Source organism: Rothia nasimurium (assembly GCF_042660305.1).
GTDB lineage: Bacteria > Actinomycetota > Actinomycetes > Actinomycetales > Micrococcaceae > Rothia > Rothia nasimurium.
On the sequence record NZ_JBHSTW010000010.1, the window covers coordinates 1 to 57671 of the forward strand.

52 protein-coding genes (1 of these 52 running past the window's edge) are annotated in these 57671 nt (G+C 60.8%); 19 read left to right on the forward strand and 33 right to left on the reverse strand.

Annotated elements, in window-relative coordinates:
* Positions 1-130: 130 nt before the first annotated feature.
* Complete coding sequence (locus tag ACFP6B_RS03770) at positions 131-1615, forward strand: hypothetical protein (protein WP_257618034.1); 1485 nt, start codon at positions 131-133, stop codon at positions 1613-1615.
* On the forward strand, positions 1612-2502 hold the full coding sequence (locus ACFP6B_RS03775) for a DNA adenine methylase (RefSeq protein ID WP_083091920.1): 891 nt from the start codon (positions 1612-1614) through the stop codon (positions 2500-2502). The genes ACFP6B_RS03770 and ACFP6B_RS03775 overlap by 4 nt, the downstream gene beginning before the upstream one ends.
* 61 nt (positions 2503-2563) lie before the next feature.
* On the opposite strand, the gene ACFP6B_RS03780 is transcribed toward ACFP6B_RS03775, so the two are convergent.
* The 7 genes from ACFP6B_RS03780 to ACFP6B_RS03810 form a co-directional block, all read right to left on the reverse strand.
* Positions 2564-3169, reverse strand: coding sequence for a TetR/AcrR family transcriptional regulator (locus tag ACFP6B_RS03780; protein WP_377127006.1), 606 nt, complete (start codon positions 3167-3169; stop codon positions 2564-2566).
* A gap of 84 nt (positions 3170-3253) precedes the next feature.
* Positions 3254-4627, reverse strand: coding sequence for a phenylacetate--CoA ligase family protein (locus tag ACFP6B_RS03785; protein WP_377127009.1), 1374 nt, complete (start codon positions 4625-4627; stop codon positions 3254-3256).
* Positions 4624-5055 carry a PaaI family thioesterase gene (locus ACFP6B_RS03790; protein WP_326503720.1) on the reverse strand — a complete coding sequence of 144 codons (432 nt, stop codon included), beginning with the start codon at positions 5053-5055 and terminating at the stop codon, positions 4624-4626. The genes ACFP6B_RS03785 and ACFP6B_RS03790 overlap by 4 nt, the downstream gene beginning before the upstream one ends.
* An 84-nt stretch (positions 5056-5139) precedes the next feature.
* Positions 5140-5919: an enoyl-CoA hydratase gene (locus ACFP6B_RS03795; RefSeq protein ID WP_237241976.1), complete on the reverse strand. Its 780-nt coding sequence runs from the start codon at positions 5917-5919 to the stop codon at positions 5140-5142.
* A gap of 26 nt (positions 5920-5945) precedes the next feature.
* The gene (mmsB, locus tag ACFP6B_RS03800) at positions 5946-6875 is read right to left on the reverse strand and encodes a 3-hydroxyisobutyrate dehydrogenase (RefSeq protein ID WP_377127014.1); all 930 of its coding nucleotides are present in this window, start codon (positions 6873-6875) and stop codon (positions 5946-5948) included.
* 54 nt (positions 6876-6929) lie between these two features.
* A complete protein-coding gene (locus ACFP6B_RS03805) occupies positions 6930-7691 on the reverse strand; it encodes an SDR family oxidoreductase (protein ID WP_377127017.1) in 762 nt (253 codons plus the stop codon).
* Positions 7692-7721: 30 nt separating this feature from the next.
* Positions 7722-8927, reverse strand: a complete 1206-nt coding sequence (locus ACFP6B_RS03810; protein ID WP_377127020.1) for an acyl-CoA dehydrogenase family protein — start codon at positions 8925-8927, stop codon at positions 7722-7724.
* Positions 8928-9216: 289 nt separating this feature from the next.
* Between ACFP6B_RS03810 and ACFP6B_RS03815 the strand changes: the two genes are divergently transcribed.
* The gene (locus tag ACFP6B_RS03815; RefSeq protein WP_377127023.1) at positions 9217-10986 is read left to right on the forward strand and encodes an AMP-binding protein; all 1770 of its coding nucleotides are present in this window, start codon (positions 9217-9219) and stop codon (positions 10984-10986) included.
* Positions 10987-11093: 107 nt separating this feature from the next.
* Here ACFP6B_RS03815 and ACFP6B_RS03820 read toward each other — a convergent pair whose 3' ends face one another.
* Together ACFP6B_RS03820 and ACFP6B_RS03825 are read right to left on the reverse strand one after the other, a co-directional pair.
* Entirely contained in the window at positions 11094-12179 is a 1086-nt protein-coding gene (locus ACFP6B_RS03820; RefSeq protein ID WP_377127026.1) for an enoyl-CoA hydratase/isomerase family protein, read from the reverse strand.
* A gap of 12 nt (positions 12180-12191) precedes the next feature.
* Positions 12192-13691, reverse strand: coding sequence for a CoA-acylating methylmalonate-semialdehyde dehydrogenase (locus tag ACFP6B_RS03825; protein ID WP_377127029.1), 1500 nt, complete (start codon positions 13689-13691; stop codon positions 12192-12194).
* Between the two features lie 202 nt (positions 13692-13893).
* Between ACFP6B_RS03825 and paaA the strand changes: the two genes are divergently transcribed.
* From paaA to ACFP6B_RS03855, 6 genes are all read left to right on the forward strand, one after another.
* The gene (paaA, locus tag ACFP6B_RS03830) at positions 13894-14916 is read left to right on the forward strand and encodes a 1,2-phenylacetyl-CoA epoxidase subunit PaaA (protein WP_377127032.1); all 1023 of its coding nucleotides are present in this window, start codon (positions 13894-13896) and stop codon (positions 14914-14916) included.
* 2 nt (positions 14917-14918) lie between these two features.
* A complete protein-coding gene (gene paaB, locus ACFP6B_RS03835; RefSeq protein WP_135013116.1) occupies positions 14919-15230 on the forward strand; it encodes a 1,2-phenylacetyl-CoA epoxidase subunit PaaB in 312 nt (103 codons plus the stop codon).
* The gene (paaC, locus tag ACFP6B_RS03840; RefSeq protein WP_377127036.1) at positions 15227-16054 is read left to right on the forward strand and encodes a 1,2-phenylacetyl-CoA epoxidase subunit PaaC; all 828 of its coding nucleotides are present in this window, start codon (positions 15227-15229) and stop codon (positions 16052-16054) included. The genes paaB and paaC overlap by 4 nt, the downstream gene beginning before the upstream one ends.
* A 210-nt stretch (positions 16055-16264) precedes the next feature.
* Positions 16265-16726, forward strand: coding sequence for a 1,2-phenylacetyl-CoA epoxidase subunit PaaD (gene paaD / locus ACFP6B_RS03845; protein ID WP_237241435.1), 462 nt, complete (start codon positions 16265-16267; stop codon positions 16724-16726).
* Positions 16727-16742: 16 nt separating this feature from the next.
* A complete protein-coding gene (gene paaE, locus ACFP6B_RS03850; RefSeq protein ID WP_377127039.1) occupies positions 16743-17894 on the forward strand; it encodes a 1,2-phenylacetyl-CoA epoxidase subunit PaaE in 1152 nt (383 codons plus the stop codon).
* Between the two features lie 13 nt (positions 17895-17907).
* A complete protein-coding gene (locus ACFP6B_RS03855) occupies positions 17908-18678 on the forward strand; it encodes an enoyl-CoA hydratase/isomerase family protein (RefSeq protein ID WP_377127042.1) in 771 nt (256 codons plus the stop codon).
* Between the two features lie 633 nt (positions 18679-19311).
* Here the strand turns inward: ACFP6B_RS03855 and ACFP6B_RS03860 are convergent.
* Positions 19312-20685: a PDDEXK-like family protein gene (locus tag ACFP6B_RS03860; RefSeq protein ID WP_377127045.1), complete on the reverse strand. Its 1374-nt coding sequence runs from the start codon at positions 20683-20685 to the stop codon at positions 19312-19314.
* A gap of 693 nt (positions 20686-21378) precedes the next feature.
* Between ACFP6B_RS03860 and ACFP6B_RS03865 the strand changes: the two genes are divergently transcribed.
* Positions 21379-22641: a hypothetical protein gene (locus tag ACFP6B_RS03865; protein ID WP_377127048.1), complete on the forward strand. Its 1263-nt coding sequence runs from the start codon at positions 21379-21381 to the stop codon at positions 22639-22641.
* Positions 22642-22773: 132 nt separating this feature from the next.
* Here ACFP6B_RS03865 and ACFP6B_RS03870 read toward each other — a convergent pair whose 3' ends face one another.
* The 6 genes from ACFP6B_RS03870 to ACFP6B_RS03895 all read right to left on the reverse strand — a co-directional run bounded on the left by ACFP6B_RS03870 (position 22774) and on the right by ACFP6B_RS03895 (position 29349).
* Positions 22774-23580 (reverse strand): HpcH/HpaI aldolase family protein, encoded by an 807-nt coding sequence (locus ACFP6B_RS03870; protein WP_377127051.1) that lies wholly within the window; start codon positions 23578-23580, stop codon positions 22774-22776.
* Entirely contained in the window at positions 23565-24350 is a 786-nt protein-coding gene (gene hpaH / locus ACFP6B_RS03875) for a 2-oxo-hept-4-ene-1,7-dioate hydratase (RefSeq protein ID WP_237186708.1), read from the reverse strand. Before hpaH ends, ACFP6B_RS03870 begins: the two co-directional genes overlap by 16 nt.
* Positions 24351-24359: 9 nt before the next feature.
* The gene (gene hpaD, locus ACFP6B_RS03880; protein WP_377127055.1) at positions 24360-25466 is read right to left on the reverse strand and encodes a 3,4-dihydroxyphenylacetate 2,3-dioxygenase; all 1107 of its coding nucleotides are present in this window, start codon (positions 25464-25466) and stop codon (positions 24360-24362) included.
* A gap of 77 nt (positions 25467-25543) precedes the next feature.
* Positions 25544-27061: a 5-carboxymethyl-2-hydroxymuconate semialdehyde dehydrogenase gene (gene hpaE, locus ACFP6B_RS03885; RefSeq protein ID WP_377127058.1), complete on the reverse strand. Its 1518-nt coding sequence runs from the start codon at positions 27059-27061 to the stop codon at positions 25544-25546.
* A gap of 46 nt (positions 27062-27107) precedes the next feature.
* Positions 27108-27782, reverse strand: coding sequence for a GntR family transcriptional regulator (locus ACFP6B_RS03890; RefSeq protein WP_377127450.1), 675 nt, complete (start codon positions 27780-27782; stop codon positions 27108-27110).
* Between the two features lie 46 nt (positions 27783-27828).
* Positions 27829-29349 (reverse strand): fumarylacetoacetate hydrolase family protein, encoded by a 1521-nt coding sequence (locus tag ACFP6B_RS03895; RefSeq protein ID WP_377127061.1) that lies wholly within the window; start codon positions 29347-29349, stop codon positions 27829-27831.
* Between the two features lie 234 nt (positions 29350-29583).
* Between ACFP6B_RS03895 and ACFP6B_RS03900 the strand changes: the two genes are divergently transcribed.
* Positions 29584-31479 carry an FAD-binding monooxygenase gene (locus tag ACFP6B_RS03900; protein ID WP_377127064.1) on the forward strand — a complete coding sequence of 632 codons (1896 nt, stop codon included), beginning with the start codon at positions 29584-29586 and terminating at the stop codon, positions 31477-31479.
* Positions 31480-31569: 90 nt separating this feature from the next.
* On the opposite strand, the gene ACFP6B_RS03905 is transcribed toward ACFP6B_RS03900, so the two are convergent.
* From ACFP6B_RS03905 to ACFP6B_RS03920, 4 genes are all read right to left on the reverse strand, one after another.
* A complete protein-coding gene (locus ACFP6B_RS03905) occupies positions 31570-31965 on the reverse strand; it encodes a hypothetical protein (RefSeq protein ID WP_237186692.1) in 396 nt (131 codons plus the stop codon).
* Between the two features lie 68 nt (positions 31966-32033).
* Complete coding sequence (locus ACFP6B_RS03910) at positions 32034-32684, reverse strand: hypothetical protein (protein WP_237198303.1); 651 nt, start codon at positions 32682-32684, stop codon at positions 32034-32036.
* Positions 32685-32742: 58 nt separating this feature from the next.
* The gene (gene pdxR / locus ACFP6B_RS03915) at positions 32743-34305 is read right to left on the reverse strand and encodes a MocR-like pyridoxine biosynthesis transcription factor PdxR (protein WP_377127069.1); all 1563 of its coding nucleotides are present in this window, start codon (positions 34303-34305) and stop codon (positions 32743-32745) included.
* Positions 34306-34561: 256 nt separating this feature from the next.
* Positions 34562-36013, reverse strand: coding sequence for a glycoside hydrolase family 16 protein (locus ACFP6B_RS03920; protein ID WP_377127072.1), 1452 nt, complete (start codon positions 36011-36013; stop codon positions 34562-34564).
* A 532-nt stretch (positions 36014-36545) separates the two neighbouring features.
* Between ACFP6B_RS03920 and pdxS the strand changes: the two genes are divergently transcribed.
* Together pdxS and pdxT are read left to right on the forward strand one after the other, a co-directional pair.
* The gene (gene pdxS / locus ACFP6B_RS03925; protein ID WP_377127075.1) at positions 36546-37463 is read left to right on the forward strand and encodes a pyridoxal 5'-phosphate synthase lyase subunit PdxS; all 918 of its coding nucleotides are present in this window, start codon (positions 36546-36548) and stop codon (positions 37461-37463) included.
* Positions 37463-38098 carry a pyridoxal 5'-phosphate synthase glutaminase subunit PdxT gene (gene pdxT, locus ACFP6B_RS03930; protein WP_377127078.1) on the forward strand — a complete coding sequence of 212 codons (636 nt, stop codon included), beginning with the start codon at positions 37463-37465 and terminating at the stop codon, positions 38096-38098. The genes pdxS and pdxT overlap by 1 nt, the downstream gene beginning before the upstream one ends.
* Here pdxT and ACFP6B_RS03935 read toward each other — a convergent pair.
* The 4 genes from ACFP6B_RS03935 to ACFP6B_RS03950 all read right to left on the reverse strand — a co-directional run bounded on the left by ACFP6B_RS03935 (position 38095) and on the right by ACFP6B_RS03950 (position 42012).
* Positions 38095-39102, reverse strand: a complete 1008-nt coding sequence (locus ACFP6B_RS03935) for a TPM domain-containing protein (protein ID WP_377127081.1) — start codon at positions 39100-39102, stop codon at positions 38095-38097. The genes pdxT and ACFP6B_RS03935 overlap by 4 nt on opposite strands.
* A gap of 197 nt (positions 39103-39299) precedes the next feature.
* Entirely contained in the window at positions 39300-39893 is a 594-nt protein-coding gene (locus ACFP6B_RS03940) for a PIN domain-containing protein (protein ID WP_377127084.1), read from the reverse strand.
* Between the two features lie 54 nt (positions 39894-39947).
* Positions 39948-40409 (reverse strand): helix-turn-helix domain-containing protein, encoded by a 462-nt coding sequence (locus ACFP6B_RS03945; RefSeq protein WP_377127087.1) that lies wholly within the window; start codon positions 40407-40409, stop codon positions 39948-39950.
* A 118-nt stretch (positions 40410-40527) separates the two neighbouring features.
* Positions 40528-42012 (reverse strand): phospholipase D-like domain-containing protein, encoded by a 1485-nt coding sequence (locus tag ACFP6B_RS03950; protein WP_377127090.1) that lies wholly within the window; start codon positions 42010-42012, stop codon positions 40528-40530.
* 117 nt (positions 42013-42129) lie between these two features.
* Between ACFP6B_RS03950 and ACFP6B_RS03955 the strand changes: the two genes are divergently transcribed.
* Together ACFP6B_RS03955 and ACFP6B_RS03960 are read left to right on the forward strand one after the other, a co-directional pair.
* Positions 42130-42738, forward strand: coding sequence for a TetR/AcrR family transcriptional regulator (locus ACFP6B_RS03955; RefSeq protein ID WP_377127093.1), 609 nt, complete (start codon positions 42130-42132; stop codon positions 42736-42738).
* 52 nt (positions 42739-42790) lie between these two features.
* Complete coding sequence (locus ACFP6B_RS03960) at positions 42791-45379, forward strand: YhgE/Pip family protein (protein WP_377127096.1); 2589 nt, start codon at positions 42791-42793, stop codon at positions 45377-45379.
* A gap of 109 nt (positions 45380-45488) precedes the next feature.
* On the opposite strand, the gene ACFP6B_RS03965 is transcribed toward ACFP6B_RS03960, so the two are convergent.
* Positions 45489-45953: a nucleotidyltransferase family protein gene (locus tag ACFP6B_RS03965; protein WP_377127099.1), complete on the reverse strand. Its 465-nt coding sequence runs from the start codon at positions 45951-45953 to the stop codon at positions 45489-45491.
* A 161-nt stretch (positions 45954-46114) separates the two neighbouring features.
* Between ACFP6B_RS03965 and ACFP6B_RS03970 the strand changes: the two genes are divergently transcribed.
* From ACFP6B_RS03970 to ACFP6B_RS03980, 3 genes are read left to right on the forward strand one after another with little or no spacing between them, the layout of a single operon-like run.
* Positions 46115-46582, forward strand: coding sequence for a type III secretion system chaperone family protein (locus tag ACFP6B_RS03970; RefSeq protein WP_185173858.1), 468 nt, complete (start codon positions 46115-46117; stop codon positions 46580-46582).
* A gap of 2 nt (positions 46583-46584) precedes the next feature.
* Entirely contained in the window at positions 46585-48417 is a 1833-nt protein-coding gene (locus ACFP6B_RS03975; protein ID WP_377127103.1) for an HSP90 family protein, read from the forward strand.
* A gap of 27 nt (positions 48418-48444) precedes the next feature.
* Entirely contained in the window at positions 48445-50352 is a 1908-nt protein-coding gene (locus tag ACFP6B_RS03980; protein ID WP_377127106.1) for a hypothetical protein, read from the forward strand.
* Positions 50353-50522: 170 nt separating this feature from the next.
* Here the strand turns inward: ACFP6B_RS03980 and ACFP6B_RS03985 are convergent, their stop codons facing one another.
* The 6 genes from ACFP6B_RS03985 to ACFP6B_RS04010 form a co-directional block, all read right to left on the reverse strand.
* Positions 50523-51059, reverse strand: a complete 537-nt coding sequence (locus ACFP6B_RS03985; RefSeq protein WP_377127109.1) for a hypothetical protein — start codon at positions 51057-51059, stop codon at positions 50523-50525.
* Positions 51060-51247: 188 nt separating this feature from the next.
* Positions 51248-52708: an MATE family efflux transporter gene (locus ACFP6B_RS03990; RefSeq protein ID WP_377127112.1), complete on the reverse strand. Its 1461-nt coding sequence runs from the start codon at positions 52706-52708 to the stop codon at positions 51248-51250.
* A 94-nt stretch (positions 52709-52802) separates the two neighbouring features.
* Positions 52803-53642 (reverse strand): shikimate 5-dehydrogenase, encoded by an 840-nt coding sequence (locus ACFP6B_RS03995; protein WP_377127115.1) that lies wholly within the window; start codon positions 53640-53642, stop codon positions 52803-52805.
* Between the two features lie 186 nt (positions 53643-53828).
* Positions 53829-54341, reverse strand: a complete 513-nt coding sequence (locus tag ACFP6B_RS04000) for a GNAT family N-acetyltransferase (protein WP_377127118.1) — start codon at positions 54339-54341, stop codon at positions 53829-53831.
* A gap of 90 nt (positions 54342-54431) precedes the next feature.
* A complete protein-coding gene (locus ACFP6B_RS04005) occupies positions 54432-54953 on the reverse strand; it encodes a GNAT family N-acetyltransferase (protein WP_377127121.1) in 522 nt (173 codons plus the stop codon).
* A gap of 2 nt (positions 54954-54955) precedes the next feature.
* Entirely contained in the window at positions 54956-55363 is a 408-nt protein-coding gene (locus tag ACFP6B_RS04010; RefSeq protein WP_377127124.1) for an RNA-binding S4 domain-containing protein, read from the reverse strand.
* Positions 55364-55510: 147 nt separating this feature from the next.
* Here ACFP6B_RS04010 and ACFP6B_RS04015 point away from each other — a divergent pair, with 147 nt between their 5' ends.
* The gene (locus tag ACFP6B_RS04015) at positions 55511-56461 is read left to right on the forward strand and encodes a sucrase ferredoxin (protein WP_377127127.1); all 951 of its coding nucleotides are present in this window, start codon (positions 55511-55513) and stop codon (positions 56459-56461) included.
* A 118-nt stretch (positions 56462-56579) separates the two neighbouring features.
* On the opposite strand, the gene ACFP6B_RS04020 is transcribed toward ACFP6B_RS04015, so the two are convergent.
* Together ACFP6B_RS04020 and ACFP6B_RS04025 are read right to left on the reverse strand one after the other, a co-directional pair.
* Positions 56580-57341: a VIT1/CCC1 transporter family protein gene (locus tag ACFP6B_RS04020; RefSeq protein ID WP_377127130.1), complete on the reverse strand. Its 762-nt coding sequence runs from the start codon at positions 57339-57341 to the stop codon at positions 56580-56582.
* Between the two features lie 100 nt (positions 57342-57441).
* Positions 57442-57671: the 3' end of an alpha/beta hydrolase gene (locus ACFP6B_RS04025; RefSeq protein ID WP_377127133.1), read on the reverse strand. The gene runs 754 nt beyond the window's last position; only the last 230 of its 984 coding nucleotides appear in the window; its start codon lies off the right edge, out of view; it ends in the stop codon at positions 57442-57444.

The window sequence follows — 57671 nt, forward strand, 5'->3', positions numbered from 1 at the left end:
TGGGGTTGTATGGGCGGGTGTTTGCGGTGGTGCGGGGGTTGGTGTTTTTGGCTGCGGGTGGGACTTTTGAATAAGCCTCTATCTCTAAAGCACCATACACTTATACCGAATAGGGGACATTGTGCTCGATATGTCTACTTGGGAAGAAATAATCGTCGACGTTGTCGATGATCTCAAACTTGATCCTCGTAATGTTCGACTCGACATCCCCGAAGGAGTCCCAGAATCCGATATCATCCAGGACTTATTCACTAACGAGAAAGCTCTTAGTCTTGTCGAAGGCATTACTAAAGTCGGGCTTCTAACACACGAGGTGCCCGTCGTGCTAGAACGAGACGGTCAGCTCATCGTAGTTGAAGGAAACCGGCGTGTAGCTGCGTTGAAAGCCATTCAGAACCCCTACCTTGCCCCTGATCACCAAGCACGCATCACCAAGCACGCGCAATCACTACCAAATCGCAACACTATTCGGTACATTACGGTCAAGAAAGCACCTTCACAAGACGATGCTGACCAGCTCGTGGCTGCGCTTCACACCGGCAACCAACGCGTAGCCTGGAGCCCCGCAAGACAAGCTGCATTCTTCCAGGCCCAGTTAGATGCTGGCAAGTCTGCGCAAACTCTGATTGATCAATATCCAACAATTGATGTTCGCAAGTTCATCACACGGAGCAAAATCCTCGAACTGTTTCGTAGCGTTGACTACGATGATGCATCTCTTGGAGACTACGTTAACAAACGACGTTTCCCAGTATCAACCCTTGCCCGTCTATACGAGAACGATAAGTTCCTTGCCTTGGTCGGAATCGAGATAAGAAACGACACCGGAGACGTTGCCCTTACCTCAAATGCTGCCTTTTTTAAAAAAGTTGCAACGAAAATTGTAAGCGATATGCGCGACCAAGTGATTAATACACGCATTCTCAACAAAACTTCAAGTAAGCGATACATCGCATACATGGATGATTTACGCGACATGCGAGATAAATACCAAGATGATACCTCCAAAGATGAAGCCGCTATAAGAGTAGGTCCATATACATCAGACCCCCCATCAAGACGGCTTGACCAACCTGTCACAAACAGCAAAATTCAAGAACCCATCGCACAAGGTAATGAAGATTATAAATCTAAAGAATTAGGGAGAAATAGCCCGAAGCCCTTCCCTAAGAAGCTAAAGTATCTCAACACTAATAACTTATCGGTGCCTTCCAATTTTCCTGCTTCAATACATGAGATTTTGAAGGAACTGTCAGCCATCAATATTGAAAATTTTCCTAACGCTTCTCTCGATTTGTTACGAACTTTCCTTGAAAAGACAATCAAGGCTTACGCCGAAGTACTTGGAGAAGAGATTAAGAAAAGTTCTAACTCTGAGGGGTTTGTATATCTCTCTCACTGTCTTACTTGGCTTGAAGAGCACTTTAAATCTACCAAACAAACAACGTTTATTCAGCCAGTCCAAAAAATCCGAAGTAATAGATACGGTTTCGTGGCTTCTAAAACACATCTTGATGCAACGAACCATAACCATCATATTGTGGCTACGCCCGACGACGTTCGCGAATGTTGGGCAGCCATTGAGGGAGTTTTGAAAGCAGTTCTCAAGGCATGACGCGAGCAGGAGCATCAACACGTAAGCGATTAATCATCTCTCCGCTCCGATACCCTGGAGGCAAAGGCCTACTCTATCCTCGTCTCCGAACGCTAATTCGAGAGAACGGCCTTACATCAAATACCTATGTTGAACCGTACGCAGGAGGTGCTGGCGCAGCTCTTGCTCTACTTATCTCGGGGCAGGTTGAGCGAATCGCTATCAATGATTTTGACCCAGCTGTATACGCATTTTGGAATGCTGTTACCACTCAACCAGAAGAGTTCATCAGACTCGTTAACAACGTAGAACTCTCAGTAGCTGAGTGGGAAAAGCAACGTGAGATATATTTACACTCTCCTCGTGAAGATTTCCTCTCCCTCGGATTTGCAACTTTTTACCTCAATCGGACTAACCGCTCAGGTGTATTGAATGGTGGGCCAATCGGTGGAAAGACTCAAACTGGAAATTACAAAATCGATGCCCGTTTCAACCGTGAAAACTTAGCGGAACGTATCCGTCTAATTGCGCTACATGCCAAACGTATAGAAGTAACCAACGAGGATGGGGTACATACTATTCAGCGTTACGCGGCTCAGAAGGATGCGTTCATATACGCCGATCCCCCTTATTTCGAAAAAGCAGGATCACTTTATCTTAATGCTTTCGATAACTCTAACCATCAAGCTCTTGCTGAATGTCTAAAAAATGTACAGCAGGCAAACTGGATCCTCACCTACGACAACGTTATTCAGGTTGCAGAACTTTATCCAGAGTTTCGCAGGAGGCTCTTTGCGCTAAACTACTCAGCTCATAACTTTCGGAAGGCTAACGAAATAATGGTATTCTCACCAAAACTAACTATCACAGACGAAATTGAAGCTGGTCACGCCAGCCTAACTGGGTGAAATAGATCCACGCAAAAGCGTATGAGGAGCACTTGGTTGGCTTTTTGAATTTGAATATGCCTCATAGATTTGCAATCCCCCTAAAGGCCATATCTACCACGGTGTCGGCCAGGGCCTCAACGTCGCCGCCATGGGCCGGGTCGTACCAGACCGCCAGGGAGTTAATCATGCCGAAAATCAGGCGGGCCAGGGTGCGGGCGTCCGCACTCTGCCGCACCTGCCCAGCCTGCTGGGCAGCATCCACCAGGGCCGCCAGACGGCCGGTCAGGGCACGACGCTTATCGAGAGCGGCCTGCTGGGCCGGGGAGTTGCCGCGTAACCGCAGCAGCAGGGTCACATAGGGCAGGTGCTCGGCCAGCACAAATACGGTCTGGCGCACCACGAATTCAAGCCGCTCGCGGGCGTCCGCCTCTAAGCTCTCGCCAGCCTCAAAAACCTCATCCAGGGCGTCCAGGGCGCGGTCAAGGGCGATACGTAAAATCTCTTCTTTGCTGGCCACGTGGTGGTAGATAGCGCTCTTGGTCAAACCCAGGCGTTTAGCGAGCATGTCCATGCTGGTGGCGTCGTAGCCGTGCTCGTTGAAGACCTCTACGGCCAGGCGCAGTACCTCTTGGCGGTCATAGCCGGGGCGGCCGCGCTTGGCGGGCCGGGGCTGGCGAGTGCTCACGGCATCTTCCTCTCACACACGGGTAGGGAGCCCCCCGCACGGGAGCTCCCTACATGCTAGCAAACCTGCCTCAGGCGGGTGGGTTTATTCGTTGCCCTTGGGCTTGTTGCGGTAGTCGTAGATACGGCGGATCTTGCCGACGGAGCGGGGCAGGACGTCCGGGTCCAGCACCTCGATACGGCAGGTGGAGCCGATCTTGGTCTTGATGTCGTGCAGCAGGCGCTTACCGGCTTCTTCGGCCGCTTCTAGGGTGAACTCCTCGCGGCGTTCGATGCGCACGGTCATTTCGTCCATGCGGCCGGGGCGGGTCAGCTCCAGAGCGAAGTGGGGCGACAGCTCCGGCTGTTGCAGGGCCAGCTCTTCTACCTGGGAGGGGAAGAGGTTGACGCCGCGCAGGATAATCATGTCGTCGCTGCGGCCGGTGATGCGGCCCAGGCGGCGGTGGCCAGGGCGGGCGGTACCGGGCAGCAGGCGGGTCAGATCGTGGGTGCGGTAGCGGATGATGGGCAGGGCTTCCTTGGTCAGGGAGGTAAAGACCAGTTCGCCGGGGCGGCCCAGATCGAGCACGGTATCGTCGAAGGGGTCGATAATTTCGGGACGGAAGTGGTCTTCCCAGATGTGGGAGCCGTCCTGCGATTCAAAGGACTCACCGGCCACACCGGGGCCCATGACCTCAGACAGGCCGTAGATATCGCAGGCCTTGAGGGTGCCGAAGGTGAGCTCGATTTCGCGGCGCATTTCTTCGGTCCAGGGCTCAGCACCCAGCACAGCGGTCTTGAGGGAGGTTTCCTTGGGGTCGATACCCAGCTTGCGGAAGGCATCGGCGATGGTCAGCAGGTAGGTGGGGGTGGAGAGAATCGCGTCGGGCTCAAAGTCGCGAATGAGCTGCACCTGCTTCTCGGTCTGGCCGCCAGACATCGGAATGACGGCTGCGCCCAGACGTTCAGCGCCGTAGTGGGCACCCAGGCCGCCAGTGAAGAGGCCGTAGCCGTAGGCGTTGTGCACCTTGTAGCCGGGCTTAATGCCTGAGAAGCGGAAGCAGCGAGCTACCAGGGCGCTCCAGGTGGAGAGGTCGTTTTCGGTGTAGCCGACGACGGTGGGCTGGCCGGTAGTGCCGGAGGAGGCGTGGATACGACGCACGTCGGTCATGGGCACGGCGAAGGCCTTGAAGGGGTAGGCCTTCCGCAGGAATTCCTTGTCGGTGTAGGGGAAGAGCTTGAGGTCGTCGAGCTCTTTGAAGTCACCGGGGTGGACGCCGTGCTCGTCGTAGAGCTCCTTGTAGGCGGGTACGTTTTCGTAGGCGTAGTGCAGGGTCCAGCGCAGGCGCTCGAACTGGAGGGCCTCAATCTGGTCGCGGCTCATCAGCTCCTCGGGGTCCGGGGCGCCGGGGTCTGCGGCTCGGGGGGCCGGGGTGTAGGGGTTCTCTACGCTGCAAGAGGGGGCCTTGTAGGTGCTCATGCCTGGTGTCCTTCCGTGGCTGTTGGGGGCTTGATGGAGCGACCACGACCGCGGAACTCGGCGATGAGTTTGTCTCCGCAGGTGACGGTCACATCAACGATGCTGTTGCGCCCGTACTGTGCTGTGAGGTTCGCTTCTGCTCGTAGGGTTTGCCCTTCGTAGGCTGAGGCGATGTAGTTAACGTCAACGCCTGCCCCCACAGTGATGCTCTGGGCGTAGAGCTCGGGGTCACTGTGGTTGCAGGCGAGGGCGAAGGCGGTGTCTGCAAAGGCGAAGGTCATACCACCGTGGATGATGCCGAAGCCGTTGACCATCTCATGCTTGATGTCCATTTCGATGATGGCGTGACCCAGCTGGGCGGTGAGCACGCGAATGCCCATCCAGTCGCTGGCGTGATCGCGTTCAAGCATGGGGTGGGTTGCGCTCACTATGCCTCCAAAGTATTTAGTGACCATTTGGTCAGTTATTCACTCAACCCAACTGTGTCACATTTTGGTGAGACGCGCAACACTTTAGCGGTGCTTAAAATCAGCCTCCCGCTTCTCAACGAAGGCAGCCATGCCCTCTTTCTGGTCCTCGGTTGCAAAAAGAGCATGGAAGGTGCGGCGCTCAAAAGCAACACCCTGGGCCAGGGTGGTCTCAAAGGCGGCATTGACGGCCTCCTTGCAGACCTGGGCCACAAACTTTGACTTAGAAGCGATAGTTTCTGCCATCTCAAGGGCGGTGGGGAGGACGTCCGAGTCCTGATCCACCAGGCGGGATACCAGCCCCGCCCGCTCGGCTTCGTCCGCCCCCATAAAGCGCCCGGTCAGGCAGAGGTCCATGGCCTTAGCCTTACCCACAGCGCGGGTAAGGCGCTGGGATCCACCCATGCCGGGGATGACCCCCAGGTTGATTTCGGGCTGGCCAAACTTGGTGGAGGGCCCGGCGACCAGCATGTCGGCCATCATGGCCAGTTCGCACCCGCCGCCCAGGGCGTAGCCGTTCACGGCAGCCACGATGGGGGTGCGCAGGCGGGTGAGGTTGTCCCAGTGGGCAAACCAGTCGGCCGCGTACATGCTGGCGTAGGTCTGGGACGACATCTCCTTGATATCGGCGCCAGCAGCAAACGCTTTTTCGCTACCGGTCAGGACGATGGCGCCCACCTCGGGTGAGCGGTCGAAGTCGGTTGCGGCGGCAACAACCTCGCGCATGGTGGCATCGTTGAGGGCGTTGAGGGCCTTGGGGCGGTTGAGGGTAATCAGCCCCACCCGGCCGCGGGTTTCAACCAGAATGTTCTCGTAGGTAGTCACGGGTGTTTCTCCTTGCTGTAGGCGGGTTAGATACCTGAGACGGGTGAGCCGTTGGCCTCGCGAATGGCGTTAATGACGTCTGAGAAGTCCTTGGTGCCACGCCCTTCTTCTACCAGGTGAGTATAGATATCTGCGGCGTGCTTGCCGAGTTCGCCGTTAACCCCTGCGGTGTCGAGGGCAGCAACTGCCAGGCCCATGTCCTTGCTCATGAGGGCGGTAGCGAAGCCCGGTTCATAGTCGCGGTTAGCGGGCGACCCGGGCACGGGGCCGGGCACCGGGCAGTTGACGTTGACCGCCCAGCAGTAGCCGGACGAAGTGGAAATGACGTCGTAGAGCACCTGGGCGTCAAGCCCCAGACGCTCGCCCAGCACGAAGGCCTCGGAGGCGCCCACCATAGTGATGCCCAGCAGCATGTTGTTGCAGATTTTGGCGGCCTGGCCGGTGCTATTGGTACCGCAGTGCACCACCTTCTTGCCCATCACCTCAAGCAGGGGGCATACCTGCTCTACGTCCGCCTCAGCGCCACCCACCATGAAGGTGAGGGTGCCCTGCTCGGCCCCCACCATACCGCCGGAGACCGGGGCATCGACGGCCCGCATGCCGGCCTGCACAGCTAGGTCGGCTGCCTGGCGGGCGTGTTCCACCTCGATGGTGGAGCAGTCCACGAAGAGAGTGCCGGGCTTGGCCGCTGCCAGCAGACCTCCCTGCCCCTCGCGTCCGCCGTAGGCTCCCAGAACGTGCTGGCCAGCGGGCAGCATAGTGATGACGATATCGGCCTGAGCTGCGGCCTCTTCACCGCTGGCAGCGACCTGGATTCCGCGGTCACGGGCGGCATCGAGCGCTGCGGGCACCAGGTCGAAGCCGTGCACGGTGTAGCCTGCGGCAACCAGGTTGGCTGCCATGTAGCCGCCCATGTGCCCCAGGCCGATAAAAGCGATGGTGGGTGTGGTGGTCATCTTCTTCTCCCTTACAAGGTGGGCTATTCTGTCTCGTCGGTTCCGGGGTGCGGCCTAGCGGGGGGCCATGCGCAGGGCGCCGTCCATGCGGATTGTTTCGCCGTTGATGTAGTCATGCTCGGCGATAAAAACAGCCAGGTCGGCGTATTCAGCGGGGGCCGCGAGGCGCTGCGGGAAAGGCACGTTTTTAGCCAGCTCTTCACGGAACTCTTCGGTGATACCGGCCATGAGCGGGGTATCAACAATGCCCGGGGCGATGGTATTTACACGGATTCCTGAACTGGCCAGATCGCGGGCAGCAGGCAGAGTGAGAGCAACGACCCCACCCTTAGAGGCCGCGTAGGCTATCTGGCCAATCTGCCCCTCATAAGCGGCAATAGAGGCGGTGTTGATAATGACGCCTCGCCCGGTAGTACCCTCCACCGGCTCCTGGGTGGCAATTAGGGCAGCCCCGGCGGTGAGTACGTTGAAAGTGCCATTGAGATTGATAGTGACAGTTTTTGCGAAGAGGGCAGGGTCGTGCGGGCCCTTTTTAGAAAGGACGCGGGCCCCCGGGGCTATACCGGCGCAGTTGACTACGGTGCGCAGGGGGCGCTCGTCCTGCCCCACCTGCTCGAAGGCAGCTTCAACGGCAGCGTAGTCGGTGACGTCGCCGGGTAGGAAGGTGACACCTTCGACGTTTCCAGCCTTCTCAATACCGGCAGGTAGGTCAAGCCCATAGACGTGCACGCCGCGGGCAACCAGGGCGTGCGCGGTTGCCGCGCCGATTCCCGAGGCTGCACCCGTGACCAGGGCTGTGGTGTTGGTGAGATCCATGGTGTTCTCTTTCAGGTGGGAGGTGAGGGGTTAGACGAAGGCTGAGTAGCCGGTCAGGGCCCGGCCCACAATGAGGGAGTTGATTTCGTAGGTGCCCTCGTAGGTGTAGAGGATTTCGGCGTCCCCGAAGAATTTGGCCATTTCGTAGTCGGTGGTCATGCCATTACCGCCCTGGATTTCCCGGCCCAGCCAGGCGCTCTGCCGGGCCAGCTTGGTGGTGGTGGCCTTGGCCATGGCGGCGTGCACCATATCCAGGGTGCCGTTTTCTTGCATGCGGGCGCAGTTCATCATGAGGCCCAGGGCAGCCTGGGTGTTGCTCATAATTTCTGCGATGTTCTTTTGGATGAGCTGGAACTTAGCCAGGGGCTTGCCGAACTGCTGGCGGGTGAGGGCGTAGTCGCGGGCGATATCGAAGATGCCCAGCTGAATGCCGTAGCCCTGCCAGCCTACCCAGGCGCGGGAGTTGCGCAGCATCTCGTTGGCAGCGTCGAAATTGATGGCCCCGGGCAGGTGAGCACTGGCGGGCACCTTCACATCGGTAAGGGTGATGTGGGCGTTCTGCATGACGCGCAGGCCAATCTTGTTGCGGATTTTTTCAGCCTCGTAGCCGGGGGCGTCGGTGGGAACGATGAAGGCCTTAATCTGTTGGTCGGCGGTATCCCTGGCCCAGACCAGGGCAAAGTCGGCGATGGTACCCATGCCGATCCAGCGTTTTTCACCGTTGATGACCCAGTGTTCGCCGTCGAAGGTGGCGCTGGTTTCCAGCCCACCGGCGATATCGGAGCCGTGGTCGGGTTCGGTCAGGGCAAAGGCACCGGTGAGTTCAAAGCTTTCGAGCTTCGAGAGCATCTCGGCTTTCTGCTCATCAGAGCCAAGAATGTTGATCATGCCGAGCACCAGCTCGTTGTGAATACCGACCAGGGCTGAGAGCGAGACGTCCACCCGGGTAACCTCCGCGTAGACCAGGCCGCGGAAGAGCCAGGAGGTGCCGCTGGTTTCGAGGCGGGCCAGCCCCACCTCGGCCATGCCTTCGAGCAGGTGCAGGGGGAATTCTTCGGTGTTCCAGTAGTCAACGATGTGGGGGCGCACTTCTTCTTGCAGATAAGTGCGGATGCGCAAGAACCACTCTTTTTCGTGGTCGGGGAGCAGGTTGAGGACGCCGAAAGGGTCGATGTCGGGGAAGGGCAGGGGCTTTTCGGGTGGGTTTTTGACCATTCCGCGGATGTGGGTGTTCATAGGGTAGCTCTCCTGTGCAACGTCGTCGTGTGCAACTCACGCAGACGGGGTTCGCCCGCACTCTTAATGTGAGTCAAGCCATATTTAGCTCTGAATGTACCTCTTTTGTGAGCCCGTCGGTAGCTTTTGGGGGAATTAATCGGTTCGTTACGCACAGACAGGTTTGCATTCATTGATTTTTCCACAGGGTCTTGGCAGGGGCGCCACCCCTCCCCTATAGTGACTCACAGCACCCTATCGTGACCCATACCACTATTTCTGTGTGGTTTATTGTCGAAAGAGGTTCCCCATGAGCGTTACTGAAGAGTTCCGCACCATTCGCGACCAGCTCGTTGCCCTGCGTGAAGACTACACCGCAGCGCGCGAGCAGTTTACCTGGCCCCAGTTCGAGCATTTCAATTTCGCCCTCGACTGGTTCGACCAGGTAGCTGCCACCGAGGACCGCAAGGACGCCCCCGCCCTGATTATCGCGGAACAAGACGGTTCCAGCGTGAGCGTGACCTACTCAGAGATGTCGAAGCGCTCCTCACAGGTGGCTAACTGGCTGCGCTCTGTAGGTGTAAAGCGCGGTGACCGGGTAATTCTCATGCTGGGCAACCAGGTAGAGCTCTGGGAGCTCATGCTGGCCGGTATCAAGCTGGGTGTTATTCTCATGCCCTCCACCGAGATGCTTGAACCCGTTGATCTCGATGAACGCATTAGCCGTGGCACGGTTGAGTGGGTGATTACCAACAGCAAGAACGTGCCCAAGTTCGAGCGGGTTGAAGGTAACTTCACCGTCATTGAAACAGACGGCAAGACCGAGGGGGCCCTGACCAAGCACCCCCACCTGAATTACCTGGACGCGGCGTCCGCTCCCACCGATTTCACCCCGGACGCCCCCACCCGGGGCGATGAGCCCCTGCTCTGGTACTTCACCTCGGGCACCACCTCGCGGGCCAAGATGGTGGAGCACACCCACACCTCTTACCCCGTAGGCCACCTTTCCACCATGTACTGGATTGGCATGAGCCCCGGTGATGTTCACCTGAACGTAGCTTCCCCCGGCTGGGCCAAGCATGCCTGGTCCAACATTTTTACCCCCTGGATTGCCGAGGCCACCGTCTTCATCTACAACTACTCCCGTTTTGACGCTGCAGCCCTCATGCAGAATATGGAGAAGTTCGGCGTCACCAGCTTCTGCACACCGCCCACCGTCTGGCGCATGCTGATTCAGGCTGACCTGAGCCAGCTGGCAACCCCGCCGACCAAGGTCGTTGCCGCGGGTGAGCCGCTGAACCCCGAGGTAATCTCCAAGGTGAAAACCGCCTGGGGTGTGGATATTCGAGACGGTTTTGGGCAGACCGAGTCCACCGTGCAGATTGCTAATACGCCCGGCCAGCCCATCAAGATTGGCGCTATGGGCAAGCCCCTGCCCGGCTACGATATTGTGCTGATTGACCCGGCCACCGATGAGATTTCTGAGACCGAGGGTGAGATTTGTATTCGCCTGGGCGATGCCCGCCCGCTGGGCCTGATGACCCAGTACAAGGGAGACCCCGAGAAGACCGAGGACACCATGCGCGGGGGCTTCTACCACACCGGCGATATTGCCGAGCGGGACGAAAACGGGGTGCTCACCTACGTGGGCCGCGCCGACGACGTCTTCAAGGCCTCCGACTACAAACTCTCCCCCTTTGAGCTGGAGTCCGTGGTCATTGAACACCCGGCGGTAGCTGAGGCTGCGGTGGTGCCGTCACCCGACGAGATTCGCCTGGCGGTGCCCAAGGCCTACATTGTGCTGGCCGCTGGCCACGAGCCAACGGCAGAAACCGCCAAAGATATTCTCAAGTACGCCCGCGACCATCTGGCCGCCTACAAGCGGGTGCGCCGCATCGAGTTCTACGAGCTGCCCAAGACCATTTCGGGCAAGATTCGCCGTGTGGAACTGCGGGCCCGTGAGAACGAGTTCCACGGCCGCCACGGCGAGAAGACCGCCGCAGCTCTGGCCGCCCGCACCACCACCGAGGGCTACGGCCACGAGTTCGCCGACACGGACTTCCCAGACCTCAAGGGCTAGGCGAGCTATCTTTCTCTACAACGAATGTGACTCATATTCCCAAGCGGGCGTTAAAACAACACCCTTTCGGGAATATGAGTCACATTCGTGGTGGGGTGACTGCATCTTTAGGCTAGACCCAGCTCCCCCGCCTTCGTGGGGGTGAAGAAGGCCAGGACGCTCTCGCGCGAGACCTCCGCCAGGCTGGCCGGGGACCACTGCGGGTTGCGGTCCTTATCGACCACTTGGGCCCGGATACCCTCACGCATATCGTGATGGGTCAGGGCATTACAGGAGGTCACAAAGTCCTGATTCAGGGTTTCTGCCAGGCTCTGGCTACCGGCCCGGCGCACAGCTTCCAGGGCCACCTTCATACCGGTCGGCCCGTTCTTCTGCAGGGCCGCCAGAACCGTACCGGCGAACTCGGCGCCGCCTGCCCCCGAATCAGCCACCGCCTGGACCTTCTCAAGGATTTCCTCAACGGTATCAGCGGCAAAAGCACCCTCAACCCAGTGGGCGTTCTCCACGAGCTGGGAGGCAGGTGCATCAGCCGCAAAGCCCTCAATGACGCGGGTGACGGCGTCCGCACCCTCGACCTTCTCAAGGGCAGCAACCAGGCCATCGAGCTTCTCAGACGGCACGAAATAATCAGCCATACCGACGGCGAGCGCGTCCGCCCCGGTCACATGCAGGCCGGTGACGGCCATGAGGGTGCCCAGGTTCTGCGGGGCGCGGGCCAGGATGTTGAGGCCCCCCACGTCGGGGCAGAAGCCGATGACGGTTTCGGGCATGCCGGTGCGGGTGCGTTCGGTGACGATGCGGTGGGAGCTATGGGCTGAGACGCCCACGCCGCCGCCCAGCACCAGGCCGTCCATGAGGGAGATGAAGGGCTTAGGGTAGCGGGAAATACGCAGGTCCAGGGTGTATTCCACTCGGAAGAAGTCCACGCCCTGATCTGGGTTTTCGCCGGTGGCCTTGTAGAGGGCTACCACGTCGCCACCTGCGCAAAGACCCCGTTCACCGGCGCCGCGCAGGAGCACGGCGGTGATGGTGGCATCCTGTTCGAAGTCGTCCAGGGCTGCGTTCATCAGCTCCATCATCTCGGCGTTGAGGGCGTTGACCGCGCGCGGGCGGTTGAGGGTGATAACCCCCAGGTTGCCGCGTTTTTCGGTCAGGACGCTCTCGGTCGGCTGGGTGCCGGGCGTATCGGTCACGGTGGGCCTCCTTTAGTTGCCGGTGGGCATAACGAAGCTGGCGCCCTCTTTAATACCGGAGGGCCAGCGGGATGTTACCGTCTTGGTCTTGGTATAGAAGCGGAAAGCGTCGGGCCCGTGCTGGTTGAGGTCGCCGAAGCCGGAGGCCTTCCAGCCGCCGAAGGTGTAGTAGGCAATCGGCACGGGAATCGGCACGTTCACACCTACCATACCCACATCGACGCGGCGGGCGAATTCGCGGGCGGTATCGCCGTCGCGGGTGTAGATGGCAACGCCGTTGCCGAACTCGTGGTTGGTGGGCAGGGCCAGGGCCTCTTCAAAGTCATCGACGCGCACCACGGAAAGGACGGGGCCAAAGATTTCTTCGCGGTAGATGGACATATCGGTGGTGACCTTATCGAAGAGGGTAGCGCCGACGTAGTAGCCGCCCTCGTGGCCTTCGACCTTAACTCCGCGTCCGTCCACCAGTAGCTCGGCGCCTTCCTTCTCGCCGGCGGCAATATAGCCTTCGATGCGTTCGAGGGCGCTGGCGGCAACGACGGGGCCGAAGTCTGCCTCGGGGTCAAGGGCGTGGCCGACCTTGAGGGTCTTGGTGCGCTCGACCAGCTTTTCAACCAGGGCATCGGCGGTGGCCTGACCGACGGGTACAGCAACTGAGATAGCCATGCAGCGTTCACCGGCAGAGCCGAAGGCTGCGCCGATCAGGGCGTCGGCCGCCTGGTCGAGGTCGGCATCAGGCATGATAATCAGGTGGTTCTTGGCGCCGCCGAAGCACTGGGCGCGTTTACCGGTGCGGGCGGCGTGCTCGTAGATGCTCTGGGCGATGGGGGTGGAACCCACGAAGTCGACGGCCTTAATGCGGGGGTCGTCGAGCAGGGTATCAACGGCCTCCTTATCGCCGTTGACCACGTTGAAGATGCCGTCGGGCAGGCCGGCCTCGGTCCAGAGCTCAGCCAGACGCAGGGGCACGGAGGGGTCACGCTCTGAGGGCTTGAGGACGAAGGCGTTACCGGCTGCGATCGCGGGGCCACACTTCCAGAGGGGAATCATGGCCGGGAAGTTAAAGGGGGTGATACCGGCGACCACGCCCAGGGGCTGACGCATGGAGTAGACGTCAATACCGGTGCCTACGGAGTCGGAGTATTCGCCCTTGAGCAGGTGGGGGGCGGCGGTGGCAAATTCGACGACGTCAAGGCCGCGCTGGATATCGCCGTGGGCGTCGGCTACGGTCTTGCCGTGTTCGAGCGAAAGCATCTCGGCCAGTTCGTCGGCGTTCTGGTTGACCAGGTCCACGAAGCGGTGCAGAATACGGGCGCGCTTCTGGGGGTTGGTAGCAGCCCACTTGGCCTGGGCTTCTGCGGCGTTGGCGATAACATCGCGCACCTCATCAGCGGACGCCAGGGGCACCTGGGCCTGCACCTGGCCGGTGCTGGGGTTGTAGACATCGGCGAAACGACCTGAGGTTCCGGGGCGATGGGCGCCGCCGACGTAGTGGGTTAACTGCTTCGTCATCGAAGCCTCCTTCCGTGAGGGCGCACAGATTTCTGTGCATCAGCTCACACGATACAGAAAAAATAGACGGGTGCATAGAGGCCAATCCCAAGATTACGCTTGACCGTGATGTGCTCAAGACTATATTCTGAACGAACGGTCAGTAATTAGTGCAGATGGGGCTGCCTCGCCCCGAGCAGCCCGCACCCGCAAGGAGCCAGACATGACTTCAACGACGAAGAACCCCGACCTCTCCCCCGTCGCCGACGCCCCCGCCCAGGCGGGCGAGAACGTCCTCAACGAAGAAGCCGAGCAGGCCTACTTCGACAAGCTCATCGCCGACGACTCCCGCGTCGAACCCCGCGACTGGATGCCCGAAAAGTACCGCAAGACCCTCACCCGCCAGGTCTCCCAGCACGCCCACTCCGAAATCATCGGCATGCAGCCCGAAGCCAACTGGATTACCCGCGCCCCCTCCCTCAAGCGCAAGGCCATTCTCATGGCCAAGGTGCAGGACGAAGCCGGCCACGGCCTCTACCTCTACTCCGCCGCCGAAACCCTCGGCACCCCCCGCCACATCCTCAACGAGCAGTTGCTCGAAGGCCGCGCTAAGTATTCCTCTATCTTTAACTACCCCGCCCGCACCTGGGCAGATATGGGCGCTATCGGCTGGCTGGTCGACGGGGCCGCCATCTGCAACCAGGTGCCCCTCTGCCGCGCCTCCTACGGCCCCTACGGCCGCGCCATGGTGCGTATCTGCAAGGAAGAATCCTTCCACCAGCGCCAGGGCTGGGAAATCCTCTACGAACTCTCCCACGGCACCCCCGCCCAGAAAAAGATGGCCCAGGACGCCGTCAACCGCTTCTACGGCCCCGCCCTACAGATGTTTGGCCCGCCGGACGCCGACTCCCCCAACTCCCAGCAGTCCATGGCCTGGAACATCAAGCGCTTCTCCAACGACGAGCTGCGCCAGCGCTTCATCGACATGCTAGTCCCCCAGGCAGAAGCCCTCGGCCTCACCCTGCCCGACCCCGACCTCAAATGGAACGAAGAACGCGGCCACTACGACTACGGGCCCCTGGACTGGGACGAGTTCAACTCCGTCATCTCTGGTAACGGCCCCTGCAACGTCCAGCGCATGCAGCGCCGCCGTGCCGCCCACGAAGAAGGCGCCTGGGTGCGCGAAGCCGCCGCCGAATACGCCCGCAAAACCGCAGAACAGCACTCCGAACTGCTAGGAGCCTAACCATGACCGAGAACATCGCCCACCTACCCGAATCCAACGAATGGCCCCTCTGGGAGGTCTTCGTCCGGTCCTCCCGCGGCCTCTCCCACGTACACGCAGGCTCCCTGCACGCCCCCGACGCCACCATGGCCCTGCGCAACGCCCGCGACCTCTACACCCGCCGCAACGAGGGCACCAGCGTCTGGGTTGTACCCGCCGAAGCTATCCTGGCATCCGACCCCGACTCCAAGGGCGGCTTCTTTGAATCATCCCAGGGCAAGAGCTACCGCCACGCCACCTACTACACCAAGAGCGAAGGGGTAAAGCACCTATGAGTTACGCATCCTTCGAATCAGCGACCCGCCACAGCGAGGGCGAATCCATCGTCGCCGAAGATATCGCAGCTTCCGGTGTGCAGGCCAGCGAAGAGGTAGCCCGCTACGCCCTGGCCCTGGGCGACGACGCCCTCATGCTGGGCCAGCGCCTGGCCCACTGGATTTCCCGCGCCCCCGAACTCGAAGAAGACATCGCCCTGGGCAACATCGCCCTCGACCTGATCGGCCACGCCCGTTTCTTCCTCACCTACGCGGGCACTGCCTGGGGTAAGACCGAGGACGACCTGGCCTACTTCCGCGACGAAGAAGAGTTCCGCTCAGCCCGCCTGGCAGAACAAGAAAACGGTGATTTTGGGCAGACCATCGCCCGCCAGCTCATCTTCAGCTACTACCAGTACGAGCTCTACTCAGCCCTGGTGAAGTCTGAAGACCCCACCCTGGCCGCCATCGCAGCCAAGGCCCTCAAAGAGGTCGCCTACCACCAGGACCACGCCACCGCCTGGGCCCTGCGACTGGGCATCGGCACCGAAGAATCTAACCGCCGCATGCAAGAGGGCCTCTACTACATGTGGCCCTACATCGACGAACTCTTCTACGACTTCGAGGACGCCGTAGCCCTCCCCGGTGTAGCCGTCCTCCCCTCCACCCTGCGCGAGAACTTCGAAAAGCGCCTGCACGCCATCATCGAAGAAGCCCAACTGAAGGTGCCCGACGTGCCCCAGGCCCGCGGCGGCGACCGCTCCGGCCAGTTCTCCGAAGCCCGCGGCCACATCCTCACCGAACTTCAGGTCCTCGCCCGCGCCCACCCCGGCGCCATCTGGTAGTTCCCAGCCGGCCCAGCACAAGGAGGTGCACCCGTGAACACCCGCAGCGAGTGTCCGCCCCGCCATTGCTCAGACGGCAGCGCCCTGACCAGCGAGCAGGCCAGCGCCGGAGTCGATTTCAGCTTCGGCTTCGACGCCGACTCCGGCTACACCGCCCCCGCCCTAGAAACCGAGAGCTCCGTACCCGCGCCCGAGGGATCGGACGCCGCCCTGTGGGAACTTGCCGCCCGAGTCGCCGACCCCGAAATTCCCGTTCTCTCCATTGCTGACCTTGGGATTCTTCGGGCCACCCGCTACGAGGGCGACCAGCCGGTTGTGGTCATTACCCCCACCTACTCCGGCTGCCCGGCCATGGACGCCATTACCACCAACGTCCGCCGGGTCTTCACCGACCACGGCTACCCGGCCCCACGCGTCGAAACGGTGCTCTCCCCCGCCTGGAGCACCGACTGGATGAGCGAGGCCGGCAAGGCCCGCCTTGCCGAGTACGGCATCGCCCCGCCCACCGGCACAGCTGCCGCGGGCCCCGTGAGCCTGGGTCTGGCCGTCAAGTGCCCCCGCTGCCACTCCCTGGCCACCCGCGAACTCACCCGCTTCGGCTCCACCTCCTGCAAGGCCCTCTACCAGTGCCAAGCCTGCTCCGAGCCCTTCGACTACTTCAAGATTCACTAGACCCGAGGAAGACGCCATGACCGACACCAGCACCCGCCGCCGCGCCACCTTTAACACGCTGACCGTGGCGGGCGTCCGCAAACTCACCAAAGACTCCGTCGAAGTCACCTTCGCTGTGCCCGACGAGCTCGCCGCCGACTACGACTACCTGCCGGGCCAGTACGTCGCCCTGCGCGCCCAGATTGACGGGCAGGAAGTCCGCCGCTCCTACTCCATCTGCGCCGAGCCCACCCCCGGCGAAATCCGCGTAGCCATCAAGCGCGACTTCGGAGGCCTCTTCTCCAACTGGGCCAACGACACCCTCGAACCCGGCTACCAGATCGACGTCATGAACCCCCAGGGTGCCTTCGTCTCCAAGAGCACCATCACCAGCCTCAACGACCCCGACAAAATCGCTGAGGACGCCGCCGCGGCAGGGGGTGAGCACATGGTCGCCTTCGCCGCCGGCTCGGGTATCACCCCCATCATCGCCATCGCCCGCACCGTGCTCAAGGCCAGCCCCACCAGCACCTTTGACCTGGTCTACGCCAACAAGTCCGCCATGGACGTCATGTTCGCCGAAGAAATCGGCGACCTCAAGGACCGCTACCCCACCCGCTTCGCCGTCCACCATGTGCTCTCGCGTGAACAGCGGATCAATCCGCTCATGAGCGGCCGCATTGACGATGAAAAACTCAAGGCCATCTTGGACCATGTGATTCAGGTAGATAAGGCCGACGAGTGGTTCCTCTGCGGACCCTTCGAACTGGTGCAGCTCTGCCGCGACACCCTGGCTGAGCGTGGCGTCCGCGAGGACGACGTCCGTTTCGAACTCTTCACCACCGGCAAACCCGAAACCCCCGCCGGTCAGCAGGGCCGAGCCGTCGAAGCCGATCCGGCCGGGGCCAACTACGCTATCTCTTTCAACCTGGACGGCACCTCCTCCTCCGTTGAATCCCCCATCTCTGCCAACGAGACCATTCTCAACGCCGCCCTGCGCGTACGCGCCGACGTACCCTTCGCCTGCGCCGGTGGCGTCTGCGGAACCTGCCGCGCCAAGGTGATTTCGGGCGACGTCAAGATGGAGGAAAACTACGCCCTGGAAAAGGACGAGGTCGATGCCGGCTACATTCTCACCTGCCAGACCCGCCCCTGCTCCGACGCCGTGACCGTGGACTTCGACGCCTAGGAGGGGAAAAGCCGTGATTGATCTGACCATTGAGGGCGCAGTCGCCGAGGCGGTGCTGAACGCCCCCGAAAAGATGAACGCCGTCAACGAGGCCGCCCTGGCCGAGCTCTCTGCCGCCTACGACGAGGCAGCTGCGGCGGGCGTCCGCGCCCTGCTTCTGCGCGGGGAGGGGCGAGGTTTTTGCGCCGGGCGGGATATCGCCGGGCTGGTGCCTGCCGAGGACGACGCCTACGCCTACCTGGCCGACAAAGTGACCCCGCTGTTGAAGAAGATGAGCACCTTCCCTGCCCCGACCTTTGCTGCGGTACAGGGCGCTTGTCTGGGGGTTGGCCTGGGCCTGGCCATTGCTACGGACGTGGTCTATGTGGCTGAGAACGCCAAGATTGGCTCCCCCTTTGCCAACCTGGGGGCAACCTTGGACTCTGGCGGGCACGCCCTCTTTGTGGAGCGGCTGGGTGCCCACCGGGCTCTGGACCTCATTTATACCGCTGATTTGATGTCTGGTGCTGAGGCGGTGGCCGCCGGGCTCTTTAGCCGGGCTGTTCCTGCCGAGGAGCTCCTGGACTTTACCCGCGAGAAGGTGGCCAAGGTGGCCGCCGGGGCAACCGGGGCTTTTGTAGCTTCGAAGCAGCTGGTGGCCCAGGTGCGAGACGCCCGGGTCGGCCTCTGGGAGTCTGTTGAAGCTGAGAACAAGGCCCAGGGCGACCTGTGCTCCTCTGCGGACTACGCCGAAGGCTTCGCTGCTTTCACGGAGAAGCGGACGCCGGTGTTTCGGGGTAGGTAAGCGTCTGGAACGCGAAATGCGGGGTTTCCTTCTAACTGCGGTTCTTTCTGCTGCATCTCGAAGGAAACCCCGCATTTCGTGCGTCTGGGAGGTGGCACCAGGGGCAGGACGCGGAGGCGCGGCCTTAGTAGCCCACGTCGGCGGAGCCGGGGGCGGCGTCCTGAATGAAGCGGGCGGCCAGCTTCTTCGACTCCAGGGCTAGGAGCTGCACGTCGGCGGCCACCAGAATAAAATCAGCACCGGCGGCCAGGTGAGATGGACTTGCAGTGCCTTAAGTAGTGTGGTGAATTACTAGTGGCTCAGGCATGGTGAGCAGGGGTTCTTCCTACTTGTTTTGAGGTATTTGTGATGATTGATCCTTATGATTGTCTTCTGATAGAGCCGTTGTCTAGCTGGTGGGCCCCCCTTATCAATAAGCCTCATTGATGGAAGTGTGCGCGGACTTTCAGATCCTAATCTTCGCTGTAACCTGGGCTATTAGCGCCCTGACTTCAAGGAAACAAACGCGGTAGAACCCGTACCAGGGTACTTCCATCCAACGGTTTGACCCACCGAGGACGCCGCTGTCAGCAGTTGTCTATCTGGTAAAAAACAGCCTCCCTCTTCTCATAGAAGGTGGACTGTTTCTCCGGCCTAGGAATAGGAAGTTAGCTGCTTCTTGCGTTCCTTGATGGACTCAGCCAGGTACTTAGGCAGGCTATCCAGAAAGTGCTGTACCTTTTCCTCGGATGTGAGGAAGTCTGCTACATCCTCAATACCGAGGCATGAGTAGCTCTTGTGCTGAAGCAGGTCTCGAATATCAATCCGAAAGTTGTCAGGGTTGAGGCGCATACCCAGGGGTTCCTGTTTCTCTGCATCAAGATGATACACATCGATATGTATTCCGTCGTTGGGGAAAATGGTCTTGCGTTCCTTATTCTTTTGGTTCTTTTTAGCCTTGCCGCTAGAGAGGTAAATACTGTAGAAGTAGTCTGCATCGGCCAGCTTCAAGCGCACGCCCTGACCGGGGTGCCGGGTTGATTGTGCCTTCTTGTAGGTAAAGTCATTGAATTCTTCCCCCAAAAGTTCCTTGAGTTCCAGGGTCTTTTCAGCATCAGTGAGCTTTTTAAAAATCATCCCGGCGAGTTTTTGTGCTACAGGCGAGGGAGTGTGATCCTGAATACTGATATTATCCAGAATCAGACCAATAGCTTCTACCAGGTAACGCTTTTGAATGTCCTGTGGAAGCTTCCGTTCAATGTCCTCTCTGAACTCATCGCTTTCACCTTCAAGATAGCTACTGAGTGCTACTAGCTGCCCCCTAATCTCCTTGAAGCCATAGCTCTCAACAATTTCCCGAACATTAAAGTCATGGTTTTCGATAGATTTCTTCACGTCCCAGCGGAAATCACGAATAATCTTGACTGTGTCCAAAGACTCCGCAGCCTGCTCAAGGTCAATCAGGAGTTTAGAGAGCTGCTCAAAGCTGAGAGTCTTATAGTGCTGGAGATAGTCCTTGTCCTTGTTCCTATCGGTCTTTTCAGGCGGATTCCCAGCAATGGTGAGGTAGATAAAGTGATTCTGGTAGTCGGGGTACTTTTTGTGGATTGCGTCAAAATACTTCTCTAACTGGGAGTCGTACTCACCAGAGCCGTGCTCCGTTGCATAGTGCTTTGCCTCAATGGTTAGGGTCAGCTTGGGGTCTTCAGAAACAAAGAGAATATCAAGATTGGCCAAGGTCTCGGTTTCTGTTTTAGTTTTCTTAAGGTCCATCAGAGGTAGACCTTCATCCCTGATTTCCTTCATCAAGGCCTTAAAGAACCTGTCTTTCAGCCCGTGATTTTCAGTCGGATCCAGAATCCATCTCAGCATACGGGAATAGCGGGTCTCGTAGGACTTACGACCATATTCAATAATGGACCAGAAGTTAGGGACCCGGTCGGCATGAATACGGCGGTGGATTTCCTTGTTTTTGTAGAAGTCTAAGACCTTCTGGACGACTTCTTCAGAAATAGTAGTAGACGACATAATATTCTCTCCTAGCTTGAACGTTTCCTTCATCATTCTAGGTAGTGAACGGGCGCAGGTTCAGCCCACCCACAGGTATTTCAAAAATAATACTGAGGCTTATTCAAAAGTCGGAGGCGGAGCAGACTCTCAACGAAGCTACTTGCACGATGGCTGGTGTGAATCGCCTTGCGAGGTTCACGTTATACATGTGAAAAAGTAGATAGAGTCAGTGGGCCGCCCAAAAATAGCTTGAATCGATACATAAGACTTCTTGAGAAGCGAGTAGTAGGGACAAGTCATGGCTTCCACACCGTTCCTGCCCCACTCACCTAGGAACTACTGGACTTTACCCGCGAAAAGGTGGTCCAGGTGCGCGACGCCCGGGTAGGCCTCTGGGAGCCTGTTGAAGCTGAGAACAAGGCCCAGGGCGACATATGCTCCTCTGAGGGACTGCTCCGAAGGCTTCGCTGCTTTCATGGAGAAGCGGACGCCGATGTTTCGGGGCGTCTAGATTTTTATAGAGAGTAAGAGAAAACTTCATAAGCGCGTTCTTTGCACGTGCTCATGAAGTTTTTTTCTTACTTTCACCAAAGAGCAAGGACGCTGGATTCGGCCCTAGTAGCCCACATCGGTGGAACCTGCCTGGGGCGGAAGGGCGCAGCTTACATACCAGCTCGCTACCTGCAATAAATCACCTCGTGGATACCGACCGTGCAAGAAGTTACAGCAAGTATGAGCTTGCAAAACGTCTTTATAAATAAGTCTTTGTACAAGCTTCTACCTACAAAGTTCTATGATGAGGTTATGAACGAGAAAGAGTCCTTTCCTCCTACCGATGGAGAAATTACAGTAATTGAAGACGAAAAGGGTCTTGCTCTTTTTGGAGACTCCCATGCGATTGAGGCTTGGCTGGGCGCTAACGGCGTTACATCACAGCCAATCGGTTCTGCTTTTAATAAAGCAATTCACACAGCTGGAGTTACTACAACTGAGGCAATGAACTTGGTGGAGCAGTCCGGTAGATGGGTGAAGCTCACCAAGGAATCGGCCGCCCTAGCTAAGGCTACCAACGCTACGAGTGGAGTTGCACGCGCAAGTAACGGACAAATCATCAAGCACCTGAAATTTGCCCAAGTTGGTGGGCTCTTCACCCCTGCTGGCGCAGCCGTACTTGGCAGCATTCTCGCGCAGAAAGCCCTCGAACAGTCAATATCTGAAATTTCGGAATACCTGGAGGTTATTGATGCCAAAATCGATGACCTACTTCAGGATCAAAAAGACAATGTAATTGCCGAACTTTTCTCACTTAGACACGCTACTGAAGAAGCATACATAATCCGTAAGGAGACAGGTTTTGTATCTTCTACCACGTGGTCCAAAGTAGCACCATGTGGAGCGGAGGCTACTAAGGTACAGAAATACGCACTACAAAAAATCCAGGGCCTTGCTCAAAAAATTCAGACAGCAAAAACAGCTGCTGACCTCAAGTCCTCGACAGATGCACTCAGTGGCGAAATTGCCGGCTGGCTCATGGCTCTAGGAAATGCGGTAATGATTCAGGATCAACTTGCAGTGATCGAACTTGACCGGGTGCTAGAAGAATCTCCCGAAGCTTTAGAGCAACATCGAGAAGGACTGAAACTAGCTCGAAACCACCGTATCTCGGAAATTGAGTCAACTCTTCTGGAACTTGGAAGTCAGCTTGGCCCAGCCTGGAAAACTGCACAAGAGATGCAATTCAGAAACCCTATCGCTGTGAAGAGAATCTTTGCAGGCATTAGTGCCATAGACAAAGACTTAGACACTTTTGCACAGGCCTTAGAGCTACAGGAAAACTCATGGAGCGAGTCAGAAGTCTTTGGTTGGAAAGTCGCTGCAAGCACTAAAGCTACTGAAACGATTGATGGAATTAAGAACGCTGCCCGCAAGATTCCTAAGGTGGAGGTCAAGCTAAAACAACGCGACACAGAATAGCCACGAGGCTATAGGACAGGAGTCCAGCTCAAACTACTGGTTCGAACGAACTGAATAGAGATTCCTGTCCGCAGGAGAGAAAGAGCCCGGGAGGAAAATTATTTTCTTCCCGGGTTCTTCCTAATCAGAGCCCTAGTAGCCCACGTCAGCGGAGCCGGGGGCGGCGTCCTGAATGAAGCGGGCAGCCAGCTTCTTCGACTCCAGGGCCAGCAGCTGCACGTCAGCAGCCACCAGAATAAAATCAGCACCAGCAGCCAGGTAGTCCTCAGCCTGCGCCGGGTCAAAGGCGTTCACGCCCACCTTCACCCCGGCAGCACGGGCTACCGCGATAACCCGCTTCACAGCGTCCACCACCTGCGGGTGGTTCTGCTGGCCCAGCAACCCCATAGAGGCCGCCAAATCTGAGGGGCCGACAAAAACCCCGGCTAGGCCGTCCACCGCGCAAATCTCTTCAGCATTCTCCACAGCCGTAACTGACTCAATCTGCACAAAAAGCGAAATGTACTTCTCGGCCTCGGTCAGGTAGCCGGGCACCCCGCCCCAGCGGGCTGAACGGGACAGGGCAGACCCCACCCCGCGCACCCCCGCCGGGGGGTAACGGGTAGCGGCCACCGCCTCCCGGGCCATCTGGGCGGTATCGACCATGGGAATGAGCAGGTTCTGGGCACCAGCGTCCAAGAACTGCTTAACAGCGACAACGTCCAGGGAGGGCAGGCGCACCATGGTCTGCACCGGGTAGGCGGCCGTCACCTGCAGGAGCTGCTGCACCGTCTCAAGGCTGGCAACCCCGTGCTCCCCGTCAACCAGTAGCCAGTCCAGGCCGGAACCGGCGCAGATTTCGGCGGCCACCGGTGAACCTGAGCAAACCCACATGCCCACGGCGGGGCGTCCGAGGGTGTGCAGGTGCTGGCCGAAGGGAGGGTCTAGACGAAGCGACACGTTACCGCCCCTAGATCCCCGTAGTCGGCATGGACGGTATCCCCCGGGTGCACCCACATGGGCTTGGTGAAAGAACCGGCCAGAATAATCTCACCGGCTGTGAGGGAATCCCCGTGGGCAGCCAGCTTGTTGGCAAGCCAGGCAACGCCGTTGGCCGGGTGGTTCAGGACGGCGGCGGCCACCCCGGTGTCTTCAATCTGCTCGTTGCGGTAGAGCAGGGCTGAAACCCAGCGCAGGTCAATAGAGGCCGGGTCAACCGGATTACCCCCGTAAACCATGGCACCCAGGGCGGCGTTATCGCTGATGGTGTCGACGATAGTGCGGCCCTCCATCTCGATGCGGGAGCTCAGAATCTCTAGGGCTGGAACCACATATTCGGTGGCCCGCAGCACATCAAAAATGGTGACGTTGGGGCCGGTCAGGTCATCCTTGAGCACGAAAGCCAGCTCAACCTCAATACGCACGTTGGAGTACTGGGAGTGCTCAATGACCGAGCCGTTTTCGTAGACCTGGTCGGCGAAGATCGCCCCGTAGTCGGGTTCGGTAATGCCGGTAGCCTCTTGCATGACCTTGGAGGTCAGCCCGATTTTGCGGCCGATAAGGCGACGGCCAGCAGCCTCACCCCGGGCCCGCCACATATTCTGCACCGCGTAGGAGTCCTCAACGGTCATGTCGGGGTAGGTGGCGGTCAGGCGCGGAATCATGGTGCGATTGGCCTCGGCCTCGGCCAGGTCATCAGCAATTTTGGTGAGCTGTTCTTTGGTGAGCATAGAAAACCCCTACAGCTGGTGCCCCAGCTTGTATTCGCCCTTCTTCCAGTCGGGTATGTCTTCTTCGCCGGCGCGGGTGTAGGAGAAGCCGTCGGCGCCGATGGTCTGTTCCATTTCGGAGTCGTCGGTACGTTCGACCAGGGGCACGAGGTTGCCATCGAGGTCGAGCACGCGGGAGGCGTCGGTGTACCAGGAGGGGACGACGGGGGTGCCCCACCAGTCGCGGCGCTGGTTGTCGTGGACGTCCCAGGTGACGCGGGGGTTGTCGGGGTCGCCGGTGTAGTAGTCCTGGGTGTAGATTTCGACGCGGTGGCCGTCGGGGTCGCGCAGGTAGAGGTAGTAGGCGTTGGAGACGCCGTGGCGGCCGGGGCCGCGTTCGATGTGGTCAGAAAGACGCAGGGCGCCGAGTTTGTCGCAGATGGCGATGATGTTGTGCTTTTCGTGGGTGGCGAAGGCGACGTGGTGCATGCGGGGGCCGTCGCCACCGGTCATGGCGGTGTCGTGGACGGTGGGCTTACGGCGCATCCAGGCGGCGTAGGAGGTGCCGGCTTCGTCCTGGATGTCTTCAGTGACACGGAAGCCAAGGTCTTCCATGTATTCGATGGCCTTGGGGACGTCGGGGGTGACCTGGTTGAAGTGGTCGAGGCGGACGAGGGCGCCGGGGGTGTGGAGTTCGTAGCGCCAGGCTAGGCGTTCGACGTGGTCGACGTCGTAGAAGAATTCGTAGGGGAAGCCGAGGGGGTCGAGCACGCGCACGGAGTCGCCGAGGCCCTTGACGAAGCCGTCCTTCTTACGGCGTACCTCGCAGCCGCGGGCGGTGTAGAACTTTTCGGCTTTGTCGAGGTCTTCGGGGGTGCGGACGCGGTAGGAGAAAGCTGCCACAGCCGGAACGTCGCCCTTGCGCAGGATCAGGTTGTGGTGGATGAACTCTTCGAGGGAGCGCAGGTAGATGGTGTTCTCGTCTTCTTCGGTGACGACGAGGCCGAGCACGTCGACGTAGAAGTTGCGGGAGCGTTCGAGGTCGGTGACGACCAGTTCCATGGAGGCGCAGCGGACGATGTCGGGTGCGTTCTCGTCGGGGACGATGACGGGGTAGTCAACAAAGGTAGGTGACATAGTTTTGCTTTCTTGGGTGGGGCGGTCGCCGGGAGGCTACGGTGCCTGCCCGGCGGCCGCGGGTGTGTGGTGGGGTTTTAGTCGGCCTTGCCGAAGACGGGGTTGTGGACTTCGCCGAGGTTGATGTGGACGGCCTGCTGGTCGGTGTAGAAGTCGATGGAGCGGTAGCCGCCTTCGTGGCCGAGACCGGAGGCTTTGACGCCACCGAAGGGGGTGCGGAGGTCGCGGACGTTGTTGGAGTTGAGCCAGACCATGCCTGCTTCGACGGCCTGGGAGAAGTTGTGGGCGCGTTGCAGGTTGGAGGTCCAGATGTAGGCGGCGAGGCCGTACTTGGTGTTGTTGGCTAGTTCCAGGGCTTCTTCGTCGGTATCGAAGGGGGTGATAGCGACAACGGGGCCGAAGATTTCTTCCTGGAAGATTCGGGCGTCGGGGGCGACATCGGCGAAGACGGTGGGGAGGACGAAGTTACCTTCGGGGAAATCAGCGGGGCGTTCGCCTCCCGCAACGAGGCGGGCTTCGGTCTTACCGATTTCTACGTAGGACATGACCTTTTCGTAGTGCTCGGGGTGTACCAGGGCGCCGACTTCGGTGGTGGGATCTGAGGGCAGACCGACTTTGACGCGCTTAGCCTGGGCGGCGTAGCGTTCAACGAATTCGTCGTAGATGCTGCGCTGGACCAGGATTCGGGAGCCTGCGGTGCAACGTTCGCCGTTGAGGGAGAAGACACCGAAGATGGTGGCGTTGATGGCGGTTTCGAGGTCGGCGTCTTCGAAAACAACGGCCGGGGACTTGCCGCCGAGTTCCATGGAGAGGCCCTTGAGGTAGGGGGCGGCGTTGGCGAAGATGATTTGGCCGGTCTTGGATTCGCCGGTGAAGGAGATGAGGGGGACGTCGGGGTGCTTGACCAGGGCGTCGCCTGCGGTTTCACCGAAGCCGTTGACCAGGTTGAAGACGCCTGCGGGTAGGCCTGCTTCTTCGAAGATTCCGGCCCAGAGGGAGGCGGAGAGGGGGGTGAATTCGGCGGGCTTGAGGACGACGGTGTTGCCGGTTGCCAGGGCGGGGGCTAGCTTCCAGGATTCCAGCATGAAGGGGGTGTTCCAGGGGGTGATAAGGCCGGCGACGCCGATAGGCTTGCGGTTGACGTAGTTGACCTGGCGACCCGGGACCTTGAAGGCGTCGTCGGTCTGGGCGACGATGAGGTCGGCGAAGAAGCGGAAGTTTTCGGCGGCGCGTCGGGCCTGGCCCTTGGCCTGGGTGATGGGTAGGCCGGAGTCGAAGGATTCCATCTGGGCGAGGGCGTCCTCGCGGGATTCGACGATGTCGGCGATTTTCATGAGCACGCGGGCGCGTTCGCGCGGGAGCATACGGGGCCAGGGGCCCTCGGTGAAGGCGGTGCGGGCAGCGGCTACAGCAGCTTCGATGTCTTCTTTCTTGCCCGAGGCAGCCTGGATGTAGGGCTGGTTGGTCACGGGGTCGAGCACGTCGAAGGTTTCTCCGTCAATGGAGTCAACGAACTGGCCATTGATGTAGTGCTGGATGCGCTCGGGCAGCCCGGCGGGCTTGGCGGGTGCGGTAGTGATTTCAGTAGTGCTCACAGGTAACTCCTTTGTGTGGTGTGAGGGGCGGACGCCGGCGGGCGGGTTATACCGGCTCGGGGATAGTGCTGAGGTAGCTGGTGAGGGTCGCCTGGCGGTGGTCTCGTACAGCTTGTTCGACCTCGTGGGCTGGCTGGCCGCGGTCGATGAGGTCGATAATTCGGTCGTGCTCTGCCACTGATTCGGCAGCGCGGCCGGGCACGAAAGAGAAGGTTGATTCACGCAGGTTGCCGAGGCGGTTCCATTCGCTCCCGACCAGGTCTACGAGGTGCTGGTTGGGGCAGCGGTGGGTAAGAACCTGGTGGAACCGGTGGTTGAGGTCGGTGAAGGCTTTGGGGTCAAAGTCTTCAAGGAGGGTGGCAAGCTGCCGGTTGTAGTCACGAGCCGCAGCGATGTCTTCAGCGGTCAGGTGGGGCAGGGCTAGGGCGGTGGCTGCCCCTTCTAGAATGCCGAGGGTTTGCATGCTCTCGACGTAGGCGGAGCTGTCGACCATGGCGACCCTGGCCCCCACGTTCCGCTCAAAGGTGACGAGGCCTTCTGCTTCAAGCTGGCGGATAGCTTCTCGCACAGGAACCACCGACATATCGAGTTCCCGGCCGATAGAGGCCAGCACCAGGCGGTGGCCGGCGGCAAAATCGCCGTTCACGATTTTTTCGCGCACCCAGGTGTAGGCAGTCTCGGCTTTAGATAGACCCTTCTCGTAGTTGAGGGTCACCTGCATGGGCTGCCCGGGGTAGAGATCGATGTTCACGGTGGTTCCTAGCGGGTTAGGGCTGAGCGGGTGGGTTCTGGGCCAGCCAGTCTTTGTACTTTTCTTTCCAGGCGCCGGTGGGTGGGAAGAGCCCGTCCACAGGGTGACCGGCTGCGACCTGTTCGGCGACCCAGGCGTCCTCGTGTTCTTTATCGAAAGCGGCCTGGGCGACTTCGGCTGCGATAGCGGGCGGAATGACGATGGCTCCGTCGTCATCGCCAACGATAATATCGCCGGGGAGTACGGTGGCGTTGCCGCAGGCCACCGCCACATCGACCTCCCAGGGCACGTGCTTGCGGCCCAGGACGGCCGGATGGGGGCCCTGGGTAAAGACGGGCAGGCCGATTTCTTTGACAGCCGCGTAGTCGCGCACCCCGCCGTCGGTGATGACGCCGGCGGCCCCGCGCCCTTTCGCCCTCAGCGCCAGGATGTCACCCAGGGTGCCGGAGCCGGACTCGCCGCGGGCCTCAATAACAATAATTTCTCCTTCGGCCACCTCGTCAAAGCAGCGTTTTTGGGCGTTGTAGCCACCACCGTGGGCCTTGAAGAGGTCTTCGCGGTTGGGCACAAAGCGCAGGGTTTTGGCGGTGCCAACGATTTTGGTGCCGGGGGTCTGGGGGTAGACGCCCTCAATAACGACGTTGTTGAGACCGCGAGCGCGGAGCTGGGCCGATAGACCGGCAGTGGGTACGGCCTGCAGGAGGCGGCGGAGTTCGGGGGTCAGAGCGGACGCGGCCTGCAAGTTTTCTTGTTCTTCCAGCGGGGGGAACCCGGCAGCTTCGCGGGAGCCCCAGGCCTCTTCGGTCTGCTTTTCGTCAACGGCGGGTAGAGTGCCGATGGACTCGTTGAAGTCGCCTCGACCTGCGATAACGGGGGTAACGAGACGGCCCGAGGTGGGGGCTCCGGGGGCGGTGGGGGCGTCTACTTCCACTTCGACGACATCGCCGGGAACAATGACGGAGGAGCCTGCGGGGGTGCCGGTCAGGATGACGTCGCCGGTTTCGAGGGTCATGTGCTGGGAGAGGTCGGCGACGAACCGGGAGAAGGGGAAGATCATGTTGGCCGCGGCGGTGTCGTCCTGCTGTACGAGTTCGCCGTTAACCCAGGTGCGGATGCGTAGCTGGTCTTCTGACACCGTACGGGCGTCGATGAGGCCGGGGCCAAGGGGGGTGTAGCCGTCACGGCCCTTGGACCGCACGTTGGAGCCCTTGTCAGCGGGGCGATAGTCATAGATACCCAAATCGTTAGCGGCAGTCACATAGGCGACGTGATTCCAGGCTTCTTCGAGGGGAACGTGGCGGGCAGGAGTGCCGATGACCAGGGCAATTTCTCCCTCAAAGGCAAGGAGTTCGGTACCCTCCGGGCGCTCAACGGGGGCACCGGAGCCGGCCAGGGAACTGGTGGGCTTGAAGAAGTAGGAGGGTTGAGACGGACGACGCCCGCGCTGGGCTGCGCGCGATTCGTAGGCTACGTGCACGGCGATAATCTTGCCGGGCGTGACGGGAAGGGAATCTCGGTTGGAGGGGGTAGCAGTCATGGAGTCTCCTCGTTGAGCTCTATCAACCTTGTCTGAAATCGTATATCATTTTCACACACTAGCAAGTAACTCACATCACAGCAAGGGGGTTTTACAAAAGCCTTACAGCTACCCCGCGATAGATTTCAGACAACCCTTGCCGCCCCTGTTGCACATCGTATATGATTCAGAGCAAGTGTTACCCATCACATCTTTGCTGGGGTGCAGCGCCGCACCCACTCCCTAAGGAGCACCATGCATTTCCACCACAACGGCTATATTTCCCGCGACCCACGCCTTGAAGACCCAGCAGGCTACGGCATTAACCGCGCAGATGAACTACCCGAGACCATGGACGTCCTCATCGTCGGATCCGGCCCCGCTGGCATGATTGCCGCCGCCCAGCTCTCCCAGTTCCCCCACATCAACACCCGCATCATCGAACGCAGGGCAGGCCGCCTCGAACTCGGCCAAGCTGACGGCATCCAGGCCCGTAGCGTCGAAACCTTCCAGGCCTTCCGCTTTGCCGAAGAAGTAATCCGCGAGGCCTACCACATCACCGAAACCAGCTTCTGGAAACCCGACCCTGCCAACCCCGACAACATCGTCCGCACCACCCGCACCCCCGACGACCCCCACAACATCAGCGAATTCCCCCACCTGATCATCAACCAGGCCCGCATTCTCGACTACTTCGCCGACTTCGCCCGCAATTCCCCCGGCAAAATCACCCCCGATTACGGCATTGAGTTTCTCGGGCTCACCATTGAAGAAGACCACGACTACCCCGTGAAAGTCACCGTCCGCCATACGACCGGTGAACACTACGGCGAAGAACGCACCGTCCGCGCCAAGTACGTCATCGGCTGCGACGGGGCCCGCTCCGGCGTCCGTAAAGCCATTGGCCGCACCCTCTCGGGCGACGCCGCCAACCACGCCTGGGGCGTCATGGACGTCGTCGTCAATACAGACTTCCCCGACTGGCGCATGAAGTGCGCTATCACCTCTACCAAGGGTTCTATCCTGCATATCCCTCGCGAAGGCGGTCACCTGGCCCGCGTCTATGTTGACCTGGGCGAAGTCCCCCTCGACGACAACCATGCCGTACGCTCCACCCCCATTGAAGAAATCATCGACCGCGCCAACGCCATCTACCACCCTTACTCCATCGACGTGAAGAACGTGGCCTGGCACTCGGTCTACGAAGTCGGCCACCGCCTCACCGACCACTTCGACGACGTCGATACCTGCGACCGCGGTACCCGCACCCCCCGCGTCTTCATCACCGGCGACGCCTGCCACACCCACTCAGCCAAGGCAGGGCAGGGCATGAATGTTTCCATGCAGGACGGCTTCAACATCGCCTGGAAACTAGGCCATGTGCTCTCAGGACGCGCCCCCGAGGCCCTGCTCGACACCTACTCCGGCGAACGCCAGGAAATCGCCAAAAACCTCATTGACTTCGACAAAGAGTGGTCCACCCTCATGGCCACCAAGCCTGAAGACCTACCCAACCCCGAATACCTGGAAGAGTTCTACGTCAAGACCGCCGAGTTCCCGGCCGGGTTCATGACCGAATACAAGCCTTCCCTACTCACCGGCAGCACCGAGCACCAGCACCTGGCTGAAGGCTTTCCCGTGGGCAAGCGCTTCCGCTCCGCCCGCGTCAACCGCCGTGAGAACGCCTACCCCCGTCACCTGGGGCATGAGGCTATGGCCGACGGACGCTACCGCCTCTACGTTTTTGCGGACGCCGCCCACCCCGCGTCCGCTGACTCTAAAGTGCGGGCCCTGAGCGACTTCTTGACCCAGGACGCCGCCTCCCCCTTCGTACGCTACCGGGCTGAGGGTGCTGACTTTGATGCCCTGATTGAGCCGGTGGTGGTTTACCAGCAGAACTACACCGACTTTGAGGTCACAGACGTACCGGCGGCCTTCCGGCCCCTGGTGGGCACCTATCAGCTTGAGTACTGGGAGAACATCTACTGCGCCCTACCCGATGAAGATATCTTCGAGGAGCGCCAACTCTCCCGCGACGGCGTGATGGTGGTGGTCCGCCCCGACCAGTATGTAGGCGCAGTCCTGCCCCTGGCCGATCATGCGGCTCTGGCCGCCTACTTCGACGGGGTCCTTCTCAACCCTGAAGCCTAAGGCGCTCAAGACTAAGAGTCTTAACAGTAAAAGGTCGGGGCGGGTACCGTTACTGGTACCCGCCCCGACCTTTCTGCCTTGACGACAGGGCTACTGCTGGCCGTCCTGGGCAGCGTTAGCCTCGTCAATGCGTTTGGCCAAGCGCTCCTTTTCCTCAGCCTCACGGCGCTTGGTTTCAGCTTCACGGCGGGCCTTAGCCTCCGCGTACAGCTTGGCGGAGGACCGGTTGATGCCGGTACCCTCCCCCAGCTCGGGGTCGTTAGGACGTTCCACCAAAATCAGGGTTGCACACATGACCAGGGTGACCACGAAGACGGCACCCGCAACAGTCAGAGCCAAGACCACGTTCGGGGTGTTATTTGTACCGCCAGTTGCAAAAACCACGATGCCTAAGAAAGCCACCAGAGCCAAGACCGCCGCAATAATCAGCGGACCGCGCACCTGCGCCTTAAACCCACGATTGGGTGATTCACTCTTCTGAGCCAAGACCATTCCTCCTGAAAACAAACTCTCCACCAGTCTACGGGGTGAGCGCCACTTTTGCCCGACAGCTCCTAGCCGCGACGGGCGTCCGCGCGCAGGGTCAGAGCCCCAACTACCAAGAAAATACCGGCCACCAGGGCGCCGCCACCGGCGGTACCCATAATGGCCTTATCGCCAATCTCAGAAACCACGGGCAGAGCAGCAGCTGAAAGTGTCACGATAGTTCCCTCTAGCTGCCAGTCGCGGGCCGCGGGGTTGCTGGCTTTAGTGCGCATACCGGCAAGTAGCTTGAGCACACCGGTCAAACCCAACACACAGGCGGCGATGAGGGTCAGCCAGAACTCCCCGCGGGGGGCCACAAAAGCTAGCACACCACCGGCGGCCTGCACCAGGGCAATAGATGTAAAGGCCTGGGCGGTGCTGGAATCACCCACGCGGCGCAGGGTTTGCGCCGTCAGATAGGACGCCCCCGCATAGCCCAGCATATAGAGCCCCAGCATGACGGTAATGACGCCCAGGGTCGGCTGCTGCCAAAAGACCGTGGTAAGACCAAAAGCTAGAAACACTAGAGCGTGCACCAAGGTGGGACCTGTCAGGGCAGCAGCAAGTGCCGGATCAGCCGGACGCTTGGGGGCAGCCTGCTGACCGGTGCTAGCCGGGTGAGGGGTGGAGGGCTTGGAATCGGATTGCTGGAAATCGGAGTGCTGAGAATCAAAAGTCACCCCACCAGTCTAACCAGCCAAGCTGACCGCCGCTGAGCTACCGGCAGCCTGTTACGCGCTACTGGCCTGTTGGGGCATCTCCCTCGAAAGAGTAGCCCTCAAGCACCTGCCGCAGACGCGCCAGACCCAGAGCCAGCTTGCGGTCACTGACCGCACCAAAACCTAGAACCAGCCCATAGAGGCCTTCACCGGTTTCTGCCCGGGCTGACCAGTAGTCCCCCAGCGGGGCCACCAGTACACCGGTTGAATGGGCAGTGGCAACCAGGTCCTGCTCAAGGCTTGTGCCCCGGGCAGGGTCGGTACCGGGGAGATAAATCACTGCATGCAGGCCTCCGTCCATGGGCAATACCTGCGGACCGGCTAGACCCTCCAAGGCTGTGAGCACTTGCTCCCGGCGTCCGCGGTAAACCCGACGCATACGCGCCGTATGGCGGCGCACTCCGCCTGCGGCAAGAAAGGCGGCCAGGGCGTCCTGCACTACCGAGGAGACCGGATTACCCAGGTCAGCACGCAATTCCAGCAGGTCTGCCTGTAGGTGTCGCGGGGCCACCACATAGCCCAGGTTGAGGCCGGGTGCCAGCATCTTGGCAAAGGATCCGAGAGTTACCACCCGGTCAGATGCCCACCGGGCCGGATGCGCTTCGGCCCCACCTGGCAGAGGTGAGCGGTCAAGAGAAGCTAGAGCCGGTAGGGGGTCGCCCACATAGCGCAGCTCGGAGTCGTAATCATCTTCAACGAGCAGAGCATCGTGGGCGCGCGCCCAGGCCAGCAATTCCAGGCGGCGCGCCAGCGGCATGGAAGCCCCCAACGGGTACTGGTGGCTGGGGGCTATAAGGACGAGGTCGGGCCGGTTAGGCCCCGTAGGCAGGTGGGCAGGGTTGAGGCCCTGCCCATCAACCTCAATCGGTAGGATTTCGTGACCAAAGGCAAGGGGTATGCGGTGCAGGGAGGGGTAGCCGGGGTTCTCCACCGCAATACGAAGTGGACGGTTGCGCACCCGGCGGCGCAGGGCGGTAAGAATCAGGCGAAAGCCATCACGGGCACCGGCAGTTACCAAGAGGTCATCGGGGGTGCGTAGCACCGACCGCATGAGTCTCAGGTGCTCAGCCAGCTGCACCCGCAGTTCGTAGGAACCCGCCGGCGGGTGGGCAGTACCCGGGTTGGCAGCGGCTTGTCGCCAGGCAGCCCGCCAGGTGGAGCTTGCCACCAGAGAGGTATCGGGACTACCGGGGCGAAGGTCGATGAGGTCACGGTTAGCCGTGTCAGCAGGAGAGGTGATCGGCACCCTCCTGTGCGCGGACGTCCGCCCCATTTCTCCGCTCCCAGCAGGGGGCTGGACGGGACCCGCTCCTCCCACGGAGGCGGGAACCCCAGGAAACTGCGGGGCACTCAGAGTGAGGTTTCCAGCCACGCGGGTGCCGCCGCGTCCGCTGGTTAAATAGCCCTCACCCACCAGTTGCTCATACGCAAAAACAACCGTTCCACGTGAAACATTCAGGCGCTCAGCCAGCGCGCGAGTAGAAGGCAGCGGGTCCCCCGCCACCAGAAAACCACCCAGCACCAGAGCCCGAATCTGCTCAGCCACCTGCGACGGCAAAGAACCCGGCGCCGACCGCGACACGCTCACCGGCAACTGATCAAACCGCGAATACCCCGCCACGCTACACTCCCCTCACATCAAAGCCGCGCTCCCCCGATACTAGCCCACCGGCGTCCGCACCCCACGACAAATGTCCACCACGAAAAATGTCCACCACGAAAAATGCCCGCCGCGAAGCACACGCGGCGGGCACCTATCCCAAACAAAACGAAGAAGGGGCACCGGGCTGCTGGCGCCGGTACCCCCTCTCGCATCAGATTCTTCCCAGGGAATCTGACTAGCCTACGTACTCCCAAACGCGTACGTAGTCAACCTCGATTGCGCAATCCGCGGTGGTCTCAGCGAGGCCACCCCAGTAGGCATTGCCTGCCTGCATGCACAAACGGATGTTGAACTTCTCACCAGCAGGCAGTGCGGCCTGGTAGCGAGGATCCTCTGACGAGACGAACAGGTATTCAACCCCGTCAAAGAAGAACTTGATACCGGCAGGAGTCTTCTCAACTGCCCAGGTGTGGTATTCATCGGCAAGGTTCTGGCCCAGTACGGGAATCAGGGCGTTCTTCTTAGCCTTGTTACCCTGCTGCTGGCCGTAGTGCACAGTGCCCTCGGAACGGTTGGAGATATCAACCTTCTGCTTGCCGGAAGCGTAGCCGTAGGACTCGGAGATGTCGATTTCACCGAGCAGAGCGGTGTTGTTGGGGCGCATCCAGATGCCGCCCCAGGCGCCGATGTGGGTGGGGTTTGAGGCGGGCTGCTTAGCGCGGTATTCCAGGCGGAAGCTCTCAGCGGAGAACTTGCCCATGGTGTCGATGTAGCCGGTGGCCCATTCGCGCAGCTTGCCGTCCTTGTAGGTGACGGGGGTAGCCAGCTTCTTCAGCCAAATCTTGGCGGAGGAGTCGCCCATGGTGACGGCTTCCTTGAGGTTCACACCGGAGTCGTACCCTACGTAGGACTTATCGCGTACGCGCCACTTAGCGCCGTCGATTGCACCGTTGTTGAAGTCATCTTCGAAGATGAGCTTGCCCCAGCCTGAAGCGGTCAGAGCGCCACGGTGCTCACCCCAGTTGTCTGCCTTGGCCTTAGCAACAGAGACAACGTGGGTGGAGGGGACGGTGCGGCCTGCGTAAACGCTGATGCCGGTGCCGGTGCCCTGGGGGGTGCCGTAGAAGGGGATGACGTTGTCGTTTGCTACCAGGGTTTCAACGGCCTGGCCGTCAACGATAACCTGGGCAACGAGGCGGGTAGCGCGCACCGAGAGAGCCAGCTCGTAAGAGAAGGTTGAGGTGGGGGCGGTAGCCGCAAGGACCTTCTGGCCCAGGATGACGGTGCGGTTGTTGATGACGCGCTCGATCAGCAGGGTCAGCTGGCCGGTGTTACCGATGGTCAGCAGGGCGGTGTAGTAGTCGCGACCGGTGGCAACGCGTCGTGCGATGACGCGGGTGTAAACGGTGCCAGTGGCAGGACGCGAGGTGGTGTAGGTTGCCTCAACTAGAGCGTCGGAGGTCTTGGCGCCCATGGGGGTGAAGGAGCGGGCATCGGTGAAGGCATGGGCGAAGGGGGAGGTGTAGGTGACGTCTGCCAGGGGGGTAAAGCGCAGGACGCCTGATGCCAGGCCGTTGCCATTGAGCACGGTACCGGTGTTTGCGTGCGCTGCCTGGGTGGTCAGTGCGGTTGCTACAGCGGTTGCGGCGGTCAGTGACAGGAAGTTGCGGCGGGATACAGAAAGCATGGTTTGGGTCTCTTTCGTGTGTATTTGTTTGGGACGGGAGACTCTTGGGGAGAGCCGGGGTGTGGATTCTTGGGGAATCCGGGTGAACCCTGGGGTGGGTTTGTGTGGCTCCTGGGTGGAGCCTGTGGGCTTTGGGTTAGCCCTTTGTGCTTCGGTTGAAAACTTTATAGGACGTTTGGGGGACAAAACAAGGCGAGATGGGGACAAAACTACCACTTTCCTCGTGAAGTAATTTTATTTACCCTTATGAAAGCGCGCTTGTCTGGTGAAAAAATTTTTTGGAAAAAAATTTGAAGCTGTCCCCAGGGGTGGGTTTTTTGAGCAAAATAGCTCATTTTTTCAAAGATTTTGGGGGAAGTTTGTCCCCCAAACCTCTTCATCAGCTGGCTGGCAGGGCCAAAAATTTTAGATTTTGGGGACAGCTTGCCCCCCAAAACGTGCCGACGGGTGTCCGCCTCCCTACCTGTGGTCTAAAAACTTTGCTAGAAACTGGCCCTATTCTTAGACCACATTGGCGGGCACAGTTGAAACCATGACTGAAAACAAGACCACAGAAACCACCGTTACCGGCTCCCCCCTCGTCAAGCGCGGCCTGGCCGACATGCTCAAGGGCGGCGTCATCATGGACGTCGTCACCCCCGAACAGGCAAAAATCGCAGAGGACGCCGGCGCCGTAGCCGTCATGGCTCTCGAACGCGTCCCCGCCGACATCCGCGCCCAGGGCGGCGTAGCCCGCATGAGCGACCCCGACATGATCGAGGGAATCATCGACGCTGTCTCTATTCCCGTCATGGCCAAGGCCCGCATCGGCCACTTCGTAGAAGCCCAGATTCTTGAGCACCTCAAGGTTGACTACATCGACGAATCCGAGGTTCTCTCCCCCGCTGACTACGTCAATCACATCGACAAGCACGCCTTTAAGGTGCCCTTTGTCTGCGGTGCCACCAATCTGGGTGAGGCCCTGCGCCGTATCACCGAGGGCGCTGCCATGATTCGCTCTAAGGGCGAGGCTGGCACCGGTGACGTCTCTGAAGCCACCAAGCATATCCGCACCATCAAGACCCAGATTGCCGAGCTGCAAGCCCTGCACGCTACCGCCCCCGACCTGCTGTACGTCAAGGCCAAGGAGCTCGCTGCCCCCTACGAACTGGTACGCGAGGTCGCCGAAACCGGCAAACTGCCCGTCGTGCTCTTCACTGCTGGCGGCGTGGCGACCCCGGCTGACGCTGCCATGATGATGCAGCTGGGTGCGGACGGCGTCTTCGTCGGCTCCGGCATCTTCAAGTCGGGCAACCCCGAGGCCCGCGCCAAGGCCATCGTCAAGGCAACCGCCTTCTACAACGACCCTGCAGCGGTTGCGGACGCCTCCCGCGGCCTGGGCGAGGCCATGGTCGGTATCAACGTGGCAGACCTGCCCGCCCCCCACCGCCTGGCGGAGCGTGGATGGTAGTGAATTTTCCCCCTGTTGTTGGCGTCCTTGCCCTGCAGGGCGGGGTCGCCGAGCACGCGTCCCTGCTGGAGAAGCTGGGGGCGCAGGTGGTTTTGGTCAAGCGCCCCGAGCAGTTGGAGGGGCTGGATGCCCTGGTTCTTCCCGGTGGGGAATCGACGACCATTGACCGGTTGACCAGGATTTTTGGCCTGCGCCAGCCCCTGATTGACGCTATCGCGGGTGGTCTTCCCACCCTGGGCACCTGTGCCGGGCTGATTCTTCTGGCTCGGGAAATTGAGGACCCGGCTGCAGGCCAGCAGACCCTGGGCCTGCTCGATGTGACCGTGCGCCGCAACGCCTTTGGCTCCCAGGTTGACTCAGCAGAAACTGAGCTGACCTGGGGTGCTACCGGGGCGGACGGCTCCGGTCAGCTTACCGATGCTGGCGGGCAGGTGCCGGTGAAGGCCGCCTTCATCCGCGCGCCCATTGTTACCCGGGTGGGTGAGGACGTCACCGTGCTGGCCCGTCATGCCGGGCAGGTGGTCGGGGTGCAGCAGGGCCACCTGCTGGGCATCTCTTTCCACCCGGAACTCACCGGCGACACCACCGTGCACCGGGCCCTGCTGGGCCTGGCTAGCCGGTCGGAGGCGTCCTAGAAGCGTCCGCCTCCACCGCCGCCGCTAAAGCCCCCGCCACCCCCGAAGGAGGAGCCGCCCGAGAAGCTACCCCCTGATGCTCCCGAATTTTCCGGCACGTGATTGCTGCCCGAGTAGAGGTGGGGCATGATCGCGTAGAGGGGTAGCCAGGTGCTAAAGGTGGGGGCGTAGCGGGTGTAGGTCTCCTTGTTCTCCGCTTCCTGCTCGGCGAGCTCGGCCTCGCGCTGGTCGGGGTCTACCGGGGCGGTGCGGTTGGCGTAGCGGTATTTGATGTAGTCACGACGCATATCGTCGGGAATGCTCAGGCCGGGGTTCTCTTCTTTAGCTCGGCGCATCTCGTCCTCGGCAGCCCGCTTGACCTTACGGTAGTCGCGGAAAACCCACCCGACGATAATTGCGGCAACAGCACCCAGGGTTCCCAGGATGCCCCACAGGATCAGGTTGCTATCTGCGCTCTCGGTTTCTGCGGCGGCATAGATTTCGTCGATGGTGGTCTCTAGACCGGCGGCATAGTTGCCATCGGTGAGGTAGGGGCCCAGGACGTCGTTGGCGATGGTTTCTGCCTCAGAATCGCTGATGTAGTCCCCGGCGCCGTCGGCGACCGCGATGAAGGTTTCACGGCCCTCCATATCGATGACCAGCACAGCTCCGTTATCTTTACCCTGGTCGCCAACGCCCCAGGCGTTGCCCAGATCAGTGGCGTAGTCGGGCAGGTCACCGGGGCTTTGGTCGGTGGTGTAGATGGCGAAGCGGGTGCGGTCGGTACCCCGGTTTTTCTGGTCGATGAGGTCGTTGAGGGTGTTCTCTTCGGCATCGGTAAGCAGGTTGGCGTCGTCGCGAATGTTGCCGGACGCCGGCGCAGCAGGCAGGTCTGTTGCCTGGGCCGGTGCGAAGGCAAGGGGTGCAAATGTGAGGACGCCCGCCGCCGATAGCGCGGGCAGGGTAAGGAATCTGCGGGAGAGCCTTCCGGGCTGGGTGCTTCTGGCATCAAGTGGGTGTGTCACGGCTGCGTCCTTTCTGGCGTCGGGTAGCAGGCGTCTTTACCTGCTCTCACCGCCAGCATAGCAAGCCTGCTGACAAAAGAGCTCCCCCGGCAGGATGAAAGAGGGTAAGGGAAAACTCCATATAGTCTCGCAGACTAGGCCCGCATGAGTCCACCGAAGAGTAGGTCATAAGGTTTTCATCTAGACCAGGTCCCACATCATAAACGCGGAATTACAACCGTTTGAAGGTGACGAGCAAAATTCAAAGCCCCTGCTTGTCGAAGCAAGCTAGGTACAGTTGCATCAGGGTTCCTATGCTCAAGATAGGTTTCCTGTTTTAGGTACACCGAGTCGAGAATCTCTGGGGGTATGAAGTGAGCCATCTGCATGAGAAAGTCATCCGCACTCATGGTGTCATAGGGCAGGGCTTCCTCCCCTTGGCAACTTTGACCAAAAGCTATCAGTTTAGAATCATCGGTTATGAGAGCATCCGCTGTAGATGCAAGCACGGCCGAATGAACATGGGCGTCATGCTCGTCAGGATATCCGGCAGGAGTTTCTACTTTAAACCCCTCCACAATGCCCGTCGCGCTATCCATATTCTGCTTCATATAGCGCTGCCTTACGGCATCATCATGGTGTGGATGCTGTTTACGCCAGTGATAACCGAACTCATCTAAGATACCCTGCGAAAGATATACCTGATAAAAAAGATTATTTGTCTCCAAACAGGTAAGGAAAATCCAGTCTCTCAACGTCTTGCTCATCAGCACGTTGGTGTCGAGAACTATCCGATAGATATCGCTACTCATACCACCCCATCCTAAAGACGTGGGGTAGCACAAGTAGCGATATTTCTATTTTGTTTAGTCTAAAATTCCGAGCTCTTCGTCAAGTTTCATAAGCTCTTCGAAGGCAGCTTTCTGTTCAGCAGTTTTCACAGCAAGCAGCTGCGCCCTGTAAGCATCAACATCTACCGTGCGAACACGCCAGTGGGTACCTACCTGATGGGCAGGAATCTGACCTTCACGAATGAGCTTCATAAGAGTTGGGCGAGAAACCCCGATGCGGCGGGCCGCCACAGTCGTAGTCAGATCCTTGGGTACGGAGACAACCTGCGCTTGACCTCCTTGACTGATGATTGACAGGGTTGCCTTCAACGCTGCGACCAGCTCTGGCCCCAGCACTTCACTGGCCTCGCCAGATACAGTCAACGACACAGACAGCGCAGGTGACTTCTCAAGATGAGTGAGAAGGTTATGAGCCTCTTGAGCCACAGCTTGGCTTGTTTCGATAGTCGCAGTGTTTTTGAGAGTCTGCGCGGTCATCGTCTTCCTTGATGGTAGAGGTTCTTGGATTTATACATCCTCAGACTATCGATTAAGTGAAATAAGTGCAAGTGTTTTCATTTATTGCACGTATTACAAACTTTTGCACTGTCTACACCTAGAAGGTCCCCAACCCCGTCGCCTCCTGGGCGCGGTAGGCCAGGGTTTGTAGGGTCGATTTTAGGACGCCCCCGCCCGCCTTGGTTGCATAGGGCAGGGTGAAGGTGGTTTGGGCGCCGTCTACCGGTTCATTATTCCAGATCAGGGACCAGTAGGCAGAGAACTCCTGGGCCAGGGCGGAGTCACCCGCGGCGCGCACCCGCAGACTGGTTTCTAGGTTGTAATTACAAATATTTCGGCGGGTGAAATTACCCGACCCACTCAGGAGCTCAAAGCCGCCAGAATCTGCCGGGGCGGGAGCGTCCGCCCCTCGGTGAACCGCCAGATACTTGGGGTGGAACTGCTCGCCCCCTGTGGCGTACCAGCGCACCTGAACCCCGGCCCGTACCAGCTCTCGCGCAACGGGAAGGGCGGGCAGGCCGGTTTTTGTGCGGCCAAAGGCGTCAATGTTGAGGTCGAGCACCACCTGCACCGAAGCGCCACGGGCCACAGCCGCTTTAAGCCCGGTAATGACAGCGCGCTCCGATAGATAGAACATGCCCAGGCAGACCCGGTCCCCCGCGCCGGCACCCGCCAGCAGCTCCAGCACCGCAGTGCGAATACCGCCCTCGGTCACCAACTGCACCTCAGACGCCTGACCCAGGAGCTCAACACCACCAGCAAACCTTAGCCCCCGCAGGGAACGGGCAAGATCGGGAGCAGAAAAGTCTAGAACCGCCAGCTCACTGGCCAGCAGGTCGCCCACCACAGCACCAGTGACCCGCAAACCCAGGTTGGAGTTGGGCGCAGAGGCGTCGTGCGGGTTGGCGGACGCCACCACAGCCTCGGCCTCAGACAGGGCCACCTTGCGGTGGTTGGCCTTGAAGTTAAAGAGTCGGGCGTAGGCATTGGCAGAGACGCGCGGCCCGCCCGGTGCCAGGGCATTGGGCAGCACAGCTGGGAGCTCCGCCAGGTGCGCCAGGGCTGCCCGGTAGAAGCCGGAGTAGGCGGGGTTGGAGTCGCGTAGGGCCTCTAGCCGGGTTTCAACCACCTGCACCCCGGCGGCCCGCAGTCGCTCTAGATGAGGCAGGGGGTAGCTGCCGTAGAAGGTGTTGATGGGGTCGGTGATGAGTACGATGGGCACATCGGGGGCGGCGGCCCGCTTGGCAAGAAGGGCCTCGGTAAGGCGCTGGGAGAGGGCCGGGTAGGTGCGGCCACTGGAGCGGTCATAGTCGCTGTTGAAGAGGAACATATCGAGCACCAAGAAGCGTGCAGCCCGCTCAATGACCCCCTCAACAGCGGTGAAAATCTGCTGGTCAGACCGGCTTTCACCGGCGGCCGTGTAGGTGAGGTCTGCCAACAGCTCTACCTGCCCGCTTCGCCAGGGCCCGGTAACATCCAGGCCAGCTGGCAGGGGTTTGTAGCGGTGATAGAGGGCGGACGCGGCTGCGGCAGCACCGCAGGCCAGGGCGGCAAAGGCGAGGGGGCGGGGCAGTGTGTTCATGCCTATAATCTACCTAGACAGCTATTTCTTATCTCACACACCCACCGCTTGCCGATATTTTTTACAAGTGTAAACTTTACATCTGTAAGAAAAAATTGTTGGTAGAGGATACCCGCTATGACCCCCACCCTGGCACCCGCCGCAGAGGACGCCCGCGCTGCCGACCCGCGTCCGGCCCGCTCCCGCGCAGCCCTCATCGACGCCGCCACCGAGGCCCTGGGCACCAGCGACCCCGGCAACCTCAGCATCACAACCCTGGTCAAGACCGCAGGGGTCAGCCGCCCCACCTTCTACCAGCACTTCACCGACGTGCACGAGGTCATTCACGCCGCGGCCCTCACCAAACTCAGCGCTGCCTTCGACGCCCTACTACCAGCCGACCCCGCTGCGTCCGTTGCTGTCTTTACCAGCGAGGTCAGCACCAACCTGCTCAAGCAGCTGCAGGCCGACGCGGATTTCTACCGCAATGTACTGGCTATCTCGGGCAACTCCTCCCTGGTCGCCGAGCTCATCGACTTCCTCAGCCACCGTTTTCTCAGCCGACCGGCCGTTGCCGAACGTTTCATCGCCAAGAACCCCGACCTCACCAGCGACTACGTCCAGTTCGTTGCCGCCGGGGTCGCCTGGCTGGCCGTCCGCTGGCTGGCCACTGACTTCACCGGCGAAAACACCGCAGAAGCCACCGGCGAGCGCCTGGCCCAGATGATGCGGGCAGCTATCTCCTAGCCCGCCCCCTTGATTTTTACTGACCCTACAACCTGAAAGCAGGTGAAACCCCGTGCCCTCAACACGCGCTAAACGCCCCAAGCTGCACCCGCATCGCTTCAGCCCCATGAAGTACCTGGTACTGCTGGCCGTTATTATCATCCCCTCGATTTACTCAGGCATTCTAACCTGGGCTAACTATGACCCCACGGGCACGATTGACGCCGTTCCGGCAGCGATTGTGAATGAAGATTCACCGGCAACCACAGCCACCGGCAGCACGCTCAACCTGGGTCAAGACCTCACCGACGAGCTTCTGAGCAACGACAGTAAACAGAATTTTGACTGGTCGACCATGAGCGCCGACGAAGCACAGACCAAGCTCGAAAACGGTGACATCCAGGCTATTTTGACGATTCCGTCTGACTTCTCTGCGAACGTCGCGTCAGTGTCTGAAAACGACGCGGCGGCAGCCCAGACCGCCAAGCTGACCATCACCACCAATGACGGCTCCAACATCATCTCGGGCAATATCGCCAGCTCCCTGGGCACGGCGGTCACCGACACCCTGGCCAGCAAGGTATCAACCGAGTACCTCAACAACATCTACGCGGGCTTCACCGATATCCACGACTCCCTGGGGCAGGCGGCGGACGGCGCCAGCCAGCTCGCCGACGGCTCCACCAGCGCCAAGGAAGGCTCCGACGAGCTCGTGGTGGGCCTGACCGACCTCAAGTCGGGCACCGGCGAGTTAAGTTCCGGGGCAAGCACCCTGGCGGACGGCGCCACTCAGGTGAACAATGGCGCTAGCTCGCTGGCGTCCGGTTCAGCCTCCCTAGCCGACGGCGCGACTCAGGTGAATAACGGCGCGTCCTCCCTGGCTTCCGGTGCCGCGGAACTGAACAGCGGCGCCACCTCGCTGGCGAACGGTGCTGATAGTGCCGCCAACGGTGCGGCCTCCCTCTCGGACGGCCTGAGCCAGATCGACTCCGCCGTATCTGCCCTACCCGAGCAGCTCCCCGCCCTGACCGAGGGCACCGGTGCCCTGGCGTCCGGTGCCTCTGACCTTGCCAGCGGCGCGCAGAGCCTTGAGGACGCCGCCGGGCAGCTTGCAAGCGGCGCCACCACCCTCTCGGATGGTACGGACGCCGCCGTCACCGGTGCCCAGAATCTCGCCGACGGCGCGGAGCAGCTGCACACCGCCACCGGCACCCTTGCCAGCGGCGCGCAGGGCCTTTCGACCAGCTCACAGGCCCTCATCGACAACTGGGGCAACCTCACCGATGAGCAGAAACTCGCTGCTCTGCAGCAGCTCAACGCGGGGGCGTCCGCCCTTGCCAGCGGGGCCGGGGCTGTAGACACAGCCGCCGGGCAGCTCGCCACCGGGGCAGATACCCTGGTGGGCACCAACTCAAGCGGCCTGACCAAGCTGGCTGCGGGGGCGTCCGCTCTCGACAGCGGGGCAGGCCAGCTGGCAAGCGGCGCAACCTCCCTCTCTAACGGGGCAGACGCCCTTAGCCAGGGAGCTGCAACCCTCAACAGCAAGGCAGGAACCCTCTCCACCAGCCTGGGCGCCCTGGTCACCGCTATCTCCCAGGCCAATGACGGGGCAGCCTCACTCGCTTCGGGCACCAGCACTCTGGCCAGCGGTGCATCCACCCTAGCGGACGGCACCGGCACCCTCTCATCGGGCGCGTCCACCCTGGCCGAGGGCACCAGTTCCCTGGCTAACGGGTCCGCCACCCTCAATGACGGCGCCCAGACCCTCGCTGAAGGAACCAGCAGCCTTTCATCGGGCGCCACCAGTCTCGCCAGCGGTGCCGCAACCCTCAATGAGGGGGCAGGCTCAGCTGTGGACGGGGCGTCCTCCCTGGCCAACGGCCTGAACGAGCTAGAGGACGGCAACACCCAGCTAGCAACCTCCCTGGGGGACGCCGTGGGGCAGGTTCCCAGCTACACCACCGACCAGGCCAGCGAACTCAGCGCGGTCACCAGCGACCCCGTCACCATTGAGAAAACCCGCCTGAACGAGGTGCCCACCTACGGCCATGGCCTGGCCCCCTACTTCATGACCCTGGGCCTGTGGGTCGGCGCTATCGCCTACTTCATGATGTACCCGGCGATCTCCAGCAAGTTCGCCCGCGGCGGCCACTCCGGCCTGCGCACCCTGCGCGGTGCCCTGGTTCCGGTACTCTTCATGGGTATTTTGCAGGGCACGGTGATGTCTACCGTGATCCACTACTGGGTGGGCATTGAAGAGGTGAACTTCTGGGGTCTGACCAGCTTCGCTATTCTGACCTCTATCACCTTCCTAGCTATCAACCAGGCCCTGATTGCCCTACTGGACGCCCCCGGCCGTTTCATCGCCCTGATTCTGACCGTAGTTCAGATTGGTGCGGCGGGCGGTACCTACCCGATTGAGACCGCCCCGGCCTTCCTGCAGGCTATCCACCCCTGGCTGCCGCTGACTCACGCGCTGGAGGCTTTCCGCTCCCTGATTGCCGGTGGCTCCATCGGTATTGCAACGGGTATTGTCTGGCTGCTGGGCTGGATTACCCTGGCTGTTGCGGGCACTGCCCTGAGCATCTGGATTCGCCACCGCCGCGAAGATAAGGTAGAAGCCGAACGCCAGGCCCGCCGGGCCGCCCTGGCGAGCGCCTAAAGAATCAAGGCCCCTAACCTACGCCCTTTCGTTTCTGCCCCCGGTGCATCACCCCGGAGTCAGGAGCGAAGGGGCGTAGAGGGTTAAAGGCTCCGTTCAATCGTTCTACTCATAAGAGCACCGCTTCATTCACAATTCGGTCACGCACATCGGGGCGAATCGCATGGTCAAAAACAATATCAACAGGGGCGCCCAGAATCTGTGTAGCTTCAGCCTGCAAACGGCTCTGTGCAAGCAGGCCGAGAGGCCTGTGCGCTGTGACAAGCAGGTCGATATCTGATGTGGGTTTATCTTGACCAGTTGCTACAGACCCAAAGACCCTCACGTTATCTACCCCGTGTTCTTCGAAATAGTCTATGAGCTCTGCCCGGCGCTCTCTAAGAGCGCGGCCGTGAGGCGAGGTTCCATGAAAATGAATGATACGGGAAACCTCTGGTTGGCTTCGCCCAACGACTTGAGCGATAGCCCGCTGTGACATGCCCGCCCGATAAGCCGAACGCACAGCGTTCACGAGCTGCTGGCGTCCTTCTTCTATCTTTTGCTGGGCGGTGTGAGCCGCCTCGGATAACTGCACGGTGTCCATAGTTTTAAGATAGCAAATGCTATCACCAACCTGTAGGGCGGTCTCGACAGATCTCAGCGTCCGTATCCGCCCTCCACCCCAACCCCACCTTCGCCCGAACCTATAGGATAGAAGGAACCGCACCACTATCTTCCACCGCTGAAAGAGGAACCATGGGGTACTTTGAGTCCGTCCAGTCTGCCGCGCAGCTGCTCAAGCCGCTCACCGATGAGCGTATGTTGCAGGCTCTTGACCGCCTTGAGGTGGATTACGAGCTGGGCGATGACGGGGCCGCTGTGTTCCATTTTGAGCGGGGCTACTTCTACTACACCCTCTCCAGTAACGCCAGCCGCGACCTGCTGAGCGTGCGCGGCAGCTACCGGGGTACCTTCCCTCTCGAGGCGCTGCCCGCCCTCAACGAGTTCACCAACGCCTGGAACCAGCAGAACCTCTTCCCCAAGGTCTTCCCCTACCGGGTTGAAGAGGAGGGGCAGGGGTTTGTAGTGCTGCCGGTTGAGCTGAGCATGGTTTACGCGGGCGGGGTGACGGACGCCCAGATTGATGAGCACCTGCGCGCTGCCCTGCAGACTTCGCTGGAGTACTTCGAAACCGTGGCCTCCACCTTCGGCGGGGAGGAATAGCCTTGTCACAGCGTTTTAAAGTTGATTTGGGTGGCCTGGTTGAGCTGCTGTCGAAGAACCTGTATTCGGGCCCGCAGGTTTACCTGCGCGAGGCGATTCAGAACGGGGTTGACGCTATTACTGCCCGCCGCGAGCAGGACGGCGACGCCCCTGCCCGGGTGCTCCTGGAACCCTGGGAGGACGGCACCGGCATCACCATTACCGACACCGGTGTGGGCCTGACGGCCGAGCAGGCTGAGGAGTTTCTGGCGACGATTGGCCGCACCTCTAAACGCGATGAGGTCTTTAACGAGGGGCGCGCCGAGTTTTTGGGCCAGTTCGGTATTGGCCTACTGGCCTGTTTTTTGATTGCCGATACGGTTGAGGTCACCTCGCAGAGCGCCCTGCCGGGGGCTGCCCCGGTGCGTTGGCTGGGTCATGCGGATGGCACCTTTGAGGTGCTTCAACTAACCGGCGGTGAGGACGCCGCCGGTCAGGTTCCCGAGGTTGGTACGACGATTCGCCTCAAGGCGCGGGCGGACGCCGCCCACTGGGTTGCCGAGGAGACGGTGGTGACGCTGGCCAGCGACTACGCCGATATGCTCCCGGTGGAGGTGGCGGTTCGAGTAACGGCTGCCGGTCAGCGGATCTGGCGCCGCATTTCCTTACCTGCCCTGCCCTGGGCTAAGGGGGAGGGTGAGCACCAGCCCAACCAGCACGAACGAGCCCTGGCCCTGACCAACTACGCCGAGAAGACCCTGGGCTTCACTCCCCTGGCTGCTCTTGAGATCGACGTGCCCGCCACCGGCACAACCGGTGTGGCCTATGTTCTGCCGCAGGCGGTATCACCGGGGTCCGGCCGTCACCGGGTCTATGTGAAGAACATGCTGGTCAATACCCGCGAAGATACCCTGCTACCCGATTGGGCTTTCTTTGTGCGGGCCGTGGTGAACTCGGAGTCCCTGACCCCAACCGCCTCCCGCGAGCAGCTGCGCGAGGACGAAATCCTTCTACTCACCCGTGAGGCTATCGGTGAGCAGCTCAAAACCTGGATTACCGCTACCCTCTCTAAACCCAGTACCCTGCGCGACCGTTTTGTTGAAACCCATTCCCTAGCCCTGCGCGCGGTGGCCTTAGCCAGCGACGACATGCTCGATGTAGTAGCGCGCTCCCTGCCCTTTGAAACCACCGGCGGTATCGCTACGCTCGCCCAGGTCATTGAAGAGACCGGGCAGGTGCTCTACACCCCCACCACCGAGGCCTACCGCAGGGTGGCTCCGGTGGCGCGAGCCCAGGGGCTGTGGGTGGTCAACGGCGGCTACGTCTACGATGCCGACCTGCTGGCCAAGCTAGCTGACCGGCCCCGCTGGAAAGTCACCGAGCTGACCAGCAAGGACGTCACCCAGACCCTGGCAGCGGTTGAAATGGAACGCGAGTTCGAGGTATTGCGCGGCCTGGAGCGCGCCCGGGCGGTACTGGCGACCCAGGACTGCGGCGTCCTCTTGCGCACCTTTGACCCCGCCGAAGTGCCCGCGGTCCTGCTACGGGATGCCGAGGCCGAGCGCGCCCGCGACCTGACCCAGGAGGCCGAGGACGCCGGTGGCGCCTGGGGCGGCTTACTGGGCTCCTTCACCGAGACGGCAACCGAGCCGACCCGCACCCTGGTGCTCAACGACGCCAACGAAAATACCCGCCGCCTACTGCATCAGCCGGAGCACGCGTCCTTTGAGCCGGGTCTGACAACCCTCTACCTCTCTGCCCTCATGCTCGCCGGTGAGGGCCTGCGCGGGGCTGAAACCAACCTGCTCAGCGATAGCCTGGCCCAGCTGCTTGAAGCTGCCCTGCGCCAGCCCTAAAGATAGCTACCAACAAGGGAGAAAACTGTGTGGTCCACCCACGAAGCCGCCCAGAAAATTGCCGCAACCCGCGACCTGCCCTACGGTAGCGCCCGCACCGCCGCCATGGAGTACATCACCCGCACCCTAGAACGGGAGGGCCCCGAATCCATGCTGCCCGAGGCCTACCTCAACCTGGTGGAGGCCTATGTTTTTGGGCAGCCGACCCCGGCGTCCTTTGCGGTGTTCTCTAAGCTGTTGCGTCTCTACGACGCCCACCCCGAGCACTTTGACGAGTTCACCGCCCGCACCCTCTTCTGGCAGTTCAAGTGGATTATCGGCGATATGACCGCCTACCCGCAGATCTCTAAGGAGCAGGCGCGCGAGCTGCTCGATGAGATGCGCAGACGCTACCGCCTGGCGGGCATGGGCGAGATGGCCCCTGACCGGGCCGAGTACATGTGGGCTACCCATATTGGCGAGGACGAGGCCGCCGAGACCTGGCGCGCCCGCTGGCTGGCGCACGGTGAGGACGAGATGGACTGCGGCTCCTGCAGGCACGGCGGGATTCTGCGCGACCACGTGACAGACGGGGAGTTTGAGGCGGCCGTCCGCCTGGGTGCCCCCACCGAAGATTTGTGTAACCGGGAGCCTGCGGCTTCCCACCGGCAGCTGGCGCTTGCCTACCTGCATTTGGGGGACGGCGAAGCAGCCGGTCGTCACCTACTGCGAGCAGCGGCCAACCGCGACCAGTATGATCCGGACGACCTGGGCGTTGAGTTTGAGGTGTTGGCCCGCGGCCAGAACCTTCAGGCGGCCTTTGACCTGCTGGCTGACCACGGCAAACGTGCCCTTGACCTGGCGGGGGATCCCGGCGATAACCGCAATTTCCTGCGCTATATTGTCGCTGGCCTGGCCTGGGCTTTAGAGGACAACGGGGATATGCCCACCGGCTTGCGGCCTGCCGGTCAGGTCGAACGGTCTACCTTGAAGGAGCTCTACGACTGGGCACTGGCCGAATCCCGGCCACTAGCGCAGGCCTTTGACCGCCGGGCGGGTAATACCCGGTTCTCGGAGTCCCTGGAGGCCGCCACCGAACTGGACGCCCTGACACCCATTGTACTGCCTACCGGGGCGGACGGGGCCGGTTCGGCTAATTCAGCTAGTGCGGCTAGTTCAGCCAGAGCGGACGCCGCCGCGGGCGCGCAGACCCAGGGTGCGGGCGCGGAGGGGGCTACTCCCCTGTCCTTTACCCCGGTGGAGTCTTACCTGGCGGTGGCCCGCGGGCATGAGACCGCAGGGGCTTCCCTTGAGGCAGGTCTGGCCTACGCCGAGGCTGCTTTCTTGGTGCTGGCCGGTAGGTCGGTCACGGGGGCGCAAGCGCTTGAGGCCCACGGATTCTTTGAGACGGCCTGGCCCCTGCTAGCGGACGGCAGCGCCGCCCCGGCCCTGCTGGCCGAGGTAGTGCGCGTGTGGGCACCGGTTGCCGAACTGGTCAATGAGCTTGAAGCCCTTCGTACTCCGGTGGGTGAGCTACAGGAGCTGGCCCAGCAGGCTCTTGCCCCAGCCCACGGTGACCAGGGCGGGGACGCCGCCCCGGGCGTCCGCCCCGACCTGCTGGCTTTCCTGCAGGCTCAGGATCTCGCTGCCCGTCTTTCACTCGCAACCGGTGAGTCTACCGGCCAGCAGCTCGTGGATGAGCTGGTTGAGACCTACCGCGAGAACGAGTGCTTGGAGCGGGCAGCCCGCCTACTGATGGTTGCCGCTGAAGCTGCGACTGCTGCCGGGCAGAGTGAGCTGGCGATTGGCCGCTATGAGTTAGCGGCGGAGTTTTTTGAGCCTTTGAGACTGAAAAAGTCCCGTGCTGCTGCCCTGGACGCCTGCATTGAGCTACTGCGCGCCACCGGCCAGGAGCACCGCGTGGAAGCACTGCTGGCTGAGCTCATGGAGCCCTAACACTGATCTACCGCCGACATAACCTGACTGAAGAACTACTAGCAGGGTTCTACCATATCTCTCAACCATCAGGTTATTTGTACTATCTGATATGTACTGGGCACCCCTTATGAGCAAACCTTTTTCTGAGCCTAAATTTTATTTTAGCGATAAATTTCTACGTCTTGAATTTACCAAATATTTCCATCTATTTTATTGATGAAAACTTTTCTCTCATTATCATATTCCACTAAAGGAAAATATATAGTATCTATAGTGTAATTCCAAAATTCAATAACCTGTTTAGGATGGACAGCAAGGTATTCATCCGTATAAAGGTCAACTTCCCCCCAACTTGCGACGGGGGAAACACCCAAGATGTGAGGGGCATTGGAGCTACCTTCCACTAAGAGAATATAACCATCATGGCCAATTTCTCCGGGAGAGACATCAGAATCCATCCCTTCCTGAGAGTAAGGGTTTGCCGATATTTTTTCCCGTATTGCCCCCATCTGCCCCATGGTCTGGGGGTAAAGATTATAGAGCCTGGTTCTTTTAGGTGCGCAGATAATCCAGGGGGCTACAGATTTTTCTGTCTCACGATAGACCTGACAGTATTTCTCTGCCTTCTGGTAGGTGGAATATACAGCCGCAACTGATACATCCCCAAAAGGGATGTGCAAAACTATGTAGATAAAATCTGAAATATCAGTAGTCGCAGTTTTCATCTTTTTTCGCCACCTGTACAACAGTTCTTATGGTCTTTCCATTAATAGTCATTAAACCATAGGTTATTTGTTGAAATTTTGACTTATTAGAGTTTTTATACGACCATTCCAAATTCTTTAGTTCCATAGAGCTGATATTATAACCAATCTGGGGATTTATCGGTCATCTTCTTATAACTCAAGCCTCCCTAAGCCACCCAAACCCCACTGCGGGCCCGCCAGCCCAGGGTGAGGGCGCGGGCGCCCATGTACCACAGGGCATAGGAGCACCACAGCAGCAGGTAGGCCAGGGTGGGGGCATCAAACAGACCGCCCCAGCCCCAGGAGGTGCCCCCAGCGAACTGGGCGGGAGCGTCCGCACCGGACCCGAACCAGAGATACAACCCGGCCAGCACCGGCAGATAGGCCACCAGGGTAAAGAGCCCAGCCAGACCCAGGTAGCGCACGTCCTGGGCGCCGATGAGCACGCCGTCCAGAATAAAAACGTAAGCGGCCAGGGGCTGGCCCACCGCCAGCACCAGCAGCGACAGGGCAAAGAGGCGCTGCACCTCAGGGTCGGGGGTAAACACCCAGGCCAGGCCAAACCCGACCGCCGGGCAGACCAGCGCCGTAACCAGGCCAAAGGCCAGGCTCCACCGCACCAGGCGGTTTTTGAGCTGAACCACCGCGCCCTGCCCCTGCCGGGTTGAAAGATCCTGCGCGCCCATCTCCTTACCCAGCAGGGCCTGGGCGGCAATGGCCAGGGCGTCTAGGGCGAAGGCCAGCAGGTTAAAGAAAGCCATCGTCAGCTGGTAGGCGGCCAGGTTTTTCTCCCCCTGGCTGGTCACCACAAAGACCGTAGCCAGCAGGGCAATTCGCAGGCAGGCGGCCCGCACCATCAGCCAGGCCCCCACCCTAAAAACAGCGGCTAGTCCGGCGCGGTCGGGTAGCCAGCTGGGCACCCGCGTCCGCACCGATAAGCCGGAGGGGCGGGCAGTAGAGCCGGGTGCCCGCATCCGCGCCACCACCGCGTAGGTCAGCGCCAGGGCCATGCCCCACTGCACCGCAGCCGTCGCTACCGCAGAACCTGCCACACCCCACCCTGCCGGGTAAACCAGGGCCCAGCTCAGCGGCACGTTGAGAGCGGCACCAAGAGTGGCGACGTAGAGGGGGGTCTTTGCGTCTTGAAAACCGCGCAGGGCACCGGTCGCCGCCAGTACCAGGAGCATGCCAGGCAGACCCGCCAGGGAGGGCAACAGGTAGGCGGTGGCATGGGCGAGGACGTCCCCGCTCGCCCCCAGCGCGCCCAGCAGGGGGCCTGCGGTCAGCGCCAGCAGTACCCCGAAGAAAATACCCAGGCCAGCGGCCACCCACAGGCCATTGCGGGCGGCGGCAAAAGCGCTAGGGGTATCCCCGGCACCCACGGCCCGGGCTACTGCGGGAGTAGTCGAGTAGGCCAAGAAAACCATGAAACCCACCAAGGTTTGCACCACGGTTGAGCCCAGCGTCAGGCCAGCCAGCGGGGCACTACCCAGGTGACCCACGATGGCAGAGTCAGCCAGAACCAGCAGGGGCTCAGCGATAAGCGCTCCAAAGGCGGGTACCGCCAGGGCAAGAATCTGGCGGTTGAGCGAAGGCTGCCGGGGTGAAGAAGACGGTGTAGAGGGCATAAAACCACCCTACCGGCGTCCGTATGGGTAAGCGAAACCTTCATCTGCGTGTGCAAAGAACGCGCAGATGAAGGTTTCGGTTACGTTCAAGAACCTAGCTGGCCTGGGCTTCTGCCTCGGCCACATCGGCATCGCTGACCTCAACCCCGGTGTAGAGCTTGAACTGTTCAGCAGCCTGCAGGGCGATGACCTCGCTACCGGTGATCACTTCCTTGCCCGCAGCCCGTCCGGCCCGAATCAGCGGGGTTTCAACGGGCATGGCGACTACATCAAAGACCACCTGGGCAGCCTCAATCGCGGGGGCTGGGTAGGCCAGGGCATCGACCTCGGGGCCACCCTCCATACCGATGGGGGTGACGTTCACAATGACGGGGGCGGTCAGCTCGCCCACCTCAGCAGCCCAGGTGTAGCCGTAACGCTCGGCCAGGGCCAGGCCCGCCTCTTCGTTGCGGGCGATGATGGTGCCGGTGCGGAAGCCCGCGTCGTAGAAAGCTCCAGCTACAGCCGCCGCCATGCCGCCAGAGCCGCGCAGCAGGAAGGGTAGGGCGGGGTCTACCCGGTGGGAGGCCAGCAGGGATGCCACCGCAATCACGTCGGTGTTGTAGGCCTTGAGGTAGCCGTCGGTGTTCACAATGGTGTTGACCGCACCGATCACCTCAGCGGAGTGGTCCATCTCGTTGACCAGGGGAATCACTGCCTGCTTGAAGGGCATGGACACCGAGCACCCGCGAATTCCCAGGGCCCGCACGCCGCCGATAGCGGCCTCAATGTCGGTGGTGGTCATGGCCTTATAGAGAAAGTCCAGGCCAAACTTTTCGTAGAGGTAGTTGTGGAACTTAATGCCGTGGTTTGAGGGGCGGCCCGAGAGGGAGATGCAGACGGTGGTGTCGCGGTTCAGGGGCGGACGGCCAGGCGCGGCGGGTGAGCTAGTCATAGGGTGTTTTCCTTGGTGAGGGTTCGAACCGGGCTCCTCACAGCGGGGCTAACCCGGCCTGACTCTTTCACCCTACCACCGGCGTCCGCGCACCGCTCCACCTCGGCTGAGGGTAACGATAAATGCCATGGGCGCGAATCGTTACCGCGCACATGGCATTTAGCGTTACAGTCAAAAGTGGGGCCGCTAGGGCCGGGTCATGATGTAGGTTTTACGGCCCGCAAACTCGTCAGAGCGGGCGATGGTGAAGCCTTCTTTTTCATAGAAACGAATCGCGCGGGCATTGGTGGAAAGCACCTCAAGTTCGGCCGGGCCGGGGTCGAGCACATCGCCCAGCAGAGCCTGGGCAACTCCCGTGCCGAAGGCCTCGGGCAGCAGGTAGAGCATTTCAAGTTTCTGCACCTCATACGGCATCTGGGAGGCGAAGGCCAGACCCAGGAGTTTGCCCGCGACGTCCTTTTCTACCGCCACCAGGGCGCGGCGGTGCTGGCCCAGTTGCTGCTGAATATCTTCACCGGTGCCACCGGTGGAATCAAGCCACTCTGCAAATCCGGTGGCGCGGGCGTCCAGCTGCTCTTCCTGCTTAGCGAACATTTCGGGGGTAAATGTGCCTGCGTAGGCGTGACGCCAGGACGTCATGCGCAGCTCTTCCCACGCTCTGGCCTCTGCGGGCACAGGTGGGCGGATCTCAAAATTCATTATTCTCCTCGAGCCCTGCCGCTGCGAGTGAGTGGGGGAAGGCAAGGCGTAGAGTCATGATACAGCACCGACCTGCATAATCTTCAGGTTTTAAATAGACAGGTGGTAGATGTAGTCGTGGGCGACTTCGGTGGCAGTGAGCTGGAAGGTGCGTTCACCCACCCGGGTGAATCCCATCTTTTCGTAGAAGGCCTGGGCGCGGTGGTTGAGCTGATGGGTGCCAAGGTGCAGGCCGTCTTTACCGTCTGCGCGGGCGGCGGCGATAGCGGCGTCCATGAGTTCCCTAGCCAGACCGGTTCCACGGGTTTCTGCGGAGAGGTAGAACTTGCTCAGGTAGGCGGCCTTGCCGGGGATTTCGGCGGGCTGGGGTGCCTCGTGGTCGATGCCAAAGTAGGCGATGATGTCGCCCGCTTCGTTGACGGCCAGGATGAAGCTGTAGGCGCCGGTTTCAATGTAGCGGGTGAAGGACGCCTCATCTAGGTTTTCACTCACAAAGGCCGCTACGAACTCGCGGGGGACCACGGACGGGGCGGCGTCGGGGAAATGTGCGCTAGCGAAGGCGGAGAGGGCAGGAACGTCAGCAAGGACGGCCGGGCGCAGGGTGTGGGACATACTTATTCTTTCTCGTAGCCGCGGAGCTTGTTGAGGGCGCGGCGCTCAGTTTTGGTGGGTCGGCCTGCGCCCCGGTCGCGGCGGGGCAGGGCGCCGCTGGTGAGGTAGGCGGGTTTGGGGGCGGAGATGTCGTCGTAGCAGGTGACGGCTACGGGGGCGCCGACGCGCTTGGAGATGGTTTTTCGCACGATGAGCACGCGCTCCCAGCCGGGGTAGCGCACGGTGACGGTGTCGCCGGGTTTGATTTTCTGGGAGGGCTTGGCGTGCTCACTGTTGACGCGCACATGCCCGGCTTTGACCTCGGTGGACGCCAGTGAGCGGGTTTTGAACACGCGCACCGACCAGAGCCAGGCGTCGATGCGCACAGGTGGCTGCGGCTCTGCGGGGGCTGAGTCTGCGGGTGAAGTCATGTATCTAGGCTACCCAATGAGCAGGCGAAGCCCTGACCTGCGCGAGCGTGCGTCATATCGCTGAGCGTGCAGCAGCCGTGCGCACTCTCGACGATATGACGCACACTCGCTGCCCCTTGGGGCCCGCGCTGGCGTACACTTATGCCCATGACTAGCCCTACCGCACCCGCTATTCCTGCCGATTCCTGCTCCCTGCCGGTTGATGAGAATCTGCCGGGCACCGCTGCCCGCGAAATGCTCTGGGTGCTGCTGGAGCACCCCGGCGGCTGGGGCCGCGATATTCTCGATGGAACCGTCTTTGGGGCAGAACTCTCAGCCGCCCTTAAAGAAAAGATGGCGCAGGCGGGCGCCCGCCTACTGCTGATTCGGCAGCCCGGTCGTGAGGGGCAGAAGGTTAAGGACGCCGGCGCCCGCCGCCGCGCCTTCCTTGCGGTTACCGGGGGTAGGGATTTTTCACCCGCCCGGCTCTACTCTTTTGAGGTAACAGGCGCGGAGGATTTGCTCTCCATTCCCCTCGAAACCCCCGAAAATATACCCGGTGCGGTTGTTTCACGTGAAACACTGACCCTTGTCTGCACCCACTCCAAGCGCGACCGCTGCTGTGCGGTACGGGGCCGGCCCATTGCGTCCTTTGTATCCGAACAACTCGCGGACGGCAGCGTCTGGGAGTGCTCCCACACCGGCGGGCACCGCTTCGCCCCGGTCGCTATCAGCCTGCCCACCGGCTACACCTACGGGCGTCTGACCTTCGAACAGGCCCTGACCTTAGCCCAGGGTGCCCAGCAGGGCCGGGTAGAACTCACCGGGTTACGCGGGCGCTCCTCCCACTCCCCCATCGAGCAGGTAGCCGAGGTAGCCGTCCGCACCCTCCTGGCGGACGCCGGTGAGCAGGTAGGCTCCGAGGACCTGAGTCCCAGCGAAATGACCGCCACCGAACCCGACCTCTACGCATCCCACGTAGCCCACCGCGACGGACGCTTCTGGGTAGTCACCGCCCGCCGCACCGAGCTGCCGCCGCGGCCGGCGTCCTGCGGTAAGAGTGCCGGGGACGCCTTCAGCTGGGAGGTCGTCAGCCTGAACCCGGGACCAACCTCCTAACCCCTAGTCCACCACCCGGGGAGCCCCAGGACGGCACAACAAAAGCGGGCCTGCTCGCGCAGACCCGCCTGACGGCGTCCGCCCCGGTTCAAAGAATCAGGGGCCGAATCTCGACGTTTTAGACCACGCCGGTTGCACCCAGCAGGGAGCCCACGCCGAAGGTGACGGCCAGGGCCAGGGCACCGCCGACCACCACTCGCACAGCGGCCTTGCCGTAGTGCGGGGAGCCGCCCCACTTAGCGCCCAGGGTACCGGTAATAGCCAGGGCGATCAGCACGCCGGCGAAGGTCACCGGAATACGGATGGCCTCGGGGAAGAGCAGAATCAGCAGGGTCGGGAGCAGGGCACCCATCAGGAAGGAACCGGCCGAAGCGAAAGCCGCTGACCAGGGGGAAGGGATATCTTCTTCGTCGATACCCAGCTCAAAGTGCAGGTGGGTCTTGAGGGCGTTCTTCTCGGTCATCTCGATAGCCGCCTTGCGGGCAGTTTCGGGTAAAATGCCGTGCTCTTCAAGGACCTCGGTCAGCTCGTTGAGCTCGTACTCAGGCATGTCGCGCAGCTCAGCCTTTTCCTTGGCGATCAGAGCTTCCTGGCTATCCACCTGGGACGAGACCGACACGTACTCGCCCAGGGCCATTGAAATCGCGCCACCAACCACAGCGGCGGTAGCAGCCACACCGATAGCCGAAGTGCTAGCGGTAGCACCGGCAACGCCCACTACAGTGGCAGCTACAGAAACGATGCCGTCGTTAGCGCCCAGAACGGCTGCGCGCAGGCGGTTAAGTTTTTCATGGTAGGCACCGCCCATGTCGTGGGCTTCACCGGTGTGGGAGTGAGGGGCTGCAGCTGCGGGGGCTGCTTCGTTCGGTTGGTTCGTCATAAGTCTAAGCGTAGAGAGTCCCCCAGCTTTCTTCCAGCAAGTCTAGAGTGAGCTTGCCTGCTCCCCCGCTTAACCGCCGGGTGAGGCTAGGCTGGGCTACCTAGAGGCGGTCGATGAACTCGCCGATAGCCCGGTAGGTGGCGGTGCGGGCGGGTTCGGGTGAGAGGACGAGGTCGTGGGTTCCGCCGTCGATGACGCGGCTGGTGACGTCCTTGCCCAGCCCCAGACCCCAGCGGCGGATCCCCTGCACGTTGAGCACGGCGTCGAAGTCGTGGCGGTCGGTGGGGTTTGTGAGTTTGCCGGAGCGGGCCGAGGTTAGCAGCAGAACGG

Excerpts from the sequence above, each read along its gene's own strand:
- ACFP6B_RS03770 (WP_257618034.1), top strand. The coding sequence starts at position 131 with ATGTCTACTTGGGAAGAAATAATCGTCGACGTTGTCGATGATCTCAAA.
- ACFP6B_RS03775 (WP_083091920.1), top strand. The coding sequence starts at position 1,612 with ATGACGCGAGCAGGAGCATCAACACGTAAGCGATTAATCATCTCTCCG.
- ACFP6B_RS03785 (WP_377127009.1), bottom strand. The coding sequence starts at position 4,627 with ATGAGCACCTACAAGGCCCCCTCTTGCAGCGTAGAGAACCCCTACACC.
- mmsB (WP_377127014.1), bottom strand. The coding sequence starts at position 6,875 with ATGACCACCACACCCACCATCGCTTTTATCGGCCTGGGGCACATGGGC.
- ACFP6B_RS03805 (WP_377127017.1), bottom strand. The coding sequence starts at position 7,691 with ATGGATCTCACCAACACCACAGCCCTGGTCACGGGTGCAGCCTCGGGA.
- ACFP6B_RS03810 (WP_377127020.1), bottom strand. The coding sequence starts at position 8,927 with ATGAACACCCACATCCGCGGAATGGTCAAAAACCCACCCGAAAAGCCC.
- ACFP6B_RS03815 (WP_377127023.1), top strand. The coding sequence starts at position 9,217 with ATGAGCGTTACTGAAGAGTTCCGCACCATTCGCGACCAGCTCGTTGCC.
- ACFP6B_RS03825 (WP_377127029.1), bottom strand. The coding sequence starts at position 13,691 with ATGACGAAGCAGTTAACCCACTACGTCGGCGGCGCCCATCGCCCCGGA.
- paaA (WP_377127032.1), top strand. The coding sequence starts at position 13,894 with ATGACTTCAACGACGAAGAACCCCGACCTCTCCCCCGTCGCCGACGCC.
- paaB (WP_135013116.1), top strand. The coding sequence starts at position 14,919 with ATGACCGAGAACATCGCCCACCTACCCGAATCCAACGAATGGCCCCTC.
- paaC (WP_377127036.1), top strand. The coding sequence starts at position 15,227 with ATGAGTTACGCATCCTTCGAATCAGCGACCCGCCACAGCGAGGGCGAA.
- paaE (WP_377127039.1), top strand. The coding sequence starts at position 16,743 with ATGACCGACACCAGCACCCGCCGCCGCGCCACCTTTAACACGCTGACC.
- ACFP6B_RS03860 (WP_377127045.1), bottom strand. The coding sequence starts at position 20,685 with ATGTCGTCTACTACTATTTCTGAAGAAGTCGTCCAGAAGGTCTTAGAC.
- hpaH (WP_237186708.1), bottom strand. The coding sequence starts at position 24,350 with ATGCTCACCAAAGAACAGCTCACCAAAATTGCTGATGACCTGGCCGAG.
- hpaD (WP_377127055.1), bottom strand. The coding sequence starts at position 25,466 with ATGTCACCTACCTTTGTTGACTACCCCGTCATCGTCCCCGACGAGAAC.
- ACFP6B_RS03890 (WP_377127450.1), bottom strand. The coding sequence starts at position 27,782 with ATGCAGGTGACCCTCAACTACGAGAAGGGTCTATCTAAAGCCGAGACT.
- ACFP6B_RS03895 (WP_377127061.1), bottom strand. The coding sequence starts at position 29,349 with ATGACTGCTACCCCCTCCAACCGAGATTCCCTTCCCGTCACGCCCGGC.
- ACFP6B_RS03900 (WP_377127064.1), top strand. The coding sequence starts at position 29,584 with ATGCATTTCCACCACAACGGCTATATTTCCCGCGACCCACGCCTTGAA.
- ACFP6B_RS03920 (WP_377127072.1), bottom strand. The coding sequence starts at position 36,013 with ATGCTTTCTGTATCCCGCCGCAACTTCCTGTCACTGACCGCCGCAACC.
- pdxS (WP_377127075.1), top strand. The coding sequence starts at position 36,546 with ATGACTGAAAACAAGACCACAGAAACCACCGTTACCGGCTCCCCCCTC.
- ACFP6B_RS03940 (WP_377127084.1), bottom strand. The coding sequence starts at position 39,893 with ATGAGTAGCGATATCTATCGGATAGTTCTCGACACCAACGTGCTGATG.
- ACFP6B_RS03945 (WP_377127087.1), bottom strand. The coding sequence starts at position 40,409 with ATGACCGCGCAGACTCTCAAAAACACTGCGACTATCGAAACAAGCCAA.
- ACFP6B_RS03950 (WP_377127090.1), bottom strand. The coding sequence starts at position 42,012 with ATGAACACACTGCCCCGCCCCCTCGCCTTTGCCGCCCTGGCCTGCGGT.
- ACFP6B_RS03955 (WP_377127093.1), top strand. The coding sequence starts at position 42,130 with ATGACCCCCACCCTGGCACCCGCCGCAGAGGACGCCCGCGCTGCCGAC.
- ACFP6B_RS03970 (WP_185173858.1), top strand. The coding sequence starts at position 46,115 with ATGGGGTACTTTGAGTCCGTCCAGTCTGCCGCGCAGCTGCTCAAGCCG.
- ACFP6B_RS03985 (WP_377127109.1), bottom strand. The coding sequence starts at position 51,059 with ATGAAAACTGCGACTACTGATATTTCAGATTTTATCTACATAGTTTTG.
- ACFP6B_RS03990 (WP_377127112.1), bottom strand. The coding sequence starts at position 52,708 with ATGCCCTCTACACCGTCTTCTTCACCCCGGCAGCCTTCGCTCAACCGC.
- ACFP6B_RS03995 (WP_377127115.1), bottom strand. The coding sequence starts at position 53,642 with ATGACTAGCTCACCCGCCGCGCCTGGCCGTCCGCCCCTGAACCGCGAC.
- ACFP6B_RS04000 (WP_377127118.1), bottom strand. The coding sequence starts at position 54,341 with ATGAATTTTGAGATCCGCCCACCTGTGCCCGCAGAGGCCAGAGCGTGG.
- ACFP6B_RS04005 (WP_377127121.1), bottom strand. The coding sequence starts at position 54,953 with ATGTCCCACACCCTGCGCCCGGCCGTCCTTGCTGACGTTCCTGCCCTC.
- ACFP6B_RS04010 (WP_377127124.1), bottom strand. The coding sequence starts at position 55,363 with ATGACTTCACCCGCAGACTCAGCCCCCGCAGAGCCGCAGCCACCTGTG.
- ACFP6B_RS04015 (WP_377127127.1), top strand. The coding sequence starts at position 55,511 with ATGACTAGCCCTACCGCACCCGCTATTCCTGCCGATTCCTGCTCCCTG.
- ACFP6B_RS04020 (WP_377127130.1), bottom strand. The coding sequence starts at position 57,341 with ATGACGAACCAACCGAACGAAGCAGCCCCCGCAGCTGCAGCCCCTCAC.